The sequence below is a fragment of the Thioalkalivibrio sp. ALJ16 genome, assembly GCF_000377345.1.
GTDB lineage: Bacteria > Pseudomonadota > Gammaproteobacteria > Ectothiorhodospirales > Ectothiorhodospiraceae > Thioalkalivibrio.
In genome coordinates this window covers 1-57,671 of the sequence record NZ_KB898049.1, presented here as the reverse complement: position 1 = coordinate 57,671, position 57,671 = coordinate 1, and the positions used below count along the sequence as shown (strand labels likewise).

The 57,671-nt window shown below is 66.0% G+C and carries 43 protein-coding genes (1 of these 43 running past the window's edge); 22 read left to right on the top strand and 21 right to left on the bottom strand.

Features of this window, described 5'->3' with window-relative positions; translation table 11 throughout:
- The 13 genes from D000_RS0110725 to D000_RS0110665 form a co-directional block, all read left to right on the top strand.
- Positions 1 to 1,778: the 3' portion of a fused response regulator/phosphatase gene (locus D000_RS0110725; protein ID WP_018873521.1), read on the top strand. The gene continues 7 nt to the left of window position 1, outside the view; the window shows 1,778 of its 1,785 coding nt (coding positions 8-1,785); its start codon lies off the left edge, out of view; the stop codon is at positions 1,776 to 1,778.
- Complete coding sequence (locus tag D000_RS0110720; RefSeq protein ID WP_018873520.1) at positions 1,775 to 3,937, top strand: bifunctional diguanylate cyclase/phosphodiesterase; 2,163 nt, start codon at positions 1,775 to 1,777, stop codon at positions 3,935 to 3,937. The genes D000_RS0110725 and D000_RS0110720 overlap by 4 nt, the downstream gene beginning before the upstream one ends.
- A gap of 235 nt (positions 3,938 to 4,172) precedes the next feature.
- On the top strand, positions 4,173 to 4,892 hold the full coding sequence (locus D000_RS0110715; RefSeq protein ID WP_018873519.1) for an SDR family NAD(P)-dependent oxidoreductase: 720 nt from the start codon (positions 4,173 to 4,175) through the stop codon (positions 4,890 to 4,892).
- Between the two features lie 427 nt (positions 4,893 to 5,319).
- Positions 5,320 to 5,523, top strand: a complete 204-nt coding sequence (locus D000_RS0110710) for a cold-shock protein (protein ID WP_018873518.1) — start codon at positions 5,320 to 5,322, stop codon at positions 5,521 to 5,523.
- Positions 5,524 to 5,869: 346 nt separating this feature from the next.
- The gene (gene murJ / locus D000_RS0110705; RefSeq protein WP_018873517.1) at positions 5,870 to 7,438 is read left to right on the top strand and encodes a murein biosynthesis integral membrane protein MurJ; all 1,569 of its coding nucleotides are present in this window, start codon (positions 5,870 to 5,872) and stop codon (positions 7,436 to 7,438) included.
- 336 nt (positions 7,439 to 7,774) lie between these two features.
- A complete protein-coding gene (gene ribF / locus D000_RS0110700; RefSeq protein ID WP_018873516.1) occupies positions 7,775 to 8,737 on the top strand; it encodes a bifunctional riboflavin kinase/FAD synthetase in 963 nt (320 codons plus the stop codon).
- Between the two features lie 33 nt (positions 8,738 to 8,770).
- A complete protein-coding gene (gene ileS / locus D000_RS0110695) occupies positions 8,771 to 11,617 on the top strand; it encodes an isoleucine--tRNA ligase (protein WP_018873515.1) in 2,847 nt (948 codons plus the stop codon).
- Positions 11,617 to 12,123 (top strand): signal peptidase II, encoded by a 507-nt coding sequence (gene lspA, locus D000_RS0110690; RefSeq protein WP_018873514.1) that lies wholly within the window; start codon positions 11,617 to 11,619, stop codon positions 12,121 to 12,123. Before ileS ends, lspA begins: the two co-directional genes overlap by 1 nt.
- A 2-nt stretch (positions 12,124 to 12,125) precedes the next feature.
- The gene (locus D000_RS0110685) at positions 12,126 to 12,560 is read left to right on the top strand and encodes a peptidylprolyl isomerase (protein ID WP_018873513.1); all 435 of its coding nucleotides are present in this window, start codon (positions 12,126 to 12,128) and stop codon (positions 12,558 to 12,560) included.
- A gap of 19 nt (positions 12,561 to 12,579) precedes the next feature.
- On the top strand, positions 12,580 to 13,530 hold the full coding sequence (ispH, locus tag D000_RS0110680) for a 4-hydroxy-3-methylbut-2-enyl diphosphate reductase (protein ID WP_018873512.1): 951 nt from the start codon (positions 12,580 to 12,582) through the stop codon (positions 13,528 to 13,530).
- A 176-nt stretch (positions 13,531 to 13,706) separates the two neighbouring features.
- Positions 13,707 to 14,561, top strand: a complete 855-nt coding sequence (purU, locus tag D000_RS0110675; RefSeq protein WP_018873511.1) for a formyltetrahydrofolate deformylase — start codon at positions 13,707 to 13,709, stop codon at positions 14,559 to 14,561.
- A gap of 120 nt (positions 14,562 to 14,681) precedes the next feature.
- Positions 14,682 to 15,524 carry a serine protease gene (locus D000_RS0110670; protein WP_018873510.1) on the top strand — a complete coding sequence of 281 codons (843 nt, stop codon included), beginning with the start codon at positions 14,682 to 14,684 and terminating at the stop codon, positions 15,522 to 15,524.
- A 102-nt stretch (positions 15,525 to 15,626) separates the two neighbouring features.
- Positions 15,627 to 16,550, top strand: a complete 924-nt coding sequence (locus tag D000_RS0110665; protein WP_018873509.1) for a hypothetical protein — start codon at positions 15,627 to 15,629, stop codon at positions 16,548 to 16,550.
- A gap of 67 nt (positions 16,551 to 16,617) precedes the next feature.
- On the opposite strand, the gene D000_RS0110660 is transcribed toward D000_RS0110665, so the two are convergent.
- From D000_RS0110660 to D000_RS0110615, 10 genes are all read right to left on the bottom strand, one after another.
- Positions 16,618 to 17,700, bottom strand: coding sequence for a nucleotidyltransferase family protein (locus D000_RS0110660; protein ID WP_026279929.1), 1,083 nt, complete (start codon positions 17,698 to 17,700; stop codon positions 16,618 to 16,620).
- A 23-nt stretch (positions 17,701 to 17,723) separates the two neighbouring features.
- Positions 17,724 to 18,629: an HprK-related kinase A gene (locus D000_RS0110655; RefSeq protein WP_018873507.1), complete on the bottom strand. Its 906-nt coding sequence runs from the start codon at positions 18,627 to 18,629 to the stop codon at positions 17,724 to 17,726.
- Complete coding sequence (locus tag D000_RS0110650; RefSeq protein WP_026279928.1) at positions 18,626 to 18,928, bottom strand: HPr-rel-A system PqqD family peptide chaperone; 303 nt, start codon at positions 18,926 to 18,928, stop codon at positions 18,626 to 18,628. The genes D000_RS0110655 and D000_RS0110650 overlap by 4 nt, the downstream gene beginning before the upstream one ends.
- A gap of 57 nt (positions 18,929 to 18,985) precedes the next feature.
- Positions 18,986 to 19,759: a hypothetical protein gene (locus D000_RS0110645; RefSeq protein ID WP_018873505.1), complete on the bottom strand. Its 774-nt coding sequence runs from the start codon at positions 19,757 to 19,759 to the stop codon at positions 18,986 to 18,988.
- 246 nt (positions 19,760 to 20,005) lie between these two features.
- On the bottom strand, positions 20,006 to 20,740 hold the full coding sequence (locus D000_RS0110640; protein ID WP_026279927.1) for a class I SAM-dependent methyltransferase: 735 nt from the start codon (positions 20,738 to 20,740) through the stop codon (positions 20,006 to 20,008).
- A gap of 40 nt (positions 20,741 to 20,780) precedes the next feature.
- Complete coding sequence (locus D000_RS0110635; RefSeq protein ID WP_018873503.1) at positions 20,781 to 21,503, bottom strand: GAF domain-containing protein; 723 nt, start codon at positions 21,501 to 21,503, stop codon at positions 20,781 to 20,783.
- 166 nt (positions 21,504 to 21,669) lie between these two features.
- A complete protein-coding gene (locus D000_RS0110630) occupies positions 21,670 to 22,425 on the bottom strand; it encodes a hypothetical protein (RefSeq protein WP_018873502.1) in 756 nt (251 codons plus the stop codon).
- 252 nt (positions 22,426 to 22,677) lie between these two features.
- The gene (locus tag D000_RS0110625) at positions 22,678 to 25,983 is read right to left on the bottom strand and encodes a VanZ family protein (protein ID WP_018873501.1); all 3,306 of its coding nucleotides are present in this window, start codon (positions 25,981 to 25,983) and stop codon (positions 22,678 to 22,680) included.
- Between the two features lie 341 nt (positions 25,984 to 26,324).
- Positions 26,325 to 27,614 (bottom strand): Vi polysaccharide biosynthesis UDP-N-acetylglucosamine C-6 dehydrogenase TviB, encoded by a 1,290-nt coding sequence (gene tviB, locus D000_RS0110620; RefSeq protein ID WP_018873500.1) that lies wholly within the window; start codon positions 27,612 to 27,614, stop codon positions 26,325 to 26,327.
- Between the two features lie 101 nt (positions 27,615 to 27,715).
- Positions 27,716 to 28,846 (bottom strand): hypothetical protein, encoded by a 1,131-nt coding sequence (locus tag D000_RS0110615; RefSeq protein WP_026279926.1) that lies wholly within the window; start codon positions 28,844 to 28,846, stop codon positions 27,716 to 27,718.
- Between the two features lie 721 nt (positions 28,847 to 29,567).
- Between D000_RS0110615 and D000_RS0110610 the strand changes: the two genes are divergently transcribed.
- On the top strand, positions 29,568 to 30,530 hold the full coding sequence (locus D000_RS0110610; RefSeq protein ID WP_018873498.1) for a polysaccharide deacetylase family protein: 963 nt from the start codon (positions 29,568 to 29,570) through the stop codon (positions 30,528 to 30,530).
- 68 nt (positions 30,531 to 30,598) lie between these two features.
- Here the strand turns inward: D000_RS0110610 and D000_RS0110605 are convergent, their stop codons facing one another.
- The 3 genes from D000_RS0110605 to D000_RS0110595 form a co-directional block, all read right to left on the bottom strand.
- Positions 30,599 to 31,834 carry a pyridoxal-dependent decarboxylase, exosortase A system-associated gene (locus D000_RS0110605; RefSeq protein ID WP_018873497.1) on the bottom strand — a complete coding sequence of 412 codons (1,236 nt, stop codon included), beginning with the start codon at positions 31,832 to 31,834 and terminating at the stop codon, positions 30,599 to 30,601.
- On the bottom strand, positions 31,831 to 33,420 hold the full coding sequence (locus D000_RS0110600) for an acyl-CoA ligase (AMP-forming), exosortase A system-associated (protein ID WP_018873496.1): 1,590 nt from the start codon (positions 33,418 to 33,420) through the stop codon (positions 31,831 to 31,833). The genes D000_RS0110605 and D000_RS0110600 overlap by 4 nt, the downstream gene beginning before the upstream one ends.
- A 232-nt stretch (positions 33,421 to 33,652) precedes the next feature.
- Positions 33,653 to 35,002, bottom strand: coding sequence for a hypothetical protein (locus tag D000_RS0110595; protein WP_369772924.1), 1,350 nt, complete (start codon positions 35,000 to 35,002; stop codon positions 33,653 to 33,655).
- 2,086 nt (positions 35,003 to 37,088) lie between these two features.
- Here D000_RS0110595 and D000_RS0110590 point away from each other — a divergent pair.
- Together D000_RS0110590 and D000_RS0110585 are read left to right on the top strand one after the other, a co-directional pair.
- Complete coding sequence (locus tag D000_RS0110590) at positions 37,089 to 38,570, top strand: putative O-glycosylation ligase, exosortase A system-associated (RefSeq protein ID WP_018873494.1); 1,482 nt, start codon at positions 37,089 to 37,091, stop codon at positions 38,568 to 38,570.
- Between the two features lie 55 nt (positions 38,571 to 38,625).
- Positions 38,626 to 40,425: a hypothetical protein gene (locus D000_RS0110585; protein WP_018873493.1), complete on the top strand. Its 1,800-nt coding sequence runs from the start codon at positions 38,626 to 38,628 to the stop codon at positions 40,423 to 40,425.
- Between the two features lie 27 nt (positions 40,426 to 40,452).
- Here D000_RS0110585 and D000_RS0110580 read toward each other — a convergent pair whose 3' ends face one another.
- On the bottom strand, positions 40,453 to 41,454 hold the full coding sequence (locus tag D000_RS0110580) for a glycosyltransferase family 2 protein (protein ID WP_018873492.1): 1,002 nt from the start codon (positions 41,452 to 41,454) through the stop codon (positions 40,453 to 40,455).
- Between the two features lie 103 nt (positions 41,455 to 41,557).
- On the opposite strand from D000_RS0110580, the gene D000_RS0110575 reads away from it, so the two are divergent.
- From D000_RS0110575 to D000_RS0110560, 3 genes are all read left to right on the top strand, one after another.
- Positions 41,558 to 42,382, top strand: coding sequence for a polysaccharide pyruvyl transferase family protein (locus D000_RS0110575; RefSeq protein ID WP_018873491.1), 825 nt, complete (start codon positions 41,558 to 41,560; stop codon positions 42,380 to 42,382).
- Positions 42,383 to 42,444: 62 nt separating this feature from the next.
- Positions 42,445 to 43,275, top strand: a complete 831-nt coding sequence (locus D000_RS14210; RefSeq protein ID WP_155999281.1) for a galactosyl transferase — start codon at positions 42,445 to 42,447, stop codon at positions 43,273 to 43,275.
- A 59-nt stretch (positions 43,276 to 43,334) separates the two neighbouring features.
- On the top strand, positions 43,335 to 44,246 hold the full coding sequence (locus D000_RS0110560; RefSeq protein WP_155999278.1) for a hypothetical protein: 912 nt from the start codon (positions 43,335 to 43,337) through the stop codon (positions 44,244 to 44,246).
- Positions 44,247 to 44,956: 710 nt separating this feature from the next.
- On the opposite strand, the gene D000_RS13940 is transcribed toward D000_RS0110560, so the two are convergent.
- The 3 genes from D000_RS13940 to D000_RS0110550 all read right to left on the bottom strand — a co-directional run bounded on the left by D000_RS13940 (position 44,957) and on the right by D000_RS0110550 (position 49,629).
- A complete protein-coding gene (locus D000_RS13940; RefSeq protein ID WP_196800605.1) occupies positions 44,957 to 46,033 on the bottom strand; it encodes a phosphotransferase family protein in 1,077 nt (358 codons plus the stop codon).
- Between the two features lie 91 nt (positions 46,034 to 46,124).
- Entirely contained in the window at positions 46,125 to 47,741 is a 1,617-nt protein-coding gene (locus D000_RS0110555) for an asparagine synthase-related protein (protein ID WP_231371013.1), read from the bottom strand.
- Positions 47,742 to 47,826: 85 nt separating this feature from the next.
- Positions 47,827 to 49,629, bottom strand: a complete 1,803-nt coding sequence (locus D000_RS0110550; protein WP_026279920.1) for an ABC transporter ATP-binding protein — start codon at positions 49,627 to 49,629, stop codon at positions 47,827 to 47,829.
- A gap of 257 nt (positions 49,630 to 49,886) precedes the next feature.
- Between D000_RS0110550 and D000_RS0110545 the strand changes: the two genes are divergently transcribed.
- Positions 49,887 to 51,500: an amino acid adenylation domain-containing protein gene (locus tag D000_RS0110545; RefSeq protein WP_018873487.1), complete on the top strand. Its 1,614-nt coding sequence runs from the start codon at positions 49,887 to 49,889 to the stop codon at positions 51,498 to 51,500.
- A 42-nt stretch (positions 51,501 to 51,542) separates the two neighbouring features.
- Complete coding sequence (locus D000_RS0110540; RefSeq protein WP_018873486.1) at positions 51,543 to 52,238, top strand: class I SAM-dependent methyltransferase; 696 nt, start codon at positions 51,543 to 51,545, stop codon at positions 52,236 to 52,238.
- Positions 52,239 to 52,262: 24 nt separating this feature from the next.
- Here D000_RS0110540 and D000_RS0110535 read toward each other — a convergent pair whose 3' ends face one another.
- The 4 genes from D000_RS0110535 to D000_RS0110520 are packed head-to-tail and all read right to left on the bottom strand — an operon-like array spanning position 52,263 to position 55,216.
- Positions 52,263 to 53,276: a glycosyltransferase gene (locus tag D000_RS0110535; RefSeq protein ID WP_018873485.1), complete on the bottom strand. Its 1,014-nt coding sequence runs from the start codon at positions 53,274 to 53,276 to the stop codon at positions 52,263 to 52,265.
- Positions 53,273 to 54,160, bottom strand: a complete 888-nt coding sequence (locus D000_RS0110530; protein WP_018873484.1) for a hydrolase 1, exosortase A system-associated — start codon at positions 54,158 to 54,160, stop codon at positions 53,273 to 53,275. Before D000_RS0110530 ends, D000_RS0110535 begins: the two co-directional genes overlap by 4 nt.
- Positions 54,157 to 54,960, bottom strand: a complete 804-nt coding sequence (locus D000_RS0110525; RefSeq protein ID WP_018873483.1) for a hydrolase 2, exosortase A system-associated — start codon at positions 54,958 to 54,960, stop codon at positions 54,157 to 54,159. Before D000_RS0110525 ends, D000_RS0110530 begins: the two co-directional genes overlap by 4 nt.
- Positions 54,961 to 54,967: 7 nt before the next feature.
- Positions 54,968 to 55,216: an acyl carrier protein gene (locus D000_RS0110520; RefSeq protein ID WP_018873482.1), complete on the bottom strand. Its 249-nt coding sequence runs from the start codon at positions 55,214 to 55,216 to the stop codon at positions 54,968 to 54,970.
- 257 nt (positions 55,217 to 55,473) lie between these two features.
- On the opposite strand from D000_RS0110520, the gene D000_RS0110515 reads away from it, so the two are divergent.
- Positions 55,474 to 57,297, top strand: coding sequence for an asparagine synthetase B (locus tag D000_RS0110515; RefSeq protein ID WP_038047811.1), 1,824 nt, complete (start codon positions 55,474 to 55,476; stop codon positions 57,295 to 57,297).
- Positions 57,298 to 57,671: the final 374 nt, after the last annotated feature.

Here is a 57,671-nt window from a genome sequence, read left to right as displayed (position 1 = left end):
GCGCCCCGCCCTCACGACCGGACGAGCCCCCGGCACCCTCCGACCTGATCTCCGGCGAGGGCACCGTGCTGATCGTCGATGACGACCCGCACAACCGGCGTCTGCTGCGCATGATGCTCGCGGGTTCCGGCTATCGCACCCGCGAGGCGACCAATGGGCGCGAGGCGGTGGAGGCCTGCCGCGAGGCACGCCCCGACCTGGTGCTGATGGACGTGATGATGCCGGAGATGGACGGCTTCGAGGCGACCCGGCAGCTGAAGGCGGAGATGGACGGCTATTTCGTGCCGGTGATCTTCCTGACCGCGATGGACGACGAGGCATCGCTGCTGCGCGGGATCGAGTGCGGGGGCGACGACTTCCTCAGCAAGCCCCTGAACCTGGCCATCCTGAAGGCCAAGATCCACGCAATGGAGCGCCTGCGGGACCTGCACGAGGGCCTGCGCACCCGCAACGAGGCCCTGATGCGTGCCCAGGCCCGCCAGGCCTGGGAAGAGGAAACCGCCGAGGCCCTGTTCTCGCGCGCGATCACCCGCCGCAACCGCGGCCTCGACCGGCTGCACCTGTACCGCTGCGCGGCCGCCACCTTCAGTGGCGACGTGGTGCTGTCGGACTTCACCCCCGACGGCGGGCTGCGGGTCCTGATCGGAGACTTCACCGGGCACGGGCTCAGTGCCGCGATTGGCGCCTATCCCGTCAGCGAGACCTTCCATTCCCTGACGGCGGAAGGCGTGGGCGACCACGAGCTGCTGCACGAGCTGAATCACGTGCTGCATGACTTCCTGCCACCCACCATGTTCATGGGGGCCATTCTCGCCACCTTCGCCCCCGACGGCCGCAGCGTACAGCTGTGGAACGGGGGCATGCCGGACGCCTGGCTGTGTGACGCGCAGGCGGACCGGGCGCGGCGTATCGCCTCCCAGGCCATGCCGCTCGGCATCCTGGAACGCCTGGACCCGGACGCGCAGAGCCGGCAGTTCGACCTTGGCGACGGCGACTGGCTGACCCTGATCAGCGATGGCGTGATCGAGGCCAGCGACCGCAACGCCGTGGCATTCGGGGACGCGGCCATCCTGCAGCACTGCCAGGCCTGCGACTCCGCCGCGGCGGCCTACGACCGCATCCGGGACGCGCTCGATACCCATTGCGACGGCGAGACGCCCAGCGACGACATGACCCTGGTGACCATCAACTGTCACCCCGAGACGGTCACCCAGACCGCGCCACCACAGGCGGGCCGGATGCGCGGCACGCGGCGCTGGTCGCTGGAGGCCAGCGACCACCAGCTTGTGTCGGTCGACCTGGTGCAGGCCGCTCGCCGGCAGCTGCTGGAATGGTTCCCGAACCTCGAGGGCGGCCACGCCGAGGCCCTGCAGACGGTCATCGCGGAACTGTGCAACAACGCCTTCGAGCACGGCGTGCTGCGCCTGGACTCGGGCATGAAGGCCACGGTCGAGGGCTTCGAGCAGTACTACCGCCAGCGCAGCGAGGGCCTGAGCGATATTCACGGCCGCATCGGCATCTCCCTGCGCTACCGCCCGATGGGGGACCAGCACTGCATCCGCATCCGGGTGCGCGACAGCGGCCCGGGGTTCAACTATGCCCAGGTATGCCGCGCGATCGAGGGCGGCGGCGAGGAGCGCCTGTGGGGCCGGGGCCTGAAACTGGTCAACCAGCTTTGCCACAGCGTGAACCACCTCGACAGCGGCAACCTGGTCGAGGCCGACTACCGCTGGCAGGACCCGCCGCGCCCCGAGGCACCCTCCAGGGCGACGGCATGACCCAGGCGCCACACCCCGACCTTGCAGGCGCACCTACCGAACTGATCAACGCCCTGGGCGAGGCCATCCTCCTCCTGTCGCCCGAGGGTCGCATCCTGCACGCCAATCCGGCCGCCGGGAGACTGTTCGGCACCACCGCGCGCGGCCTCGGTGGACACGACCTGAATACCCTGCTGAGACCGGACAATCCCGCGCTTGAGCTGGATGCCCGGCTGCGGGAGGCCGCGCGCGAGGACGCCTGGATCCCGCGGCGTGACGCCATCACCATCGCGGGGGCGGATGGCAGAACCCGGACCGCCCTGCTCGACATCGGCCGCTGCCGGCAGTCGGCACGGGACCTGCGCTTTGCGGTGCTGCGCGAACAGCGCGAGGGGCGGCTGGAGGACGCCGCCCCGGAACCCGTGGAGCACCTGCGCGAGGTGATCGATCTGCTGACCCAGCAGGCGCAGGAACGCCTGCAGGCCGAACAGGCCCTGCGCGACAGCCATCAGCGCCTGCTGACAACCCAGCGCGTCGCGCGCATCGGCCACTGGGAGCTGGACACGCAGACCGATCGCATTCATCTGTCCGATCAGGCCAGCCGCCTGCTCGGACTGGGCGACCAGGCCCGCAGCATCCGCCGCGACGAACTGCTGGAGCGCGTACACCCGGATGACCGGGCCACGCTCGCCTTCGGCCTGCTGCGGGTAAGCCAGGGCCAGACCCGGCGCTTTTCCATCCGCCACCGTGTGCTGCGGCCCGATGGGCGCGAGGGCCACATGCTCGCGGAGGGCGAGCGCCTGGACGATGACCCCGGGCGCATCCTCGGCTTCCATCAGGATCAGACCGAGCGCCAGCGAACAGAACAGGCCCTGTTCAACCTGATCCACTATGACGCCCTGACCGGCCTGCCCAACCGCACCGGCCTGCGCATGCGCCTGCGCTCCGCGCTGGACGAGGCCGAGCGCGAGGGCGAGTGCCTGGCGGTGCTGCTGCTGGACATCGACCGCTTCACCTCCCTTAACAGCAGTCTGGGCCATGCGGCGGGCGACCAGCTGCTGCGCGCCCTGGCCGAGCGCCTGCAGCACCAGCTGCAGCCGCGCGACACACTGGCGCGTCTGGCGGCGGACGAATTCGCCATCGTCCTGGCCGACACCGGCGGACTCGCCCCCGCCCGCGAACGCGCCGCGAGCCTGCTGCGGCACTGCGCGGAACCCTTTGCCCTGGGCAGCGGACCGCATACCGCCACCATCAGCGCCGGGGTCAGCCTGTTCCCGCGCGATGCCCGCAGCAAGGATGACCTGCTGCGGCACGCGACCAGCGCCCTGCACGAAGCCAAGGGCGCCGGCGGCAACGGCTGTCGGTTCTTCAGCGAGGAACTGACCCATCAGATGCGGACACAGATGGAGCTGGAGCAGGGGCTGCGGGTCGCGCTGGGCGAGCACCAGTTCGAGCTCCACTACCAGCCTCAGATCGGGCTGCACGATGGCGGCCGCGTCGGCGTGGAGGCGCTGGTCCGCTGGCGCCATCCGCAGCGCGGCATGGTATCGCCCGCCGATTTCATTCCGCTGGCCGAGAGCACCGGGCTGATCGTACCGCTGGGCGACTGGATCCTGCGCACCGCGACCCGGCAACTGGCCGCATGGGACCGGCAGGGCCTGCCACCGCTGCGGCTGGCGGTGAACCTATCCGCACGCCAGTTCGCCGACCCGAGTCTGCCCGAGCGCATCCTCGAGACGCTGGAGACCGCTGGACTGCAGCCGTCACGACTGGAGGTGGAGGTAACCGAGAGCGTGCTGGTCGAGGACATCGACGCAGCCGCCGCCATGCTCCAGCGCCTGGTCCAGCTCGGGGTGTCCGTGGCCATCGACGATTTCGGGACCGGGCAGTCCTCGCTGCGCTACCTACGCCGCCTGCCGCTGACCACGCTCAAGATCGACCGCGAATTCACCTGGGGCATCGGCAAGGATCCGGATGACGAGGCCATCACCCGCGCGATCATCGGCCTGGCGCGCACGCTCAAGCTGCGGGTGCTGGCCGAGGGTGTGGAAACCGAAGAACAGCACGACTTCCTGCGCCAGATGGGCTGCGACGAGGTACAGGGCTTCCTGCTCGGCCGCCCGCTCCCCGCCGGCGAACTCGAACGCCAGTGGCGGGCCCGCGCCTGCACACCGGGTTAGCCCCTTCCAAGCCGCGGGAAAGGGCGTGTAACAGGAAGGTCAGAAGGCAGGAAGTTTTTTGCGGTGGGCGCGCCGGCATGACCGGGACCGTCGCCGCGGCGTGTGCATCTCGCCCCCAATGTCCCTTCCTCCCTTCTCCCCTTCCTGTTAAACGCCCTTGACCTGCCCCCTCTTCGTGCCTTCGGGCGCCTCGTGGTAGACAATCCCCACATTCAGAACCTCGAAGGAGAGCGATATGCAGGATGGCCGTTTGGGTTCGGCGCTCGTGACCGGTAACTCCAGCGGGCTGGGCCTGGGCATGACCCGGGTACTGCTGGAACAGGGCGCCCGCGTCTATGGCATGAGCCGTCGCGGCTGCCCCGAGGCCGCGGTCAGCGGCGACGAGCAGGTGGACCTCGGCGACTTCACCGCCACCGGGGCCGCGATGGACCGCCTGCTGCGGGGCGTGGAGTCGCTGGACCTGGTCGTACTCAACGCGGGCCTGCTGGGCCACATGCAGCGCATGCAGGATGCCTCCATGGACGAGCTGCGCCTGCTCATGGACGTGAACACCTTCGCCAACAAGGTCATCCTCGATGCGCTGCTGAGGCACCGCGTGCGGGTTGGTCAGATCATCGCCATCTCCTCCGGCGCCTCGGTCTCCGGGCATGCCGGCTGGAGCGGCTACTCGCTGTCCAAGGCGGCGCTGAACATGATGATGCAGCTCTACGCCCACGAATTCCCCGAGGAAACCGCGATCAACGCCTTCGCCCCGGGCCTGGTCGACACCGCCATGCAGGACTACCTGTGCGACGAGGCCGACCGCGACAGCTTCCCGGTCCTCCAGCGCCTGAAGGCCGCGCGCGGCACACAGGACATGCCCGGCCCCGAGGACGCCGCGCGCGCGATCCTCGACGCCCTGCCGCGCCTGCACCAGACCACCCGCGGCAGCTTCGTCGACATCCGCCAGCTCTGACGCCCGTCGGCTGTGTCCCCGCGCAGAAGGTCAAGGGCGGTTCACAGGAAGACGGGAAGACCGGAAGGGTTGTTGGGGGCGGGAGCTCGCCGGGACGCAGGGCCTGCGCAGGCCAGCCGCCTCGCCCCGCATTGTCACCCCATACATCTTCCCGCCTTCCCTTCTTCCTGTGAAACGCCCTTGACCGGCCGCGTGCCTTCGAGCGCGTCGCGGTGAACCCTGGAACGTGCGGAAACGGCGGTGCAGCGCCAAAAAAGTTCATGAAGGGGCGTTGGCTTTTGCCGGGAATGGGGCGTATAGTCAAAGACGTGATTCGCGGTTCAGCGACAACACTAGGAAGTTTCTAGTTGCTTAACCAGTGCTCCCGTTGATCTGTTGGCAGCATACCGCGATCACATTTGTTTGTTACATGAAGAGGTTACAAGTTGTGAATACTGGTGTTGTTAAGTGGTTCAACGAGAGCAAGGGTTTCGGTTTCATCACCCCGGATGATGGCGGCAAGGACGTGTTCGTCCACTTCTCCGCGATCAACGGTTCGGGTTTCAAGACCCTGGCCGAAGGCCAGAAGGTCTCCTTCGAAATCCAGGAAACCGCCAAGGGCCTGGCCGCCGGTGAAGTGACCGCCATCTAAGGCGCACTTCCCAAGGCTGACGATCCTCCGGGGTCGTCCGAGAAAGGTCGCCTCCGGGCGGCCTTTTTCGTGCCCGGCATTCTGTCTTCACCACAAAAAAGTCAAAAGCGATTTACAGGAAGGCGCGAAGACTGGAAGAGGGGCTGGGATGGCGCGTTCAGGGCAGGGCTAACGGTCCGGGCATGCCGCAGGCCCTGAGCCAGCCCCCACGCCCCATAACCCTTCCTGTCTTCCCATCTACCTGTGAAACGCTTTTTGAGCTGACCGCAGCCCGGAGCCGCTACCGGGGCCCGGAGCGGGTGATTCAAGTACACTGCGGGGCTTTGCCGTAGGCCGCCCGCACGCGATGAACCGCCTGTTCCGCTCCACCGCCGTTGTCAGTGGCATGACCATGATCTCCCGGGTCATGGGCTATCTGCGCGACATGGTGCTGGCGGTCACCTTTGGTGCCGGCCCGGCTACCGACGCCTTCTTCGTTGCCTTCCGCATCCCCAATTTCCTGCGGCGGCTGTTCGCCGAGGGCGCGTTCAACCAGGCCTTCGTGCCCGTGTTCGCCGAGTTCCGCGAAAAGCGCGGGCGCGAGGCCCTGCGCGACCTTCTGGACCACACCGCCGGCACCCTGATGGCCGTGGTCACGGTGGTCACGCTGATCGGCGTGCTCGCCGCGCCGCTGCTGATCTGGGTGTTCGCGCCAGGCCTGGGCACCCAGGAGGAGGGCCGCCAGGACCTGGCCGCGCAGATGCTGCGCATCACATTCCCCTACCTGCTGTTCATCTCGCTGACCGCGATGGCCGCGGGGATCCTGAACAGCATCGGGCGCTTCGCGGTCCCTGCCTTCACCCCGGTGTTCCTGAACCTGGCGCTGATCGTGGCCGCACTGTGGCTGGCGCCGCTGTTCGCGGAGCCCATCGTCGCGCTGGCCTGGGGCGTGTTCATCGCCGGCGCCCTGCAGCTGGCCTTCCAGATCCCGTTTCTGTGGCGCGCGGGGCTGCTGCCGCGGCCGCGCTTTCGCCGCGCCCACGAGGGGGTGCGGCGCATCGTGAAGCTGATGCTGCCGGCGATCCTCGGGACCTCGGTGGTGCAGATCAACCTGCTGGTGGATACCCTGATCGCGTCGTTCCTGGTGGCCGGATCGATCTCCTGGCTGTACTTCGGCGACCGCTTCGTGGAGCTGCCGCTGGCGCTGTTCGGGATCGCGATCGGCACCGTGATCCTTCCGCGCCTGGCGCGGCAGTACAACCTGAACGACCCGGCGGCCTTCAACCGAACCCTGGACTGGGCCCTGCGCCTGGCGATGCTGGTCGCGCTGCCCTCCATGCTCGGGCTGATCGTGCTGGCGGTCCCGATCCTCGCCACGCTGATCCAGTACCAGGCCTTTACCCAGTTCGACACGTACATGACGGCGATGGCGCTCGCGGCCTACGCCCTCGGGCTGCCCGGGTTCATCCTGATCAAGGTGCTGGCCCCCGGGTTCTTTGCCCGCCAGGACACGAAGACACCTGTGAAGATCGCGATCATCGCGATGCTCTGGAACATGGTCCTGAACGCGGCCTTCGTGCTGCCCTGGTACCTGTCCGGCACGCCCGGGGCCCACGCCGGGCTGGCGCTGGCCACCTCGGCCTCGGCCTACATCAACGCGGGGCTGCTCTATCGTGGCCTGGTCCGCGAGGGCATCTACCAGCCGGGGCCGGGGCTGCGCCGGCTGCGCCTCGGTCTGCCGGCCGCACTGGTCGCCATGGCGGCCGTGCTGGTCCTGCTGTCGCCCGGTTTCGGCCAGTGGACCGAATGGTCGGCCGACACCCGCCTGCTGACCCTGACCGGGCTGATCGCGGCCGGCGCCGCGACCCTCGTGCTGACCCTGCTGGCCGCCGGGCTGCGCCCGCGTCATCTGCTGCTGCGCGAGGCACAGGAGTGATGTCGGGGCGCTTAGGGAAACAATGGTTAAGGTACACGCTCGCGTTGGTACCCCAGGTTTTCCGAGACAAGGCGCGGTGCGCAGCCGGTAGTGGTTCTACCGGCAAGGGCCGCAACGCAGGATCGGGGAACCTGGGGTGCCAACCCCGAAGGGGCTCGGCCGCCAGTTGTTATCGAAAACGGGCGTGGGAACGGCGTTGCGGCCCCCTTGTGCAGAATGACTGCAGGGCAGTCACCGCGCCTTGTTCGCACGCAAAAGCGACTCGAGCGCGAGTGTGTACCTTAATCATTGTTTCCCTGACGGGTTATACTGGCGGTTTTGCGCGAGATCGGAGCGATGCGGCTGATTCGCGGCCTGGAGCCGTCCGACAGCAGGGCTTCCACGGCATCCGCCGTGCACGGCGCGGTGGTGACCATTGGCAACTTTGATGGTCTGCATCGTGGCCATCAGGCTGTTCTGGGGCGCCTGCTCGAGGCGGCGCAGGATCGCCAGGCGCCGTCGGTCCTGATTACCTTCGAGCCGCTGCCGCGCGAGTACTTCGGCAGCCGCCCGGGGGCGCCGGAGCTTCCCGGGCGGCTGCAGCGCCTGCGCGATCGCCTGGTCACCCTGGGCGACACCGCGCTCGCGGCGGTCTGGATCCTGCGCTTCGATGCGCAGCTGGCCGGACTTTCGGCGACCGCGTTCATCGACGAGGTGCTGCACCGCCGCCTGGGTGCGCAGCATGTGCTGGTCGGGGACGACTTCCGCTTTGGCCGCGGCCGTGCCGGCGACCAGGCGCTGATGCGCGAGCGCGGCGAGGCGCTGGGCTTTACGGTGGAATCCACCCCCACGATCGCGGATGCCGAGGGCCGGATCAGCAGCACCCGCGTGCGCGGCGCCGCGCTCAGCGGCGACTTCACGCGCATGGCCGAACTCCTCGGGCGGCGCTATCGCCTGCACGGGCGTGTCGCGCACGGAGAAAAGCGCGGGCGCAGCATCGGCTTCCCCACCGCGAACCTGCGCATGGGGCCCTGGCCGCTGGCGCTGCGCGGCGTCTACTCCGGGTGGCTGCAGCGCGCCTCGGGCGAGCGCCTGCCGGCGGTGGCCAACATCGGCTGGCGCCCGACCGTGGGCGGCACCGAGCAGCGCCTCGAGGCCCATGTACTGGAAGGCGCACCGGAACTGTACGGCGAGGCCGTGTGCTTCGAGCCAATCGCGCGGGTGCGCGGCGAACAGCGCTTCGACGGCCTGGACGCCCTGCGCGCCCAGATCGCGCGCGACGTCGAGACCGCACGCGAACACATCAAAACTTTCAGCTGAAACCCGGCCCCAAGGGCCGCCCCGGGATAGACCATGGCACGCAAACCGGCTCCGCCGAACCCCTACAAGGACACCCTGAACCTTCCGGAGACGGCCTTTCCGATGCGCGCGGGCCTCGCCCAGCGCGAGCCGGAATGGCTGGAGGCCTGGAAGGCAGAGGACCGCTATCAGCGCCTGCGCGAGTACTGCGCGGGGCGGCCGCGCTTTGTGCTGGCCGACGGCCCGCCCTACGCCAACGGCTCGATCCACGTCGGCCACGCGGTCAACAAAATCCTGAAGGACGTCATCGTCAAGAGCCGCACCCTGTCGGGTTTTGATGCCCCCTATGTGCCGGGCTGGGACTGCCACGGCCTGCCGATCGAGCTGAAGGTGGAACAGAACCTGGGCAAGGCCGGGCGTGACGTGGACGCCGCCACCTTCCGCAAGGCCTGCCGCGAGTACGCGCAGGAGCAGGTGGATGGCCAGAGCGCGGATTTCCAGCGCCTGGGGGTGCTGGGCGACTGGGACCACCCCTACCTGACCATGAACTATCAGGTGGAAGCGGACACGGTGCGCGCCCTGGCACGCATCTACAAGCGTGGCCATGTGCAGATGGGCGAGAAGCCCGTGCACTGGTGCGTGGACTGCGGCTCGGCCCTGGCCGAGGCCGAGGTCGAGTACGAGGACAAGATCTCGCAGGCGATTGACGTGCGCTTCCGCGTGGTCGACGACATCGACTTCCTGCGTCGCTTCGACGACATCGACGGCTCGCGCGGACCCATCAGCGTGGTGATCTGGACCACCACACCCTGGACCCTGCCGGCCAACCAGGCGGTCGCGCTGAACCCGGAGCTGGACTACGCCCTGGTGGAGCTGGAACACGAGCGCATCCTGCTGGCCGAGGCGCTGGTCGAGGACTGCCTGGCCCGCTACTCGCTGGGCGAGGGCCGCATCGTCGCCCGGGCCAGGGGCCAGGCACTGGAAGGCCTGATGCTGCAGCACCCGTTCCTGGAGCGCGAAGTGCCGCTGATCCTGGGGTCGCACGTGACCACCGAGAGCGGGACCGGCGCGGTCCATACCGCCCCCGGGCACGGCCAGGAGGACTACGCCGTCGGCCTGCAGTACAACCTGGCAGTGCACAACCCGGTCGGTCCGGACGGGCGCTTCCTGGCGGATACCCCCTTCTTCGCCGGCGAGAACGTGCATCAGGCCAACGGCCACGTGATCGACGTGCTGCGGGAACACGGCGCACTGGTGATCAACCGCAAGTTCGAGCACAGCTACCCGCACTGCTGGCGCCACAAGACGCCGATCATCTTCCGCGCCACCCCGCAGTGGTTCATCAGCATGGAGCGCGCCGAGCTGCGCGCGGACGCGCTGAAGGCCATCTCCGAGACCCGCTGGATGCCGAACTGGGGCGAGGCCCGCATCCACGGCATGGTGGTGAACCGCCCGGACTGGTGCATCTCGCGCCAGCGCAACTGGGGCGTGCCGATCCCGTTCTTCGTGCACAAGGAGACCAACCGCCTGCACCCGCACACCGCCGAGCTGGCCGAACAGGTCGCGCAGCGGATCGAGCAGGAAGGCATCGAGGCCTGGTTCCGCATGGACCCGAAGGAACTGCTGGGCGACAAGGCGGACGAGTACATCAAGCTGAACGACACCCTGGACGTGTGGTTCGACTCCGGCGTGCTGCACTCCACCGTCGTGGAGAAGCGCCCGGAGCTGGGCACACTCCCGGTCGACCTGTTCCTGGAGGGTTCGGACCAGCATCGCGGCTGGTTCCAGTCCAGCCTGCTCACCAGTGTCGCGATGCGCGGCGAGGCGCCATATCGGGCGGTGCTGACCCACGGCTTCACCGTGGACGAAAACGGCGAGAAGATGTCCAAGTCGCGCGGCAACGTGGTCGCGCCGCAGGAGGTCGTCTCCACCCTGGGCGCGGATATCCTGCGTCTGTGGGTCGCCGCCACTGACTTCTCCGGCGAGATGGCGATCTCGAAGGACATCCTCGACCGCACCGCCGATGCCTACCGCCGCATCCGCAATACCACGCGCTTCCTGCTCGGCAACCTCAATGGCTTCGAACCGCAGCAGCACGCCCTCGATCTGGATGAGCTGCTGCCGCTGGATCGCTGGATCGTGGCCCGCGCACTGCAGGTCCAGGAGCAGGTCACTCGCGCCTACGAGGACTACCAGTTCCACCAGATCTACCAGCGCGTGCACAACTTCTGCTCGGTGGAGCTCGGCAGCTTCTACCTGGACGTGATCAAGGATCGCCAGTACACCACCCAGGCCGATTCGCACGCCCGGCGCTCCGCGCAGACCGCGCTGTATCACGTGGCCGAGGCGCTGACCCGCTGGATCGCGCCGATCCTGACCTTCACCTCCGAGGAGATCTGGCAGCTGCTGCCCGGCGAACGCCCGGACAGCGTGCTGTTCGCCACCTGGTACGAGGGCCTGGCCCCGCTGCCGGCGGACGCCGCATTCTCCGATGCCGACTGGGACCGCATCCTCGAGGTGCGCACCCACGTCGCGCGCGCCCTGGAGCTGGCACGCAACGAACAGGGTATCGGCGCCTCGCTGAACGCCGAAATCGAACTGTTCCTGCCACCCGCGTCGGCGGCACGCGGCCTGCTCGAACGCCTCGGTGACGAGCTGCGCTTCGTGCTGATCACCTCCGGGGCGCGGCTGGCCGACGCCCCCGTCCCGGAGGCCGCGCACACCGCCGAACTGGAAGACGGGACCGCCCTCTGCGTGGTGGTGCACAAGAGCGAACAGCCGAAGTGCGTTCGCTGCTGGCATCGCCGGCCGGATGTCGGCGAGCATGCCGAGCATCCCGAACTGTGCGGGCGCTGTGTCAGCAACGTGATCGGCCCGGGCGAGACCCGGCGCTTCGCCTGATGCGGCTGCGCGGGTCCGGCCTGATTCCGGGGCTGGTGATCGCGGCCGTGATCGTGCTGGCCGACCAGTTCACCAAGCGCTGGGCGGAGCATGCCCTGACGCAGTTCGCCCCGGTCGAGGTCACGCGCTTCTTCAACCTGTCGCTGGTGTACAACCCCGGTGCGGCGTTCAGCTTCCTGGCCGACGCCGGCGACTGGGGGCGCTGGCTACTGACCGCCATCGCCGTGGTCATCGGCCTGCTGATCGTGGGCTGGCTGGCGCGCCTGCCGCGCAATGCATGGTGGTCGGTGGTCGCGCTGGGGCTGGTCCTCGGCGGGGCCATCGGCAACCTGATCGACCGCCTGCGCCTGGGCGCGGTGGTGGATTTCCTCGACTTTCACTGGGCCGGCTATCACTGGCCGGCCTTCAACGTGGCGGACATGGCCATCGTGGTGGGGGCGGTCACGCTGATCGTGGCCACCTTCATCGAGGGTGACCGCAGCCACCCGGCAACGCATCGGGAGTAAGCATGACCACGGCGACCAAGGGCGCGCATATCGAAATGCACTACCGCCTGATCCTGGACAGCGGCTTTGTCGTGGACGGGACCGGCGACGAACCCATCACCCTGGAGATCGGCTCCGGCGAGATCCTGCCCGGACTGGAAGATCTCCTGGTGGGCCTGGAGGCCGGGGACCACCGGGAATTTGCGATCGAGGCCGGTGTCATGTTCCCGTTCCGGGACCAGGCTGCGGTACAGCAGATGCCGCGTTCGCAGTTTCCGGAAGATCTACCGCTGCAGGTGGACTACATCTACGAATTCACCAGTCCGGGCGGCGACGCCGTGCCCGGCCGCATCACCGCGGTCGAGGACGATACCGTGACCGTGGACTTCAACCATCCGCTGGCCGGGCAGAACTTCACTTTCGAGGTGGATGTGCTATCGGTACGGGAACCGCAGTAACCGGCCCCAGGAGAACAGCATGAGCATGCAGGCCCAGCTCGCCAATCCGCGCGGCTTTTGCGCCGGGGTGGAACGCGCCATCGAGATCGTGGAACGCGCCCTCGAGATCTACGGCTCGCCGCTGTATGTGCGGCATGAGGTGGTGCACAACCGCCACGTGGTCGGCCGGCTGACGGACGCCGGGGTCGTCTTCGTCGAGGAACTGGACGAGGTCCCCGACGGACAGGTGGTGATCTTCTCCGCCCACGGCGTACCCAAGCGCGTGCAGCGCGAAGCCGAGCGCCGGGGCCTGACGGTCTTCGATGCCACCTGCCCGCTGGTCACCAAGGTGCACCTGGAGGTGGCCCGCTACGCCCGCGAGGGTCGCGAAGTGGTACTGATCGGCCATGCCGGGCATCCGGAGGTCGAGGGTACCCTGGGCCAGTTCGACGACTCGCAGGGTGGCCGCATGATGCTGGTGGAGACGGTGGACGATGTCGCCCGGCTCGAGGTCGCCAACCCGGATCGCCTCGCCTTCGTCAGCCAGACCACGCTGTCGATGGACGACACCGCCGAGATCATCGACGCCCTGACCGCGCGCTTCCCGAAGATCGAGGGCCCGCGCAAGATGGACATCTGCTACGCGACCCAGAACCGTCAGGATGCCGTGAAGGACCTGGCGAAGCAGTGCGACCTGCTGCTGGTGGTCGGCTCCAGGAACAGCTCCAACTCCAACCGCCTTGCCGAGATCGGCGCGCGCATGGGGATCGAGTCCTATCTGGTGGACGGCGCCAGCGACATCGACACGGACTGGCTGCAGGGCAAGCAGCACATTGGCGTGACCGCGGGGGCCTCGGCGCCCGAGGTACTGGTCAACGAGGTGCTCGACTTCCTGCGCGCGCATGGCGTCGAGACCGTCTCCGAACTCTCCGGGCGCGAGGAGACCGTGACCTTCTCCATCCCCGTCGCGCTGCGCCGCGAATCCGCCTGAAAGGACTGCTTACAGGAAGGCGGGAAGACTTGAAGAAAAAATTGGATTGAGGCGTACCGTACACAGCCACCGCTGCTGGCCTGTACCCGAACGTCAGGGGCCCCACACCCCAAACCCTTCCTGTCTTCCCGACTTCCTGTTAACCGCCCTTGACCTGATTCAGGACTCCAAACCCCATGGATGACCGACCGCGTTTTCGGCTGAGTATTCGCTGCCCCGACCAGCACGGCATTGTGTCCCGCATTGCCACGGCCATTGCCGACAGCGAAGGCTGGATCACCGAGGCCGCCCAGCACACCGACGAAGAGGCCGGCTGGTTCTTCATGCGCTGGGTATTCTCCCTGCCCGTCGCGGCCGAGCCCGCCCTGCGCCAGCGCCTGGAGACGCTCGCCGGCGAACTCGGGATGGACTGGTGGCTGGCCGCCGCCGACACCCGGGCGCGCGTCGTCCTGATGGCCTCGCGCGAGCCGCACTGTCTCAGCGACCTGCTGGCCCGCTGGAGTGCGGGCGAACTGGCCATGGACATCCCCGCGATCCTCTCCAACCACCGCGATCTGGAGCCGCTGGCCGCCTGCCACGGCATCCCGTTCGAGCACATCCCGGTCCCGAAGACGGGGCGCGAGGCGGCCTTCCAGCAGCTGCAGACACGGTTGCGCCAGCTCGCGCCCGACACCATCGTGCTGGCTCGCTACATGCAGATCCTGCCCCCGGGGCTGTGCGCCGAATACCCCGAGCGCATCCTCAACATCCACCACAGCTTCCTGCCATCGTTCGTCGGCGCCCGCCCCTACCACCAGGCCTTCGCCCGCGGGGTAAAGCTGATCGGCGCCACCTGTCACTACGTGACCGACGAACTGGACGCGGGCCCGATCATCGAACAGGACGTCACCCGCATCCGCCACGATGAAGGCGTGCAGGACCTGATCCGCAAGGGCCGCGACGTCGAACGCTGGGTGCTCGCCCGCGGCCTGCGCTACCACCTCGAAGGGCGCGTGCTCACCCACGGCAACAAGACCATCGTATTCAACTGACCCCGCCCGACGAAGGCGTTAGCAGGTCCACGGCCGGCCATCCGGCCGGCTAACGCAGTGGCGCGACGCCGGAAAACACCTGGCCTAGACTCGAAGTCTTTCAGGCGCGGGGGTAGCCAGATGAACACGACGACAGGCACAGACCGTGGCGCCTTCGGGCGCACTACCCGCGGCCGGGCGGGCACCACCAGACGTTGGCTGGTACTGGCCGGGATATGCCTGCTGGCCGGATTCCCGGGGCTCGCCCCCGTCGCCGCCGACACGCTCCCGGACACCATCGAGCGCATCAAGCCCGCGGTGGTCAGCGTCGCGACCTTCCAGCCCTCGCGCAGCCCGCGGGCCAACTACCTGGCCACCGGGTTCGCCGTGGGCGACGGCCGTCTGGTGGTGACCAATCACCATGTGATCCCGTCATCCCTCGATCACGAGAACCGCGAACAGCTGGTGGTGGTCAGCGGCGAGGGCCGCGACACCACCATCCACAGCGCGGAACTGGTTGCGCACTCGGAGAGTGACGACCTTGCCCTGTTGCGGATCGGCGAACCGGCCCTGACCCCGCTGCGCCTGGGGTCGTCGGATGGGGTGCGGGACGGCGAGCAGCTGGCCTTTACCGGGTACCCGATCGGGATGATCCTGGGGGTGTATCCGGCCACCCACCGCGCCAGCGTGGCGGCCCGCACGCCCATGGCGATCCCGGCCCGGCACTCGGGCGAACTGAGCGAGGCACGCATCCGCCAGCTGCGCAGTGGCGCACCGATGGTGTTCCAGCTGGACGCCACCGCCTATCCCGGCAACAGCGGCAGCCCGGTCTATCGCATCGACAGCGGCGAGGTGGTCGCCGTCATCAACCAGGTCTTCGTCCAGGCCGGGCGCGAAGCGGCGATCCAGCAGCCCAGCGGTATCAGTTACGCGATACCGGCCGACCGTATACGACCCCTGCTGGCCCGCTACCAGGACCGGTAACACGCCGCCCCGGGCTCGCCATCGCGCCTGATGCATCGATACGTATGAACCAGGCTCGGCGCTGACCTCGCCCGCCAACCGGATTCGGAAACGGACACCCCCATGGCTGACAGCCCGACCGACACTGCCCGCGTCTTCCAGCAGATCCACATCGATGTCGCCCGCAACTCCACGGACGACTTCAATCCCTTTCATGATGGAGACAAGTGGGCCCGCATACGCGGCAACCCCTTTGGCGGTCCGATCGTGCTCGGCTTTCAGCTCGAGTCGCTGGTCGAGGACCTGGTGAACGCAGTCCGCCGCGCCGAGGACGAACCGGAAGACGCCGCACTGCCGTTTCGCAATTACCAGTTCACCTTCGCCGGCGCCCTGCGCGCGGACGAGGCCTTCACCACCGTGGTCAAGCCCTCCGTACGACGGGCGGCCACGACGGGATCGCCCCAGGTGTCCAATCGTGTGGCAATGCGCAAGGGCGACGGGCTGGTGCTGCTGGGTCATGTACGCGACACCCCGACGCCACTGGCCCTGGCGGACACGCCGCTACCCCTGCCGTCGCAGCGGCCGATCGAACGGCTGGCGGATCGCTGCGTGATCGCCGAATCGGGTTGGTTCCACAAGCGCAAGTTCATGTCCAACAGCAATGCCAAGAACCTGCTGTCCGGTTCACTCGTGCGTCAGGCCGGCTACTTCGACGAACTGGAGGACTGCATCAACTTCCCGGACATGTTTCCGGTCTCGCTGATCTCCTGTGCGCTGCTGGAGCGGGCCCACGCCACCGGGCACGACTTCTACGCCCAGCCACTGGTCTACACCACCCACCACATCAGCGTGGACCAGCGCCTGGCGCGCGGCCTGCGCAGCGCCGATGCCCTGCACATCCTGGTCAGTCCGCCCGAATCCGTGACGCCCGCCGATCGCGGCCTGGCGAGCCCCGGCACGGGCCAGCAGCGCTACCGTTGCCTGGGTCTGCTGGCCGACTCGAGCGTGCTGTTCCGCGCCGATCTGACGCTCGCGCCGATAGGCTGAACCTCCAAACGGCTCGGCGGGGATCGGGGCGAACGGGGTGGGGCCCTGTGGCGCAGAGAGGAGTGCCTCAGGGTTCCGGCTGCTCCCTCTTGCCGGCGCGGCGCTCCTTGATCGCCTTGCGCACCAGATGCGGCAGCAGCAGGCGCAGAGGCATGCGCAGATAATGCGAGCGCACGTACAACCACCAGCGCGCGGTGCCGGATAACGGCCCGTCGCAGCTCCAGTGGTGGGGCCGGAGACCGCGGCGGAAAAGGGCATCCATCACCGCACGCAACGGGGCGGCGGGCCGCGCCGGGGCGAGGCGCACATAGACCGAATCGGGGACCGGAGTCGCCAGGAACTCGCGACCGTAGCGCAGCGCGTAGTACAGCGGACGCGCCAGATCCATCTCGAAGGCGCGCGCGGTCAGCTGTTCCCAGAACCCCGGGTCGCGTTCGGCGAAGTGCCGCAGCAGCGCATCCAGGTCGACCAGATCGCGCAGGCCGTTCTCCAGCTCGCCGTCATGAAACAGGTGGGTCGCACTGTGCAGGACCATATCCGTCGGCGCCAGCACATGCAGACCGGGGAAGCCGTCCAGGGGAACCGCCGCCGACCACAGTTTCTGCGGGTCCGGCCGCAGGCGCGCGGTGGGCGGCAGGATGGTGTGATGTACGTCCAGAACGCTCTTGCGCCGCATATGGGTCAGCGGCGGCAACTCGTGCATCCAGCGGCGGTAGTAGGTCTGGTCGTAGGCATCGTAGCCCTCGCACACCCAGCCGTGCACGAACAGATGCTGCTCCGCCGTCTGCAGCTGTGGCTGCGGGACCATCACATCCAGGTCGGAAAACTGCCGCCCCGGAGCGCAGGGCAACCCGGCCATCACGTAGGCGCCCCCCTTCAGCAGCAGCACCGGGATGCCCGCGCCGGCCAGCGCCTCGTGAATCCGCGCCACCTCCCACCGCAGCATGGTGTGCTGGCGATCGGCCAGGGTGCACGCCGCATCCAGATGGCGCCGCGGCGCCGGGGGAACCTCCGACAGCACGCCGGCCGCCTTGATCACGGCCTGCAGCCGCCCTTCCAGCGAGGCCACGCGCGCGAGCCGTACCAGCAGATCCCAGTCCGCGAGCGACAGATCACGGACCGCCCCCGGGTCGCGCAGTATCGTGACCAGCCGGGTCAGTGTGAGCTGCGCGTTCACGGGCCGCCCTCGCGCAGGCCGTTCAGAAGCCCGAGGGTGACATCCAGATCTGCATATTCCAGCTGCATGCACGCGCTCTGTTCGATCAGGTCCGCCGCCGCCTCGAAACCCGCGCCGCCCACCACGCTGTAATTGAAGGAGGCGCCGATCAGCCGTTGCAGGGCCTCGGCCGGCGCCAGGGGTTGCAGCTGGTCCCGCCCGCCCGGAGTGAACCGCGGGAACACCAGCCAGGCCGGTCGCGCCGGGGCCTGCATCCGCTCGATGCTGGTATCCGTAGGTCTGAGATGCGCGACCGTGCCCTTGCTGGTGTCATGCGAGGCGGGGCCGATCACCGCCTGCGGATACCGCTCCCGGATCAGATCGATGGCGGCATTTTTCAGGCTGACCGGGCGCGGCAGTGCGACCAGCTTTCCACTCTTGAGTGCGAGCAGGGCAAATTCGTCCGACAACAATCGCCAGCCCGACAGGGTCAGCGCCGCGGTCAGGGTGCTCTTGCCCGCACCTGGCTCACCCGGCATCACCAGCGCCTGCCCGTCGCGTTCCAGCACCGCCGCGTGGATCATCAGAAAGTCGTGGGCATGCTGGGCGATGCACCAGTTCAACCCCCACTCGAACAACGGGTAGGCGTGGGCCAGCGGGAGCGGGCGAAACGGCGAACGCCCGTCGAGAAAGAATCGTGCCTGCGGGCGCCAGAGCCAGTGCAGGCCGGAGGCCCGTGCGAGCGTGATGTGAAAATCGGCAAACGCCGTCTGTTCCGGCGGCAGCAACTGCCGGTCGTAGAACAGGGCCAGCGCGCGTTCGACCCGGTCCAGCCGCGAACGCAGCCGGACCACGAACGGACCCACCTGAAGGGCCACCCCGGCGCCGCGCAGTCCCGCGCGCAGGTCTTCCGGGGCTGTCACGCGTCCCGCGAGTCCGCCGGATCACAGATCAGGTAATGCTCCCGCAACTGACTCAGGCCGGCCTGCATCGCGTTCTCCAGCTCTTCTTCCGTGGCGTCATAGCGCTGTTCAAGGTACTCGAACACGGCGGCTGGCGTCATAGGGCCCTGGCGCAGGGCACAAAAGATATCGGTCAGGGGGGGCTGCAGCACGTGCGTCTCGCCACAGCGCGAGTCATACAAAGCGACGGAGTCGCCCCACACCCGCACATGGCCGGGGGGCAGGGAGATCAGTTCAAGGGGAGCTTCAGAAGCGGTCAACGAGACCCCGCTTCGCAAAGGCCGGGGAAGCGCCATAGCGACACGGCGACGGGACCATCAACGATCCTGCTGGCCGTGGTTGCGCGAAGTAGACGTCCGAACCTCTACGCACTGGCCCATCTCGTTGCGCGAGTACCCATCTTCGCAGTCGCCCTGGCTATTGATCGGACAGTAACGCTCGTTCATGTAGACGAAGACGTTCTTCACCGCCGCGTACTTGTCCGCGTCATCCCGGGCCATCGAATAGGCCTTGACGACCTCGTCGACCGAGGCGCCAAAGTCGATCGAGGTGCAGGCCGCGTTCAGTACGGCACCCACCGCGTGCCAATCCAGCGAGCCGCTGCATGTGCCACTGGCCTGGAGCACCTCCATCAGCGAGGGCGTCCCCCCCAGACACTCCGGCTTGTACCCGAATACCGACTCGAACGAGGTCGCGCCGCCGCGGTGCACCGTGGCATCAAAGCGCCGGCAGTTATTGCCAGGCGGGTTGGTCTGGTGACAGGTCCCCGGGGAGTAGCCCGTGCAGTCCCAGGCAAACCAGTTGTTCTTCCAGAACCCCGGGGTGCAGCCATCGCCCTCGGTGCATTCGTGATCGATGTTGGAGACGTTGGCGGAGAAGATGTTGCCCGACAGCGAGCACTGCCCCTGGGCACCCCAGACCGACTTGGCCGGAAGCGATACCAGCATCGCCCCGCCCAGACCGGCCGTGGCCAGGCGCCGCCGGGTCCGGCTGCGGGGGGCGGCAGAGGCCTCGTCCCGATCCGCAGACGCGGCAGGCCGCTCGTCACCCTCATGGCCGTGGCGTGGGTCTTGGTCGTGTTCGTCGCTCATGTCTTCTGCTCCAGGTCCGTCCCCGGCATTGCGCCCTTCCGTACCGAGGCCCCGGACACGCCGACAATAGCCGCGATTCCGGGGATACACGGTAATCAGACGCTTCTCACTAAACTTTAGCAAGCCCGATGCCATCTCCCCGGATAACGGATAAGTAACTGATATCGAGGGCCACCCTCCGCTCGGATGGAGAAATTCGCCGCAGGCGGGACCACAACTGGAAAGTTTTCCGACAGTCGGCCCGACCTACCCCCGCCGCAGCCGCAGGATGAACGAGTGACTAAGCCACGCCCCGAGCGCCGGCGCCGCCTGCAGCAGCCCCAGCGTGCCACGATGCTCGAGGAGTGGCTGCAGACCGGCCAGGCGCCCGGGCGCGAGCGGGAGCCAGTGCAGCGCCTCGACTCGAAGCCCCGCGTCGTTCGCCACCACCTGCAGGTCCCCGGCCACGTCATAGCGCAGATGCGGCGGCTGCCCGCGTCGACTGCGCCGCCACTCGCGCACGGCGGTCGGCAAGCAGCGCCGATTGAGCGCATCGACCCAGGCCTCCGCCCCAGGCCGCAGTATCCGCCGGATCTCGGCAAGCGCGGGGGCGGGATCGGCCAGCGCCTGCATCACGCCAAAGCAGAGCACCCCGTCGAAGGCGGCATCCGCAAGGGGAAGGTGGTTGCTGTCCGCCGCCAGCCAGGGGATCGTCGGATCGCTGCGCGCCCGTGCCTTCTGCAGCGAAGGCGTGGAATAGTCGAGGCCGACCACCTGGTGCCCCTGGGCCTGCAGCATCCGGGTGTAGGTCCCGGCACCGCAGCCCACGTCCAGCCAGCGGCCGGGCCGTGGATCGGCGCGCTGCCACAGGCGCTCGAACTGGCGCACCCGGCTGGCCAGCCCGGTGTGCGTCCAGCCCGCGATGCCGGCGTCATCCTCCAGTTGCGCGCCGCGCTCGAGGAAGCGCTGGCGCCAGCGGCGCTCGAAGCCCGGGTCGTTCATCGACATGCCCCCGGCGCCATCACCGCATCCCTGCATCGGTTCATTCCCGCACCTCGCCAACCTTTCCGATCAGTTCCGTGGCGGCGATCAGTACGTGGTCGCGGGAAAACCCGGCCCGCTCCATCTCGTCGTACAGCGTGCGCGCCAGCAGCCGCGCCACGCGCTCCGGTGCGTGGGTAATGGGCCCCGTCGCCGCCCCCGGCTGGCGGGCCAGCGCCATCTGCGTGAAGCTGGTGCGCAACAGCCCCTTCAGCCGATGCACCAGCACGGACTTGGCCACCACCAGCGCCAGGATCGACGCCATGCGCAGATCTTCCTCGGCCAGGCGCCGTCGCCCCCTGGGCGAATCGATGTTGATGACCCCGATCACTTCGCCCTCCAGCAGGATCGGCACCGCAATGATATCCACCGGACCGGGGCCGTTCTTCCGCCGCGCCAGGGGCGCGAACTCGGAATGGTGCAGGTCGCGGATCAGCAGGCCCTTCCCAGCGCTCGCAACCCGCCCCGCAATCCCGCTCCCCAGCGGCTGCTGCTCGCCGTAGGCGTGATCCGGGAGCTGACCATGGTGCGCCTGGACGCGCAGCCGCGGGGCCCCCGTCTCGGGGTCTTTCTTCACCAGCATGATCGAACAGTGCTCACAGTCCATCGCGTGCCCTACCAGCACCGAAAGCTGGAGCAGGCCCTTCTCCATGGACTCGGCCTCCTCGACAAACCGGGCCAGCTCGAGCAGGTGCTCATCAAACGCCTCGAAGGCCTCGCTCATTGCCCGGGATCCAAGGGAGGTTCATCAGACGAGAGTAGCAGGTGAAATTTCCGCACATATACTCGTCGCCGCCGATACCGTCTGCGCCACCGTGAGCCCGACACGAAAAACCCCCGGCCTGGCGAAATCCAGTACCGGGGGTTGCCAGGGGCAGGAGCGACTGGTTTCAGGCGCCGGAGCGGCGGCGGCCGGCGCCCCAGGCCACCAATGCGAGCACGCCCAGGCCGGTACCCAGCATCCAGGCGCTGCCCGGCTCGGATACCTCAGTCGGATCCCCCACCTGCACATTGATCCAGGTCTCGGCGACCAGCGGTGAGTCGACCTGCTGGGTGGTCGCAAACGGTTCCACCTCCTCCGAGCGATCGGCGTACGCCGCAAGCCCGAAGCTGTAGACGCCCTCCGCGAAGGGGTCGAACGGATCATTGCCCTCGGCGCTTGCCAGATCGTTCAGCCAGTTGAAACCCAGGTTCTGGGAGGTCTCCGTGACCCCTTCCAGCGGTCCCAGCTGCAACGTGCTGATCTGGCCGGGCACGGTCTCGAAGTACAGCTCGAAGGTCAGCGGCGCGCCCGCCAGGAAACCAGCGCCAGGGTCTATGTAGAAATTGAAGTTCCAGAAAGACAGTCCGGACCCAAAGTCCGAATCGTAATCCGGGTCACCGACCCCTGGCTGGACGAAGTAGGTCCCCGCGCCGTCGTTGGTCACCTCCGGCGCATCGAAACGCTGGGTCGCGGACAGACCGAGCACGCCGGGCGCCTCCGCGGTCTCGAAGAAACTTTGTGCGACCGCATCATTGGGGATGCCGCTGCCGCCAAAGGTAGCGTCAGGCAGTTCGCCGAATTCGTCAAAGGAAGGGTCCACCGTGGCGGCGTGCACGGACAGGGACAGCAATGCCAGCGGCACCATCGCAAATGCATGTTTCATATAGGTTTCACCTTGGGTCGTTGGGCCTTGGGGTGTGCAGACGGTGGCAAGCAACCCCAATGCCAGGCGCCATAGGCTGCTGTTTTTCCCGGCGTGGATGCGGCCCTGTCAGGCACAAGCACGGAACGCCGGCCAGGCCGTAAAAAATCCGGACAGTCACCCGTCCACGGGCCGGACGCACCGGGATGCGCTACAAGTCACTGAAAAAACTGGAAACCAAAACGATTCCGGGCGCTACCGGCATCGGCAACGCTAACCAATGCGGTCCCGGTCGACCGCCACGGAAGGGGATACGGCACGCAGCGGCGCCGACGCCACACCCAGCAACAGCGTCAGATAAAACAACAGCGCGATGCGCGGCGAGAAGAACAACGTACTGAACAGGCCAATCGACAATGCCCCCGCCAGCGCGGCCGCCATGGCCAGCGCCACTGCATCGCCCCTCAGCCCGCGCCGTATCAGCAGGGCCAGGGCGGCCAGTGTCAGCCAAACGAAGGCCAGCAGGCCGAGCCCGCCTTGGTCGAAGTAGATCTCCAGCCACTGGTTCTCGACCCGCCACGGGCGAAGGTGATCCGTCGTGAAATACCAGTGCCGCCCCAACTGTCGGAAATCGGCATTGGCCACATATTCACGGCCCTCCGAATCGCGGATCTGCACACTGTAAAATTCGACGACAGACGGCTGCCGCGCATCGACCGCCAGGGATAGCACCAGCCCGCGCTGGAACGGCCACCGGCGCGGCTCCATCGGCTCCAGATCGAAACGCCACTGGAAGGACTCGCGCCCATCCTCTTCCAGACGCATCCCTTCACTGCGACAGGCGAACGAATGCCGGATCGGCTTCTCGCAGACAAACACCCGAAAGCCAGCGGCCTCGGCACCGGCTATCCGCACGGTCGCGGTGTACTGACCGTCGCGCGGCAGACGCACGCGCTGGTTCACGAACAGCGAATCCCCTCCCCCGATCTGCAGGCGCGGCTCACCTTCTTCGCGGGTGAAGGCGAAATTCGCGGGCACAAGTCCATCGCGGTTGCCCGTGCGGTAGTGCTCGGGGAAACTGCCCACGCCCCGTCCCAGAAATACGGCCAGAGGACCACCACCCGGCAACTCCAGGGCCTCGCGCCAGTGGTCTGCCCGGGTGCCGAAGTCGCGCTCGATCTGGCCCAGACGCTGTTCGGCGAAACCGCCCAGCGTGGTGCCCGCCACCACGGCTATCGCCACCAGCGGCAGCAGCACGCCCACTACCGCGCCGCGGCCCGGGCGCGCGCGCCCGGCCACTGTGGCCAGTACCACTCCGAACAACAGGATGGCCACGGCCACCGCCAGACCGAGGTAACCGCCGCGGGAATAGGTCATTGCGACCGCGTAGGCCGTCCCCAGCGCCAGTACGGCGGTGCCCGCGAGCATCAGGCCGGGACGCTGCCGCCAGCACCAGACCAGGGCCAGCGGAAAGGCCAGCACCAGAAAGCTCTCGATACTGGGGCCACCGGCCTGCATCTCCGAGAACAGGCCGGAGAGCCGGTAGCCGCTGTCGAAATCCAGCAGCCCGGGGTAGGTGATCCGTTCGCGCACCACGAAGGCCAGCTGTGCCAGCAGGGCCAGGGCCACGCCCGGGAGGAACCAGCGGGTGACCTGCTCGCGCACCGACAGGGGGGCCACGCGCAGCATGGCCAGCAGGACCACCGCCCACAGCAGCCCCTTGGCGACCCGCAGGGCGTTCCATTCGTGCGCAAAGTGCACCGCCGCGCCGGGGTTCCAGCCCCCGGGTGGAACCAGCGCGATCACCAGGCTGATCAGGGTGGATACCAACAGCAGAGCCAGCGGCCAGACGATCGCGCGCGGCAGCAGGGCGCCGGCATGCCGGGCATGAGGCCCAAGCCAGAGACCCACGGCCACGGTCATCACCAGGAACAGATCCAGCTCGGAGACGAACAGGCGCCCGTGGTAAAGCGTGAGATCCAGCGTGCCCAGCAGCACCGGGATCACCAGCAACCAGGCCTGCGGGCGCCAGGCCAGTAGCGCGGCGTAGGCCAGCAGACCGGCACTCAACAGCACGGGCACCACCGGCCAGGTTACCGCCAGCAGTAAGGCCCCCAGCGCCAGCAAGCCGCCCAGGCCCTGGCGCAGCCGCTGCAGCGCACTTGGCGGGTGGCCCGGCCCGGACGACATCGGACCATTCGGGCGCGTCACGGGCACCGCGTTCGATTCGACACCGGCCGTGCCAGGAGTGCTCGCCCGACTCAGCCACTGCAGGAGCGCGGCCATGGCCCAGGCCGCCAGCCCGGCCAGGACCAGGCTCGCCGGGTCCGGGCGGGCACCCTCCACGAACAGTTTGGCCGACTCTACGCTCAGAGCCAGCACGGCCCCCGCGACCACCGCCAGCAGGTTCAGGGCGGCCGGCTGCAGCGGCTGACGCAGCTGCCACCACCAGACCAGCGCCCCGAGCGGCGCGTACATGGCCAGATGCAGCGCGGTACTGCGCAGGGCGTGGATCTCGTCCACGTGGTAGTGGTAATAGAACGGCCACAGGTTCAGCTCGGCCCACTGCGCGCGGGCCGCCTCCACATCGGCATGAAACGCGCCGAAGCCATGGTTCAGCGCCACCAGCAGCAGCGCATACCCGGCCCCCGCAATCACAAGCCCGGGCGTCGCATAGCGCTGCAGCGCCCGGATGACCACATGCGGATGCGTCGGCAGATGGCGGTACAGGACCAGGCCGGCCCCCATCCCCAGGGCCCGCAGCAGCACCGAGCGGCCCTCGGCGATACCCGACAGGGTCAGCAGGTTCAGCAGTTCCAGCAGCGCCGCCAGCGCCAGGGCCAGCGGGATGCCCGCCGCCAGCACCGAGGCCCCGCGCCGATGCAGCCACAGGGCCAGCAGGAGCCCGACCGGGATGCTGACCATCCCCTCCAGCGCCAGCCAGCTGATGCAGCGGAGCCCGCCGGTGCAGGCACCCGGCGCGACCCACCAGCCCCAGGCGTCGGACGCCAGTCGGGCCTGCAGCTCGTCGGCCGCCAGCACCAGATCGAAGGGGACCAGCCCCACCAGCACGTAGGCCACCGCATAGGCCACCAGCCCGCCGGCCAGCGCCCGCGCGCCCGCGTCCTCCAGCACCCGGCGCCAGCGCAGCAGCGGGTTGCGCAACGCCAGCCAGGCCAGCGCGCCCGCCACGGCTCCGGAGAAGTTGCCGGCAATATCGGCCGCCGCCGGGTGCCGGTACGGCAGCCACACCTGCAGAAACTCCACGCTGGCCGTAACCAGCAGCCCGAGCATCGACACCAGCACCACAACGCCCACCGCCCGGGGCCCGCTGCGATGGCCATGGGTCAGCCAGGCCACCCAGAAGAACCCCAGCGGCATGAACATCAGCGCGTTGGCCATGAACTGCTGGCGACCGCTCGTACCGGGGCCAGACAGGCTCATGTTGCGGTAGGTGTCCCAGGCCTGTTCGAGCGTGACACTGCCAAACTCGAACGGAAGCAGGGTCAGGTAGATCGCCGCCCCCAGCGACAACCAGGCCCACAGCGCACAGGTGCGCAGCGACAGCGGTTCCGGCATGGGGTCGCGGGCACTCAACGGGTCACCCGCCCGCCGGGCCGCCGCGCGTGCAGCCAGACCCCGGCGAGTGTTCGGTCGGGGCGGCCGGGTGTGCGCAAAGTCGGGCGCCAGCGCGCGAGTCGCGCACCATCACGCGCCCCAGCAGCCCGTTCGCGCCACAGCGCGGCACCATCGCGGACGTACCCATGGCTCAGCCTCCGTGGCCGAAATGCGTCCCGTCACTGTATACGCCGCCACGCAGCGGAAAAGGGTGAGCGTTATCCGGGCGTGGCACCCGCTGCGCGACCCTGCGGACATCCAGTTGAGGGGGCAGACGCCCGGAAACGCTAATACGTGTTTCCTTAGAGCCGCAGGTCGGTTGCCGCGCGCGGGAAGACTGATTTCACGTCGAAGATCACCGACTGCGGACGTGCCAGCGCGCGGATCGCATCGATACCCATTTGCAGGAACTCGCGGTGCGGCACGGCGACGATGATCGCATCGAACTGCCCCGGGCCCGGGGTCTCGGTCACCGGGGTAATGCCGTACTCGTGCTCGGCCTCGGCCGGGTCCACCCAGGGGTCGAACACGGTCACCTCGGCGTTGTAGCCGGCCAGGGTGGCGTGGATATCGATCACGCGGGTGTTGCGCAGGTCGGGGCAGTTTTCCTTGAAGGTCAGCCCCATCACCAGGATGCGCGCGCCCACCGGGTTGATACCCTTGCGCACCAGCGCCCGCACCGTGTTGTCCGCGATGTGGGCGCCCATCGAGTCGTTCACACGCCGCCCGGCGAGGATCATCTCCGGGTGGTGCCCCACCGCCTGCGCCTTGTGGGTCAGGTAGTACGGGTCCACGCCGATGCAGTGGCCACCCACCAGCCCGGGGCGGAACGGCAGGAAGTTCCACTTGGTCCCGGCCGCCTTCAGCACCGCCTCCGTATCCAGGCCCAGGCGCTCGAACAGCAGCGCCAGCTCGTTGATCAGCGCGATGTTCACGTCGCGCTGGGTGTTCTCGATCACCTTGGCGGCCTCGGCCACGCGGATGCTCTCGGCCTTGTGCGTACCGGCGGTGATCACCCGTGCGTACAGCGCGTCGACGAAATCGGCCACCTCCGGCGTGGAGCCGGACGTGACCTTCATGATGGAGGTCACCCCATGCTCCTTGTCCCCCGGGTTGATGCGCTCGGGGCTGTAGCCGGTAAAGAAATCCTGGTTGTGCACCAGACCGGACTCCGCCTCGAGGATTGGCACGCAATCCTCCTCCGTGGCGCCCGGATACACGGTGGACTCGTAGATCACCGTGTCCCCCGGCTTGAGCACCCGCCCCACGCTGCGGCTGGCCCCGAGCAGCGGCCCGAGGTCCGGGCGCTTGTGCCGGTCGATGGGGGTCGGCACCGTCACCACAAACACGTTGCAGGCCCGCATCGCCTCCAGGTCCGAGGTGTACGTCAGCTTCGGCGTAGCCGCCAGCTTGTCCGACTCCACCTCGCGCGTGCGATCCACCCCGGCCCGCAGCTGTTGCACCCGTTCCGGGTCGATATCGAATCCGATGGTGGGCCAGTGGTGTCCGAATTCGACGGCCAGCGGCAGGCCGACGTACCCAAGACCGATGACCCCAATGGTGACTTCATCCAGCGCGGGAAGCGTATGCATAAGATGTCCGTTCTCGTTGCTCTTCGTCATGCGGCACCCCGGCGGGGGCCATTCTGTCCCTGGACCGCGTCCGGCTCAGGGAAACACGGATCCATGTTTCCCTATTGGCAGGGCGCACAACCCGGCACGCGCGGCCCGATCCCCTCCACACGCCCCGGATTGGGGCCCGGCGGACCGGCATAGGCGCCCCAGACCGGTCGTTCGCGCAGGCGGCCATTGTAATCGTGATCCGCGCCCGCGATTGCGGGCGAACTCACGCTGCCTCCACGCTCCCGCAAACCACCCGCGCGCGGGTAGAGATCCAGCGCATCGAGGCCCGCATCCGGTGCCTCCAGATACTGGGCCGCGTCTTCCCGCGGCGCGGTGTAGTTGTGGTCACCGGCGATACCGCCTGAGAGCTGCAACGGGTTCCCGGCGAACACGGCGTTGCCCTCCACCACTTGCTCGTAGGCCGGGTCCGGCGCATCCACACGGATGCCGAATCCAGTCGCCAGGACCGTATTGTTCGCGATGCGAATATCCCGCGGCACATGGTTGTGCGGGCGCACCAGTAGCGCATCGCCGACAGGGTTTACGAACAGGTTGTCATGCAGGGCGATATTGCCCTCGCCCTGAAACAGTCGCTCGTGCGGGTTCCTGTAGAACAGGTTCCCTTCGATGCGATAGCGGTCTTCGGACCCCGTTCCGGTGGGCGGGAAATGCCCCACTAGCAGGTTGGGGCGGGCCCGGGCCCCGTCGCTCCCGCGTTCTGCCTTGTTCAGAAAATTGAAGCGAATCCGCGTCTCGCGTGGGCCCGGATCCTGCCCCGGAATCATCTCCCTTTCCGTCTGATGCTTGATCTGGATGTTGTACCCCAGAGTGCGGTGCACATGATTGTGCTCGATCACGCCACCGACAAACGGGCTGGTGCCATCCGGCTGTCCGAGATACATCCCGGTACCCACATCATGGATCTCGTTGTGCCGGATCACCCACCCCCAGGCCGGCACGCGCGTCGTAATCCCGGTATTGCCCTGCGAACGGTCGTAATGGCGGATGGTCAGGTGCTCCAGCGTCACGTGATGCACCCCGTCACCGCGCGCCTCGGCCACCACCCCCGCAACCGGTTCCCCGCCGCCATCCAGCGTCAGGTGCCGGATCACCAGATGTTCCGCATCCACCAGGCTGATCGTGTTCTCCCCGCGGCGCCCGCGCAGCACGGCCGGCTCACCCTCCGCCGGCCCGCTGATCACGATGGGCCGATCCGTTGTCCCGCGCACCCGGTGCAACCGCAGCGAACGCGGATAGTCCCCCGGCTCCAGCTGCAACCAGTCACCGGGCTCAAGCGCAGCCACCGCCGCGCGATAGTCCTCCGGCGTCGCCTGAATCCGGTTCCATCCCCCGTCCGGTGCCTCCATGGACCCCGAACCATCCGCCGCAGCCACGGGCCCAGTAGCCGGCAGCAGCAGAAGGACCAAAGCGATCAGGGCCGCGCGCCCGGCATAACTGGCGGCTGCCCCCCATCCCGCGCGTTTTACTGCGAATCCAGCCCACATATGCGACCTCCCTACCAAACGGTCTCCGAGCAGCATGACCTCGCTACAGGCCGCCTGTCATTCGGGCCCGCGGCATACGGCGGCAAGCTTCCGGCCAGGTCCGTCAACGAAACACTGGACCCGGCCACGCCGCATTTATCGGCGCAGGCGATGATCGATTGCAGCAGGACACCCGTGTGCCGCCTACGAAAAAACGCTCAATCAACGGCGCCCTCACTGTGCAGCGTTTCCCTTCGCTATGATCGGCAACAAGCCCAAGGGAAACACTGTTGCAGGACACCGAATTGCAGATGCCGGAGTCATACCCAAGCATGCGTGCAGCCCTTGCACCTGCGCGCATCACAAAGCCCGAACCGGGGCAAAGCCTTGATCGGGCCCGGCGGTGCCACGTCGCGCGCATTCGGACGGTCTAGCCCTCATGCTGCTGCGCTCGCTGCTATCCCTGATGTCGCCTGGTGGTTCCAGGGGGCGCCTGTCTATCCTGATTTACCACCGCGTACTGCCGGAGCCCGACCCGCTGCTGGATGGCGATCCGCATGCCGATGACTTCCGCTGGCAGATGCGCCTGCTCGCCCACCACATGAACCCATTACCGCTGGCCGAGGCCGTCGAACGCCTGCGCAACCACACCCTGCCGCCACGGGCCGTATGCGTGACCTTCGACGACGGCTACGCGGACAACGCCGAGGTCGCGCTGCCGATACTGCAAGAAGAAGGCGTGCCGGCCACGTTCTTCATTGCCACCAGCTATCTCGATGGCGGCCGGATGTTCAACGACACCCTGATCGAGACGGTGCGCCGCCTCCCGAAAAATGCCGACCTGGGCCCGGAAGGCCTCGGCGAATGGACGCTGGAGACCGACCACAACCGGCTAAAGCTGATCCACGCCCTGATCGGCCGCTTCAAGTACCAGCCTGCCGAAAAGCGCCGAGCCGGAACCGCGGCCCTGGCCACGCGCTTCGGCCTGCAGCTGCCGGACGACCTGATGATGAGCGGCCAGCAGGTACGCGAACTCGCGAACGCAGGCATGGAAATCGGTGGCCACACCGCCACCCACCCCATCCTGACCGAGGTGGACGCGGCCACTGCCCGAGCCGAGATCCGGAAGGGCCGGGAAGACCTCGAGGCACTGCTAGGGCGAGCGCCACGCCTGTTCGCCTATCCCAACGGACGCCCGGACAAGGACTACGCGGCCGAACACGTTCAGATTGCGCGCGACTGCGGTTTCGAAGCCGCCGTCTCTACCGCGCCGGGTGCCGCACGCGCGGACTCCGACCCCTTCCAGCTCCCGCGCTTCACCCCCTGGGATCGCACCCCCCTGCGCTTCGGTCTGCGCCTGGCCCGCAACCTCACCGAGCCGCAGGAAAGGCGCGCGGGCTGACACAAAGCCAAGGCCCGCGCGCCGGCTACGCCCGTACGGCATACCGCGACGCTACACCCCCGCCCGCATCAGACCAGGATTTCGACCGGCTCCGGGTGGCTCAGAAAACGCGTGGGGCTGGCGGTGTAGCCATAGGCACCGGACTGGAACACCACGATCAGATCGCCGATGTCGGCGCGCGCCAGCTCCATCTGCTGGGCCAGTACGTCCAGCGGGGTACACAGCGGGCCGACCACGTTCACAACCTCGCGCTCGTGGCCACGCACGCGGTTGCCCACCACCACCGGATAGTTCTTGCGGATCACCTGGCCGAAGTTACCGGAGGCGGCCAGATGGTGGTGCAGCCCACCGTTCGTGACCAGGAACACCTGACCACGGGACTCCTTGCGGTCCAGCACCTCGGCCACGTAAATACCCGCCTCGCCGACGAGATAGCGACCCAGCTCCAGCATGATCTCCGCATCCGGCAGCGCCTCGCGCACCGCAGGCAGGCGGTTTTCCAGATGATCGGCGATGGGGCCCAGGTCCAGAGGCTGGTCGCCGGGAAAATACGGGATGCCGAAACCGCCGCCGATATTCAGCATCTCGACCGGCCCCGGTGCCGACTCGGCCAGGCGCAGCGCCAGCTCGAAGGTCTGGGTCTGTGCCTCGATCAGCGTCTCGGGGCGCAGGTTCTGCGAGCCGGAAAAGATGTGAAACCCGCGGAAGTGAAGCCCCAGCTCGCCGATACGACCCAGCAGTTCAGGCACGCGCTCGGCATCCACGCCGAAGGCCTTGGGGCCGCCGCTCATGCGCATGCCGGAGCTCTTCAGCTCGAAGTCCGGATTGACGCGCACGGCGACCTGCGGCATCCGGCCCGTGCGTTCGGCAATAGTCCCGAGCCGTTCCAGTTCGGTGGGCGACTCCAGGTTGATGGTAATCCCGGCCGCCACCGCCGCCTCCAGTTCGGCCACCGCCTTGCCCGGCCCGGCAAAGCTGATATCGCCCGGAGCCGTACCGGTATCCAGCGCCACCTGCATCTCGCGGCTGGAGGCCACGTCGAGTCCGTCCACCAGCCCGGCCATGTGCTGCACAACGGCCGGCATCGGGTTGGCCTTGATCGCGTAGTGCAGCGCAATGTCTGCCGGCAGGTTCGCGCGCAGATGCTCGACGCGGCGGGTCATCAGCGCGCGATCGTAGGCATAGAACGGGGTCTGCCCCACGCGCGCCGCCAGATCCGTCAGCGACCGGCCACCGACCTGCAGGCAATCGCCCACGACGGAAAAATGATCAATCGGGCTATGTTCGGGCCGCGAGTCCGTCACGCTGTTTCCCCCTGCTGGAAGATGTCCCTGAATTCGCCGGCCAGGGCCTTGCGGTCAATCTTGCCGTTCGCATTGCGCGGCAATGGCTGGGCGCGCAGGTGAATATGGGCTGGCAGCATAAAGCCAGGCAAGTGCGGACGCAGCGACTCGATCAGGCGCTCGTCCGTCACACCCTCGCCCTGAGGCTGCCCTACCAGCACGATACCCTGGCCCAGCGTCGGGTGGGCCACGCCGAATGCCGCAACCTCCGCCACCAGTCCGGTGGCGTACACCGCTTCCTCCACCTCGTTGGGGCTGACCCGATAGCCGGAGGTCTTGATCATCTCGTCGCGGCGCCCGACAAAGTAGAGATAGCCATCCTCGTCCATGCGGACCGTATCCCCGGACCACACAGCAAGCTCCGGGACCGGGATACCGGACGGCTGCCCCGGCGCCGGGCGAAAGCGTTCCGCCGTGCGTTTCGGGTCGTTCCAGTAGCCCTGCGCCACCAGAGCCCCGCGATGCACCAGTTCCCCCGGCTCGCCCGGGGCGCAGGGGCTGCCGTCCTCGCGCACCACTTCGATCCGGGCATTGGGGATCGCCTTGCCCATGGAACCCGGCCGCTGGTCCAGTTCGCCCGGCGGCAGATAGGTGGAGCGGAACGCCTCGGTCAGCCCATACATCAGCACGCACTCGGTCCGCGGCAGCTGGCTGCGCAGGGCCATCAGGGTCTCCTGCGGCATCGCCCCGCCCGAGTTGGTGATGTAACGCAGCGACTGCTGCGCCTCCTCCGGCCAGTCGAGCTGGGCGAGCTGAATCCACAGGGGCGGCACCGCCGCCAGGCCGGTGATGCCGTAGCGCGCGACCGCCCGGATCACATCGCGCGGCAGCAGGTAGTTGAGCAGTACCGCCTCAGCACCCACCCGAAAGGCGGTGGTCAGCTGGCTCAGGCCGTAATCAAAGCTGAACGGGAGCACCGCCAGCAGGCGGTCTTCCGGCTGGTTGTCCAGGTAGGTCGCCACACTCTCGGCGCCGGCCACCATATTGCGGTGCGAAAGCACCACGCCCTTGGGCCGCCCGGTGCTGCCCGAGGTATAGAGGATCGCCGCCATGTCCGTGTCGATCACCCCATAGGGGCGCACACCGCTTGCGGATACGTCGCACTCCCACGGTTCGATCCGCACATGGCCGGCCTCGGCCCCCTCCGGTACCTCGCCCACGACCAGCACGGTGTGCAGATCCGGACAGGCCGGGAGCGCATCGAACAGACCCTGCAGCCGATCCGGGGAGGTCACCAGAATGCGCACATTGCAGTCACGCAGGATATGCGTCACCTGCTCCGCCTTCAGCAACGGATTGACCGGCACAAAAGCGGCCCCGGCGTACGCAGCGCCGAACAGCGCGTGCACCGTCTCCGGGCGCTTGTCCAGGTACACGGCCACACGCTCCTGGCGCTCGACCCCTGCACTCAGCAACCGCGCCCCCGCTGCTTCGACGCTGGCGGCCAGCGACGCGTAATCCTCTACCGCGTCGCGGAAACGCAGGGCCGGGGCCTGCGGCCTGGACGCGGCGTGTGCAAACAGAGAGTCGTGCAGCAGAAAGGCCATCGCGCCAGCCCGAGGTAGTCAAGTCGCGCCCATACTAAGGAAACGCGGATCAATGTACACACGGGCTCCCCGGCTGCTCGCGCGCGAACCCGGCGCGGTGACCGGCACGCAGCCATTCTGCTATCGCGTGGATAAAACGCCGCACTCACGCCGCGTCTGATCAACGACGTTTCTGATTAGCAACCAGCGTCAGCCAGGCTCAAGGCCGTGTGGACTCGTGTCTCCTGGGTATTCACTGGCAGGGCGCACAGTTCGCGGCAGCAGGGCCAATGCCGGGTTCGCGGCCGACGTTGATGGCGTGCGGGCTGGCGTAGGCACCCCAGAAGGAACCCTCCCGTTCGCGGCCGCTGTAGTCGCGGTCGAAATGCCAAAGCCCCTCGATCTCGGGCAGGGTCCGTTCACGCCGGAGCTCCTGCCCGCGCGGGAACAGGTCCAACTCGGCCAGCGCTGCGTCGGGGCTCATCAGCTTCGCCCCGGCCTCCGCGCGCGAGCCGGTCAGGTTCGCGGCTGCGTCGATGCGCCGCGGCACCTGCAACGGCTCGCCGGCAAACACCGCATTCCCCGCAACCACCTGCCGGGAGTCGCGGTCCGGGTGCACGATCGCGATACCGAAGCCCTCGGCCACGACCGTGTTGTTGAGGATCTTTACTTCCTTGGGCACGTCGTTGTGGCGGCGCACGATCAGCCCGTCACCATGGTGATTGACGAACAGGTTGTTGTAGAGCGCCAGATTGCCCTCCCCCTGGAACAGGCGCTCATGCGGGTTCTGGTAGAAGAGATTGCCGTAGATCAGGTAACGATCGTGCTGGCCCGGACCCTGTGTGGGCAGGTGGCCAACCAGCAGATTGGGGCGGGCGCGATCCCCGTCGGCTCCGCCCTCGGCCTTGCTGAACACGTTGTAGCGCAGGATCGTCTGACGCGGCTCGGTCGGCATGTGCGGCAGCCGATCCCGAACATTCTGGTGCTTGATCTGCACGTTGTAGCCAAGGGTGCCGGCGATGAAATTGTTCTCGACGAGCCCCCCGATGAACGGGCCATACCCATCGGGGCGGCCCAGGTACATGCCCGTGCCTACGTTGCGAATATCGTTGTTGCGGATCACCCAGTTCCAGGCGGGCGTGCGCGTCGTGATCCCGCTGTTGCCCTGCGAGCCGTCGTAATTCCGGATCGTCAGGTACTCCAGCGTGATGTCGTGTGCGTATCGGCCCTCGGGCTCCGCCACCACGCCTGCGATGTTGTGCCCTCCGCCATCCAGCTCGAGGTGCCGAATCACGATATGCGCGGCATTGCGCAGCCGTATCGTATTGGCGCCGCGCCGCCCCAGAAACACCGCGGGATCGCCACTGGAAGGCCCACTGATCACGATCGGACGTTCCGCCGTGCCCCGGATGCCACGCAGGCTCAGGGAATGCGTGTATTCCCCCGGTTCCAGCCGCAGCCAGTCACCCGGCTCCAGGTCCGCCACGACCTGCCGAAAACTGTCGGGGTCCGCGTGGAGTACGCGCACGGGCACAGGGAGATCGACAGCCGCGGCGGGGAGCGAGCGGTCTTCACTCCAGTCCGGGGGCGGGCTGTCCTCCAGCCCCTCGAACGCACTCAGTAGCGGCCCGTAACGCCGCTCGAGCTCGGGCCCCAGCCGACATTCCCCGGCCTTGTATTCAATCGCGCCGCGATCGGCCGGCGCGGACCGCGCCTGCCCGCAGAAGTCCGCAGACACGACGGGCGGCGACACCCCTTGGGCAACGATCCGCTCCCCATCCTGCAACCGGAAGTCCACCGCCCGCGGGAACACGAACCAGTCGTCAAAGTCCCGCAGGCCCTTGCCCAGCGATGACCCCGCCAGGCTGTCCACCCAGGCATGTGCCCGTTCCACACTGCCTCGCACCAGACGGTCCAGCCACTCCGCATAGAGGATGCGATGGTCCGGCACCGGCAGCTCGAGCCGCCGCTTGAGGCCAGGCAGGCGGGCCAGCGTATCCCACCGCCCCGTCTCCACGTTGTTGACGGCCTCCACCCGGGCGTCTTCCTGTTCGCGGATGGTACCGGAGAGCAGGTTGTCCACGGCCTCCGCCGAGGTCTCGGCAAACCGCGCCTGGATCCCGAAGGCATCAAAAATGGTGTTGTTCGCAATGCGCGACTGCTGCGCCCGGTTCAGGTAGATCCCGGGGCCGTCCGGGCAATTCAGGATCAGATTGTTGTAGAGCCGGCCGGACCGGGTTTCCGGGCACGCCCCGTTACAGTCCGCCGTGGTGCGTGGATCCATGGAGGCGCGGCGCGTTCCCTCGCCACCCAGGGACAACCCCAGGCGCTGGCCACCCGCGTGGCGCCACTCGCAGATCACCAGATTGCGATCCAGCACGGCATCGCTTGCGCCCCCGCGAACCGCCGCGGCCATCCCGGGCCGGCCACTGCCACGCGGGGCGAGCGCAATATCGGCAAAGAAATTCTCCGTAATGCGCCACCCGCTGCCACCCACCGCATCCACTGCCGCGACCGGCTGCCGTGTATCCCGCGGCGTGTCATTTACAAACACATTCCGCGCCACGAGCACATCATCCGGGAAGGAAGGAGATGACCCACGGCCAGCCGAGCGAATCGCGGCGTGAAAGTTCTGAAAACGATTACCCTCGATCCGGGATCGACTCCCGCCACCATTCAGGTAAATCGCATGGCCGGCCGAATGGCTCCCCTGAAAGTCGAGCCCGCTAAAGTGCCACTGGCCGGCACGGATATCGAAAAGCGTGCCGGACTGCGTCCACAACCGGGCCGTCCCGGGGACGGACGCCCGGACTTCGACCGCTCCCGAAGTGCCCTCCGACAGCGCCAGGCGCATCCCGGACAGCAGGTAATCGCCCGGCAGCACCTCGATAACATCGCCCGCTTCTGCACCGGTCAGGGCATCACGCAGCGTCGCCGCATCCCCGACCACCACCGGGCTTGCAGCCACACCGGAGGCGAAAAACCAGAGGGCCAGGCCGACGACCGTCGGCCCGCACTGCGTCACCGGATCCAGACGAGTGACTCGCACGCGCCAAAGCCTGACCACGCCGCGCGCGCGGTCTACAGCGGCTGAAGCCTTAAGGAGACGCTGATTTAATCGCACGTCCGCGTTGGTGTCCCCTGTTTTCCGAGACAAGGCGCGTCGTGCAGCGGGTAGTGGTTCTACCCGCAAGCGGCGCAACGCAGGATCGGGGAACAGGGGGCACCAACCCCACAAGCCATTGAAAGCAGGGGCTCGGCCGCTTTTGCGCGGGAACGGCGTTGCGGTTCCCTTGTGCAGAATGACTGCACGGCGGTCACCGCGCCTTGTTCGCACGCAAAAGCGACTCGAGCGCGGACGCGCGATCAAATCAGCATCTCCTTAACGGCGATTCCCGAATGCACGCTGCGCCTCCGCATGCCGTGCCGATCACGGCCACCTGCGATCACCCGACTACAGCATTGGCCTTTCTGGGAGGCTTCGCAAGCATGCACGCCGTACCGGAGCCCCCGGCTGTCGGGCGTCCGCCAAGGACCGAGCGCACCGGGGATGCGCGGCGAGCACCGTTAGTAGTCCGTTCGTCGGGCGGGGGTACACGCACGCAGCCGCGTGTACCATGCAACGAGACAGGCCGCGAGCCTGCCCCTTTCGTCAGATGCCCGCGACAGCGGTGCAAGATGCAAACTGCATGCGTGACTATCTCCTCGCCCTGATCATCGCCGTGCTGCTGCCTCTGATCGTGCGCTATGCATGGATCGGGGTGCTGGCCTGGTTCTGGATCGGGCTGTTTGCCCCGCAGTGGCACACTTGGACCTTCATGCGCGGCGCGCCCCTGGCTACTTACGTCGGCGGCGTCACTCTGATCGCTTTGTTCCTGGCCAAGGACCGCAAGCCGTTCCCGTTTACGCGGGAGACGATCATGCTGTTCGTGCTGGCCGGCTACTTCGCGATGACCAGCTTCTTCGCGGTCAACTCCAGCGGGGCGTGGGACTTCTGGATCCACTTCATGAAGATCCTGCTGATCACCTTCGTCACGCCGATGCTGATCTACGGCGAGCGTCGCATCGTCTGGCTGCTGCTGGTGATTACCGCATCGCTTGCCTTTTACGGGTTCAAGGGCGGGCTGTTCGCGATCCAGACAGGTGGAGCCCATCACGTACTCGGACCCACAGGGTCATATCTCTCCGGCAATACCTACATCGGGCTGGCCATGCTCATGGTGCTGCCGCTGATCCTGGCCACCGCCCGAATGTTCGACCGTCGCTGGGCGGCAGACCTAGGCATCGAACTGCTCAACCGCTTTTCGCGGCCCATTGGCTGGTTCTCCTATGCCGTCTTCTGGCTCACGACCATCGCGATCCTTGCAACCTACTCGCGCGGGGCCTTCGTGGGCCTGCTGGCAATTGCCCCGTTCCTGTTCTGGCACATGCAGAAGAAATGGCTAATGGTGCTTGCGGGATTCGTCCTGGTCGCTGTAGTCGGTGTCACCGCGCCGGACCGCCTGGTGGAACGCTGGCAGACCATCGAGACCTACGAGGAAGACACCTCCGCGATGCAGCGCATTCAGTCCTGGGGGGTGGCCTGGAACATGGCCATGGAGCGCCCCCTGACCGGGATGGGCTTCCGCAACACCGCGCTGGGCTATGACTGGTGGATCTCCTACGCCAATTTTGAAGGCACCTGGCGCCACGTACTGTCACCACACAGCGTCTATTTCGGCATTTTGGGGCAACACGGCTTCGGGGGGTTGGCCGTGTTCCTCCTGCTCGTTGGCTTCACCTTTTTCACGCTCAACAGGGTGCGCAAAACGGCTCGGGGCCGAACCGGGCAAATCTGGCTGTCCGAATATGCCTGGGCCCTGCAGATCGGGCTGGTGGGGTATCTGGTCGCGGGGGCCTTCCTCGACGTGGCCTATTTTAATCTGCTGTATGCCTTCATTGCCCTCGCCGTCATCATGCGGCGGGAACTGGAATCGGTACCGCTGCCGGAGGCACGGCCGAGTATTGCGCCCGCCGCCTTGGGGCCTGCCCAGCCCCGGACGGGGCCCGAGCCCGCTGCATCTCCGGCGCCAACCGCATCGGCCCCGGGACCGGCGGCCACATCGCAGGACAACCTTATGTCCGGTTCCCTGATGGACGAACCCGACCGCAATGCCCCCCCAACCCGCTGAGCGCGAACCGATGCCCGCCCCCCCAGCGCGGGGTACTTCGCCCACAGCGATCGATATGCCAGCGCTGGATGCCACACTGCAAACGCTGGCCAGCGCCCTGCGCAATCACACCCGCCCCGGGGCCGGGCTATGGGATCCCCAGGATCACACGGCCACCCCGCCGGACCACTACGGCCAGACCTCCACCGCCCTGGCCCTAACCCTTTTGCACGGGGACGACTCGGCGGCCGCCCGCCGCGCCCTGGACGCCTGGCAGGCGCTTTCCCCGCAGGCGCGGGGGCACGCACCGTTCAATCGCTTTCTGCTCAACCTTCTGGCCGAGCATTCGGCACGAAACCCCAACGGCGGGCAGGAAACAAAGGCCCTACGGGCACTCGCCCGCCAATGCCCCCTCGCCCGTCGGTATCCCTCCAATAACTGGGTGCTGCTGGCGCGGCTGTGCGAACTTCAGGAAGCCTCGGCAAGCCATTGTGAACGCGCAACGAAGCGGCTGCAGCGGCTGTTCACGGCCTGGTGCGGCACCGATGGCGGCTTCATCGACTACCCCGCGCGTCCCAACCCAGCCCGCATGGGAGCCACCCCGGCCGCCTACCACCACAAGGCGCTGTATGTGGCCGTTATGGCTGCGGAATACGGCAATCCCGGTGACTGGCAGCCGGTCGTGACAAGACTGCTGCAATGGAGCCTGAACACCTGGGACGGGCGCGGCCATGTCGGTGGCCTGGGCCGCAGCAGTCACGCCCTGTTCGGGGATGCCTGCCTGGTGGCCAGCCTGATCCTGCTCGGTGCCGGGCAAGAGCCGGGGCGCAGCACACCCGCTGGCCGAATGCTGCAGGGCATTCTGGATCGCTGGCATGAGCAGAGCCGGCCAGATGGTTTGATCGCGCTGAATCCTGCGGATCGGACGACACCCGGCTGCGGGTACGACAGCTACATGCACCTGTCGGTCTACAACGCCTGGGCCGCCGCCATCGTCGCCTGGGCGCAGGACCGCATCGCCCACGACGGGCGTACCTCCATCCCGATCAACCTTGCCGCTTTCGAACCTCAAGCCTCAAACGGGCCGGACGCCGCGCAGTTTCGCGTGGGCGATCCCGACGCGGTCTTTGCCCTGGTCTCCAACCGCGGGCAGCCACCACAGGCATTCAGCCGCAGCGAGGTGGAGCTGCGCTACGCCGGCGGCATCCCGCTGCATCTGACCTGGCAGGGGCTCCCGCTGTGCCCGGCACCGGTGCGCGAGTCACGTCAGGCGCTGGAGGAGAACCCGGCTCTGGCCGGCTGGACGCCGATCTTCGAGTGCGAAGGGATGCTGTACGGGCTGACGGATTTCGAGAGAAGCGAAATCAAACACGAAGGGCGAAGCATAAGAATCATACTGACCGGCCAGCCCCGAGCATTGATCCGCCCACCGGCCAGGGGGCTCGGCCCGCGCGCGCTGGCCGCGCTGGACTGGCGACTGCTGGGCGGCACACTGGGCCGCAAGGCCGCCCTGCGCCGCCCGAAGCTTGGGCAAGTCACCGGGCACCTGGAATGGACCATCCACCAGGATCGGCCGCGAGTCGAACAAATACTGACCCTGGAGCATCGCGGCGGCCAAGTCGTACGCTACCTGAACCCCGGCGGCCACGCGGTCACCAGCCCTGCAGCCTTCGACTCCTCTTTGGTGCCGGAGTCCAGCCATGCCGCACAAGGCCAAACACCCGTCATCGATGGCTGGCTTGAGCCAGCGCTGCCATCCGCAACGGCAAACGCTATCGGCCGTAGCCTGCCCCCGATTGAACTTCCCTATGGCCGTTACCACGCGGTGCTCATCGTTACATGGAAGAGTCTTCAAGCCGCTCGCGAATCGCGCTAGCCCGAACCGCAGCGCCCCTTGCCCGCCCTACAGGCGATCCCCCCGATTATTCAGGCGCTCCGCCATCAGCCGAAGTAGATTCGGGCCCACCAGAAGCGCACCAACAGGATCACTACGAAACGTCTTTGCCACCACCGACCAGTCCAGTGGTTTGCGATGCCGTACTTGATGCAACACCCCGGCCAGAAAGCCGCGCCGCGATTTGCCAAGCTGGCGGCGAACAAACGCTTTTTGCCGAACATTCAGAGGGATCTCGGCAAGGATCATATGCGCGAGCGCAACATAATTGGCGGTCAGCCCGAGGTAGCCCTCGGTATCCCAGCCCGACTTGTCGAAGATATTCACGCCTTCGCCCTCATCCGCGTACACCCGCGGCGAAAAGGCAACGCGCTGGAGCCGGGCGCCCAGCCGTAGCTTGAACAGGCGATCCTCCCCCTGGATCAGGTTCGCCGGAAAACGTACATCCGGGAACCGGTCCACCCGGTAGGCCAGGGTGTTAGGGCCAATAACATTACTGCGACGAACCACCAGGTCGAAGAAATCACCTACAAATTCATATAGCTCGTGGTCCGCGTCCACCTGGCGGTGCTCGTCGCACCGGATATTGTCGGCGGGCACATGCCCCCAGTGGAACCGGGTGCCCGGAACGGGGCCCCGCTGACTATCGCCGACAAACAGGTCGTACCCCTGTTCCAGAGCGCGTACCGCATCCTGGAGAAAAGGGCCCGTCCACTGATCATCCGAGTCCAGAAAAGTGACATAGGGCGTATCCCCCACATGGTCCAAGCCCGTATTGCGCGCCGCAGCGGGCCCGGCATTTTCCTGGTGGATGATGGTGACAGTCTCACCATCCTGCAGATCGCCGATCTCCTCCTCTGCGCGATGCGGCGAGCCATCGTCCACAACGAGAACCCGCACCGACAGCCCATCCCGAGTATCCAGCACGGACTGGACACATTGCCGCAACAGCCCGGCTTCGCGCTGGAAATACGGTACGATGACGGCAATTTTCGGATCAGTGTTCGACATCTGTTTTGTCCTGAGCGCGGGCGGCTCTCATGATGGCAGCGGGCATCGCTTCGCACCGCGCCCCGGATGGCGCGATACCACGTGGATTCTGCTGGAGACCCGGATGTATCTCTACCGCTACCGCAAACGGCCCAATTTCGGCGACGAGCTGAATGACTATCTCTGGCCCCGTTTCATACGCGCTCCGCTCGAGCCGCAGCCGGGCTCCGAAGACGTACTGGTCGGCATCGGCACGCTGCTGAACGAGCGCCTTCCGGACCGCGGCACCTTGCACATCCTGGGCACCGGCTACGGCTATGGCGCTCCACCCACCGCAGACGCGATGCGCCGCGCAAAGGTACATTTCGTCCGCGGCCCGCTGACCGCCAAGACCCTCGGCCTGGACCCGTCACTCGCCATCTCGGACCCGGGCATCCTGCTGAACCGAACGGAAGACCTCAACCGGACAAAAGACATTGACTGCGCGTTCATGCCGCATCACGGACTATGCCACGATCGCATGAAAGCGCTGTGCGAAAACGCCGGCGTACATTTCATCCACCCGGAGGCGCCGTGCGAAAGCGTCATCGATCAGATCGGCCGCAGCCATAAGCTCATCTGTTCCGCCATGCACGGCGCCATTGCGGCCGAGGCGCTCCGCGTCCCCTGGTTGCCCGTCATCACCAGTCCCGAGATCGTCCCAGAAAAGTGGCAGGATTGGGCAGCCACCCTGGAAATCGAGCTGCGATTCAGAAAGCTTCCAACGATCTGGGAACAGCCGCGTCCCTCCTTGCACGGGCGCCTGGTGGCGAAAATCAAAGAAACCACCTTCACGCGAAAGCTCGCCCAAATGTCCCAACTCAAACGCTTCCAGTTGGTTCCTGATGGCACCATCGAGGATCGAGTTTCCAGAATTGAGGCGAGAGTTCGAGAGTTTGATCAATCCTGAGCTAAAACCCACGGGACAAAGCATCCGTGGAATAGATGATCGCGACCGAGAATGGAGTCTACATGGCGAAGTTGAACTTTATCGTTCCAATCCGTCATCCGGACAATGTGAGAGACAAGACCGCCCAGTGGCGCATGCTCTCTGAAACCATTGCTTCCATAGCTGCGCAAGACGGTCAAGGGTGGCAGGCGATCATCGTCGCTAACAATGGCGTGGTCTTACCACCTTTGCCTGATGGAGTAGTAGCAAAAAGGGTGGACTTCCCAAAGAACGATCACCACGAGCGCGGGGCTCGGGATAATGAGGCTTTTTGGGACGCCGTGCGCCTGGACAAGGGACGCAGAGTCGCGGCCGCGCTGGAAAGTATTAATAATGATGATTTCGTCATGGTGGTAGATGACGATGATTTTATAAGCCGACGGCTCGCAGCCTTTGTGGCGGAACGCACCCCTGATTCTGGCTGGTATATCAACCAGGGGTACAAATGGCGCACCGGCGCTCGAATGCTTTTCAAGACAAACCGGTTCCATGTTGTTTGTGGCACGTCACTCATCGTCCGCGCTGGTTGTTTTAATTATAAAGCGAGAAATGAGTCGGTAGATGCAATCCGCGAGCTTGGAAGCCACCACCTGATCCGCGAAAGGCTGCGCGATGAAGGGCGCCCCCTCTCCCCGATCCCCTTCGCAGGCGCCGTCTATCGTATCGGACACAGGAACGCACACAGTAGTACGCGAGACCCTCTAGCTCCAAAACGGAAGCTACGCGCTCGTATGCGTAGCTACTGGAGGAAGTTGACGATACCCCGTCCGTTGACGACGCGAATGCGGCGGGAGTTCTTCGGCGGAAATCACCCGTTAGCGGGAACCGGGATAAGCAATGGACCACGAAGCTAAGATGCTTACCCGGACATACCCAGTCCCGCTCATTTAAAACTGCAACGAGGTACGCACGCATGACCGTCAACCTCAAGCGATGGGCTCGACTTGTCCTGGCGCATTCAGCCGAGCGCTTCGGATATCGCCTTGTTTCAGAAAAACCTCTCGACCTTACCGGTGGCCCGACAGATCCGCTAGCCGCCGCCTACATAGCACGCGGTCGTCAATTCGTGTGTCAGGTGCCCACAACGCAGTGCCGGGCCCTCGGAATGATGGGCTTGCCGCTCGGCCCAGACAGTTGCCATCCGTTCAGCGTCACCGCCAGGGAGATTTTGCAGTATACGGTCACAAACTATGTAGACAGTGCACTCGCGGCCTACTACACGCGCGTACGGCCGCATTCCGCTGCTGAGGTCTTGGGGGTCTCTAGCCCCGAACCCGCCAAACTCCAGGGGTTAACAGCCGCCCAGACAATCCTGCCCTGGCAGTCGATCCACCCAGAGGCAATGGCTGAGGTTCGTTTGGGTACAGAGATTGCCGAGAACAAGGATTCAGATGTTCGGGACCCTGCCGAATACGGCTGGCGCGAATGGGGGCCGGTCCCTGAATTCCAGGGCCGGTCGGAGTGGCAGCGAATCTCACGCCTCTGCGACTCCATAGGGCGATCTGGATACAAGCGGTCTGACAGGCCGGACGGGGATATCGGTGGCATCGTGCTGACACATGGGGAAAAAAGAACGATCCTGATCACCATGGGGCAACACCGCGCTGCGGTCCTGGCCGCGCTCGACTGGCCGACCCTCCCGATACGCGTACAACCGTCGAGTACCATGGCACAATTCATTCGCCGAGAAGATGCGCCCCAATGGCCTGCAGTTCTCGCCGGCTATTTTTCCGAAAATGATGCGCTAAAAGTGTTCGACAGGTTGCTGGAGGGAAGCATACCCGATGTGGCCAAAGACTGGGCCGCCTCGAGCGAAACTGTATAACTGTTATGTTCTGAAGGTCCTAATCCCCGCAGGACCCCAGTGCCTTGTTCATCGTGGTGCATGACTACTGCCCGGGGTAAGCGATCGCAGCTTAGTTCGTTCGCGGACCGTAATGAGCGGTTCATGATGGTCTGAAAACCGAACCCGTGCCCCTCACACGGAAGAAATCATGATTTACACCCCCTCTTCGCTTTGTCCGAACGTTGACCTTGAGCGCCTCCCTCACTGCGCTGCGCCTGGTTGGGCGTCGAGTGATGTCTGCTACCTCGCCTCATAGGATCCGCGATATTTATGCGCTACGGAAACACCGACGCGGGATCTGTGCCTTGTGTGGTTGGCTACTTTACCCACAATATATATCCTCGAGATTGGGGTACCTATCTCATGCCATTCGAGCGGGACTATAGAAATGCGCGGATGACGGACCTTCTTAAGAACCGGCAAAATCATACGAAAAGCAATCGGCTCCTCAAGGCAATAGAAGCGCTCGAGCGAGGTGAGCCGACGTCAAAGGGGTTGGAGCATGCCATAACTGGCGCAACAGGCAACGCGGTCGCGTTCAAGTGAAACCATTCAGGCGCGCTTTAGTTGTTGTAGTCCGATGCGCCCTTGCGTGATGAGAGCACGGATTGTGTAGCGGCGGAGTAGTCGCTCGGTGAATTAGGGCAGGCTTGTTTTCGGAATGCTGTCTCCCGCTCGCACTTATGCTTTCACAACTTTTTCACATGCGTCAGTAGCTCTTTCTTGGTTTTATAAAGTGCATACCGCTTAGCCAGTTCTCTTGGACTTGCTGCAAGCCATTTGGACTCGGAAAGCGAAAGGAGACGGGAGATGCAATGGGAGACGTAGTTGAGTTGCATCTCCGGGCTGGACTGCCAGAAGTCGGTTCCGGTGGACTCGTAACCGTAACCTTCTAAAAATGCCTTCCTCGCTTCTCGGGCCAGCTGCGTCGTGGCGATATACTTATTCAGAGCGGTCTCCAGATGAAAACAAAAATAGCTGACATTGAACCAAGGTGAACCCCATGTAGAGCCGGTAAAGTCTATGCCGGTTACTGATGGCCCATGAAAAATAAGATTGCCTGCGAAAAAATCGCCGTGGGTACTGCAGATAGCGTAGCGAGTTTGGTGCTTTGATCCGTGAATTTGGTGCATTGAATGATCAATGGATCTCTCAACTGACGAAGCAAACACCTCGTCAAATACGGTGGGCCTTAAGCGAACAAGTTGCTCGAGCCGGCTCAGTGTTTGATTCGCAGTCCTGTCTTCATTTTTGATCGGCAACGGGTCTAGGCCGGAACTCTTCCCAGGGTAATAATCCTCCGTTGCAGATTGAAACGCGTGGAGCCACTGTCCGGCCCGATGCATGTGTTCCCGTATGTCCTGTGAAGCTGGTCTGAGGGGCAATCGCCGGGCTTCGCGAGTAATCTCCCCCTGCAGGCATTTTCCGGGCACATGTTCGGTGACTATAAACCGATGCTCGGGCGAGAACGCGAGTGGCCTGGGAACGCGGAACGGCCCTGATGGGTCGAAGGTTTCGTAAAGCCATTTGTTTAGGTCGTAATCGCGCGTGGTTCGGTCCTCGCTTATACCTGCGTTGGAGTTGTCGTTTAGCCTCTTTACCCAGACCCATCTTTCTTGGTTGTTGCTCAGGCGCACGCGGTACAAAGTGGTAGATTCGGAATGCTTTCGGCGTGACGTTTGGGTGCGTTGAATCTCTTGCACACTATGCCGCAGTTCATCGCCAAGACTTTCGCGCAGAATTGAAGTGACGTCAGTTTCTGTCATTGGGTAGTTCCCCATGATGGGGTGTGGGGTGGGTTAGGGTGAAAGAGTTACGCTTATCAGGAGGTCTTACGGTGTGTTCCTGCGGTTTGCGTTAGTCGGGGTTTGCCGGGTGGTTCACATTTTGGGGTTCGCTGAGACGTCCGAGCTCTACCGCCCGCAAACCTGGTTGCAAATACCACGGCTTATCTGGGCTGCGCGTCAGGCTTGTTCGCAGGACCATGGCAGTAAAGCGTCCTGGTCGCACGAGTGGCGAGCTTAGAAACTGCTGGGGCCGGCGCAATATATCGCGCATGGTGCCCTGCGCACAGGCACGGTAGTGGCGTCTGATCTCTTCGTATGTCGGAGGCGTCGCGTCGGCGGCCTCAAATGGGATATCCGACAGCTTTGGGAAAGCGCGATTGATCGTTTCGTCATGAAACGCTTTTTTCATGCTGTAATCCGGATTCACGTTCATCAGAAAGTCGAAAAGATCGTGATCCAGGTAGGGGCAGTAGACGGTCTTTACGTGGGCGAGAAGACCGAAGGGCAGCAAGCCAATGCCGCGACGGGTGCGGTTCCAGAATACGAAAGACTGAAGTGGCGAGGAGGCATCCCGATGCTGTTCCATCTCGGTGATGATTCGTTCGACGGCGAGGGACTCGGGGATCCGCTCGACGAGTGCTGAACGGTGGCACGCTTTGATCGCGGCTTCCTGATTTGCCTCGCGCAGGAGGAGATTTGCGAGTTCTCGTGTGCGGCCAGCGCGCATGAGCGCCAGCTTTTCGGGGGATACCTGGTGGGCACCGGAGAGGACGTCCCCGGCCAGGCCGTCGTAAATGCACTTCGTATCTGCCTTGCCGAAGGAGGCCGCCAGAGCAATGAGCCAGGTGTGCGGTGCAGAGCAGTGGCTGGTCAACTCGGCATCCTTGAGGACCGATGCGACGTAAGAACCCTCGTACCGGACAACGCGGTGATCGACGTCCGTGGCTTGCGCAAGCTGGCTCGCCAGCAGGACATCCTCGTTGTCGATAGGCGGAGGTCCCTGAACCGTAACGACGCTGCGGGGCTTATGCCCCTGATAAAGCAATTCCAAAAAGATGTGCCTTGAATCCCGGCCACCACTCAGGGCGAGATGGTAGCCAGTTTCCGATGGAGGGCGGCGCTCGATGGCCTGACGAAAGAGTTCCTGGTACGCCTCGACCGTCTCGTCGAAGGTCTGCGGCATGGCTGATGGACGGGGAGCCTCCAGAGAACCCCGGTTTAATTCGAGTTTGCCCTGCTGCCATATAAGTCGTGAACCGGGCGGCAGGAAATGCACGTGCTCGAACGGGGTGTCATCTGCAAGGAAGAATCCCAGACGGAGAAAGACGGCAAGCCCTGGGTAGTTCAGGCCCTTGGGAAAATCACCGTCCAGCACATGTTGAATGGCCGGCGAAATGCGGATCTCGCCGCCGAAATGGCTGTAGAACAGCGGGTAAATACCGTACCGATCATTTTGCACGGTCAGCCGCTGACCATCCCAATCCCAACGAACGAAGATACCGTCATGGCCATGACCGGCATGATCGGGCAGCACGTGCCCAAGCTGACAATGCGGGGTGCCCTGCGTCTGAACACCAGAGGCAACAGCGCGCGCCGAAAAGAAGGGGCGGTCTCGTGCCGAGGCTATGCCATCGAGGCCCAGGCTTTCCATGGCTCCCCCACGTGGTTCATTAAATTCGATGTGCATCGACGGCATCGCGCCACTACAACCCCCCGCTCCTTTGGCAACAGGGACCGACGGTCGCCCATCGCGAACCTTTGGGTGGCTGAGGTCATGAAGCTCCAGCTGCAAGTCTCTGGAAGGTGGCGCTCTGGCCCGAGAGGTCATCCCAGGTTCCGCTATCCACCACGCTCCCCTGCTCCAGCACGAAGATGCGAGAACAGGGACGAACGGTACTCAGGCGGTGCGCGATCAGAATGATCGTTTTTTCGCCTGAAAGGTTGTGTAAGGCATCCATCACCGCTTTTTCCGTTGCGTTATCCAGTGCACTGGTGGCCTCGTCGAAAAAGAGCACGGCAGGGTCTCGATACAGCGCACGGGCGATGCCAATCCGCTGTCGCTGGCCACCCGAGAGACGCGTACCGCGTTCGCCAATGATGGTGTTGTAACCGTCTGGCAGGTCCCGCATCACAAAATCATGGAGGTTGGCCAAACGGGCGGCCTTTTCCACTGCCGCACGGTCGATCTTTTCCTCCCGAACGCCCAGCGCAATATTGGCTGCCACCGTCTGGTCCGCAAGGAAGATGTGCTGGGGCACATAGCCGATGCTTGCCTGCCAGTTGCGCACGTTTTCCCGGGTTAACGGCTCGCCATCGATCAGGATGGTGCCGGCCTGAGGCTCCAGAAGGCCCAGCAGAATGTCGACCAGGGTGCTTTTGCCAGCCCCGGAGGACCCTACGAAACCGACCGTGGTGTGGGCCGGGATCTCCAGCGAAACGTCTTTGAGAGCGGGCCTTTCGTGCCCCGGATAGTGGTAACTGGCTTCGATGACCTCGATGGAGCGTTCGGGCGCAAGGGGTTCGGGATGTTCATGGCGCGCGAGCAGAGGTGTGCTCTCCGCCCGCGGACCCAGATCCTTCAGGATGTTGTCGACGGCTGCCGTGTTGAAACGCAACGACGCCACCTGCTGGAACACCTTCTGGAAGGCCGGGATCAGCTGACGGCCCGCTAGCGCATACAGGCCAATGAGCGGGAGAGCCTGTGCCATGCCCCCATCTCCGGACATAAGGAACAGCACCAGCAGGAGCACCCCGCCAAAGGCAATCGCCTCGATGGCATATTGCGGTAGATCCTTTAGCAGGACCGAGTTCGCCTGGTGGCTGGCAAAGCGTTTGGATGGCTGGCGGTAACGCTCCAGATAGTCGCGCTCCCGCCCCAGCAAGCGGATTTCCTTGGCTCCTGCAAAGGCCTCGGCGGCGGCGGTGAAGCGCTCCCGGTTGGCCTCTACCCGATCTTCCCCAATACGGTTAAGCCAGGTGCGCGCAACGATATAGATGACTGCATAGACACCCCCAAGGCTGGCAGCGACGATCAAGGCCAGCCAAGGTTGCGCGGCAATCAGCAGAGCAACGATTGCGAGAGCCAGTAACCCATGACTGGCCAGCTTGAGCGCTGGCATCAGTGCGCCATTAATGGCTTGCGTGGTCTCCTGAAGGATCGTCTTGGCCAGATCGCCTGAGTTGCGGTTGAGGAAGAACGTATAGGGCCGCGCCAAGTAGTCACCCATCAGCCGCCGCGACAGCTCGTACTGCTGCATATGGGAAAAACGAGTGATCGCCCACTGGCTGAGCGCCTGCAGGGCCGTGCCCGTCATGAACAGCACAAAGGCCGCCAGCCCCAGGAAGTACAGAAAGCTGCTGGTGGACTCGAAGCCCAGCCACTCGTACGCCATGCGCAGCATGTCGTTGTCTTGGATCATGGCTGGGTCGGATAGCACGGCGAGGAACGGCATTACCGAGGCGATGCCCACCGTCTGCATGAAGGCGGTCACAATCATCAGAATCGCCAGCAGCCCGACCTTCCCGCGGTCGCGGGGGTCCAGCAGGGCGTTCAGCTTGCGCAGGGTTTCCAGCATGTCGCGCCGACCCGGATCCTTCATACGAGGGGCCTTGGCGGCCCAAGGGGGAACCGCCATCAGGCAGCCGTTAGCCAGGCCACGCGGCCTGTAGATGCTCTCGATTGTACGAGATGCGCCGATCGCGGAAGCTTGTCGGAAAGCGCCCTGGGCGTTTCCGGGCGCGGCAAGCTGCAAGGGCTTCGGGCCACAACCGGCCGGAAGGGCCGGCAAGCCGCGCGGATAAAGGATTTTCGAGCAAAGCGGGGGCCGCAACAGTGCCAAACGCCAGGCTAACGAACGAATTACTGAGTGGCTTCCTGCGCTCGGCGGAAAAGTTCCCGGAACGCCCGGCGCTGGATGTGGAGGGCCGGGTGCTCAGCTACGGCGAGCTGTTCGAGGCCGCTGCCGCAACCGCCCACGCGCTGCAGCAATCCGTCGATTGCGATGGCACGCCCTGCCGTATTGGCGTGCTGGCTCAGCGCTCGCTGGCAATGTATCAGGGGCTTCTGGGTACGCTGCTGGCCGGACACACCCTGGTTCCGCTGAATCCGGGCTTCCCGACGGAGCGCACACTGGCGATGGCCGAGCAGGCGGACCTGTCGGCGCTGCTGGTGGATCATCAAGGGTTGGAGCGGCTCGATGACCTGTTGGGGGCGTTCTCGCGACCGCTCGTGATCCTGTTGCCTGATCCCGAGCGGCTGGACGAGCTCCAGGCGCGCTGGTCCGGGCACGACTTCCGGGTGGCCGGAAACACCCCCCGACCCGCGGACTGGGTGCCGGCGACCGTATCGCCCGATGACCTGGCCTGCCTCTTCTTCACCTCGGGCAGCACGGGCATACCCAAGGGGGTAGGCGTGCTGCACCTCAACGCGGCCCGGTTTGTGGAGATGTCGCTGGAGCGTTACCGGGACTTCGGCATCAACGAGACGGACCGCTTCTCGCAGTTCTACGACATCACCTTCGACTCGTCGATGTTCGATCTGTACGTGTCATGGGCCTTTGGCGCCTGCCTGTGCTGCCCGTCCGCGAAGGAATGGTTCAACCCCAACCGCTATATCGCGGACAAGGCGCTTACGGTGATCGACATCACCCCCTCGGCCGGGCACGGCATGAACCGCCGCAACGGCTGGGCGCCGGGGCGCTTTCCGGAGCTGCGCCTGTGCCGCTTCGGCGGCGAGGCACTATCGGCCGAGCTGGCCGAGGCGATGGCGAGCGCCGCACCCAACGCGATTGTGGACAATGCCTATGGGCCTACCGAATGCACGGTGGATGCCTGCTTCTATCGCTGGGATGCGGAGCAGTCGCCGGCCGAGTGCGAGCACGGCATGGTGCCGATCGGCTATCCGGGCAACCAAGTGGAGCTGCGGGTGGCGGACGAGGCCCTGCAGGAGGTGCCGGTCGGCGCCGAGGGCGAACTGCTGATCAGCGGCCCCCAGGTCACTCCTGGCTACTGGAAAGACCCCGAGCGCACGGCGCAGGCGTTCGTCCGGCTCGATGACGGCCAGGTGCACTACCGCACCGGAGATCTGGTGCGCCGCCCCGCCTCCGGCGCGCCAATCATCTTCCTCGGTCGACTGGACCATCAGATCAAGATCGGCGGGGTGCGCATTGAACTCGGCGAGGTGGAAGCCGCCCTGCGCGAGGCCGCCGGCACGGATCAGGCCGTGGCCGTGGGCTGGCCCCGCACGGAAAGCGGCGCCTCCGGCATCGTCGCCTTCGTGGTCGGCGAGAGCATCGACGAACCGGCACTGCGCGACCGACTGCGCCAGCGCCTGCCCGCCGTGATGGTGCCCCGCGCGATCCACGCAACCCACGAGCTGCCGCTGAACGCGAACGGCAAAGTCGACCGCAAAGCGCTCGTCGCGCGCCTGGACGCCGATGCCGGCTGACGCCCCTGGCGATTCCAGAGCCGGGCAAAGGAGAACAGCGACATGACAGGAGTGCTGGGTCGGCTGCGCGATTCACTGCGCAAGCGCGGGTTCTGGCGCACTCTGACGCTCATCCCCCGGAACATCCTGTTCTTTCTGACGGACTTCGACCGCAAGTACGGCACCAACACCGGCATGCAGGCCGAGGACGATACAGGCCTGCCGCAGGAACACGAGGGCTACGAAGGCGCGCCTCCGAGGCTGTTTCACAGGATCATGCACTCCCTCGACATTGCCTACGGGCGCTACACCTTCATTGATCTGGGCTCGGGCAAGGGCAGGGTGCTGCTGCTCGCCGCTCACTACCCATTCCGCCGCATTATCGGGGTGGAGTACAACGCGCGCCTGAACGACATTGCCACCGAGAACGCGCGTCTCTACCAACACCCGGAACGCAAGGTAGCGAAGATCGAAACCGTGTGCGGCGATGCCGGCGCGTACGAGCCGCCCGCGGGCGATTTGCTGATCTACCTGTTCAACCCGTTCAGGGCCGCCATCATGGAGCGGGTGCTCTCAAATCTCGAAAACGCCATGCGGACCGAGCCACGGGAAGTGCTGGTCGTGTATCAGAATCCAACCCAGCGAAAACTGCTGGACGCGGCTCCGTTTCTGGAGCCGGTCACCTACCACGAATACCGCACCAAACGCTTTCGCAAAATGCCGATCGGCCGGGTTGCGGTATACCGCAGCCGAACTTGATCGCCCGAGTGCGGCCCGGAACTGCTACCGACTCGGAGCACGCACGGACTTGAGCGCGCTGAGCCCGAGATAGGCCCAGGACTTCGGGCGCAACGGGCGCTGCCGGATGGACTGCAGGAACGCGTGCCGGGCGATACGCGGGCTGGCGGTCCAGTAGTGATGGTAGCCAAACGTAAACCAGGCATCGCCAAGCCGCCTGCGCACGGCGGCGGCCGGGGTTTCCTCGCCGTTCGGCCCGACCCGCCCCCAGCGCGCCAGCGCGCGCTGGACTACCTCGACTTCGTAGTTCACATCCGGATATTTGGTGATGCAGCCAGCGCCATGTAAGCGGTAGAGCGCCGTGACGCGGTCCAGCTGCCGGTACTCGGACAGCCGCGATGCGCGAATCCAGTAGTCGTAGTCCTGGCCGCGCTTGAGCTGCGGATCGAACTCGCCCACCTCGTCCACCAGCTGCCGCCGCATCATGACCGTGATGGTGTGCGGCAGGGACTCCATCAGGAGCTGGTTGTAGACCCAGCCGGAGCCCTCTGCGACCACGCCCGGGGCCTCGCGCACCGGCACCTCGGGGGCCGCCATCTGCGAGGGCGGCGGGAATGCGCCGTCGGCATCCGGCTTCCAGGAGAGGAAGTGGGTGTGAGTGAACCCGATCTCGGGATGCTGTTCCATGTACATCACCTGCGCGGTGATCTTGCCCGGAAGCCAGATATCGTCGGAGTCGATGAAGGCGATGTACTCCCCGGTGGCGGCCGCGATACCCGCATTGCGGGCCACGGCCGCGCCCTGGTTTTGTTGCGTCAGCAGCGTCAGCTGATCGCCATAGCCCCGGATGATCTCCACGGTGCCGTCGGTGGAGCCGTCGTCCACCACGATCAGTTCCAGGTTCGGGTAATCCTGCTTCAGCACGCTGTCGATGGACTCGGCGATGTAGGCGGCGGTATTGAAGGCCGGCATCACCACCGATACCCGCGGCACACTGCGGCCCGCCTTCGGTGCCTCGGCGGCGTTTGTCTTGGTGCTGGGCGGCGTGCTCGCGGTCATGTAGCTCCCCGATTGGGGGCCGTCTGCATCCAGTCCTGTGTCCAGGCGGCCACCTGATCGCGCCATTCACGACGCGAGAACGTGTGGTTGGCCTGCGGCAGTTCGCGCAGGGTCACGCGCGGCTCTGCCAGCAGGCCCTTCCAGGCCGGGGCGGCGGTGGCCACGTCGCGAAACTCGGCCGCGGTCAGGTCATCGCCGCTGAGAATGACGAGGATCGGCCCGTCGAAGCGCCGCCAGCCCTCCGCCATCCGATCCGGCAGCGGCCCATTGCCCAGATCGGCGCGAGCGGCATCTGGATTACTCCCATCGCCCTGCGTGCCTCGCGGGCGCAGGGCAGCGCCGGCCATGCGCGCGAGTGACTGGACCGAGGTCCAGGGGTTGAAGCGGCCCCGCAGGGCCCCGGCCCAGAAATCCCGGCTGAACAGGCGTTTGAGGTAGTAGGTCTTCAGGTACGCGCGGGCCAGGCCTTCGTCGGTCCGCACCCAGGGGTTGGCCAGCACCAGCCCCGCCACGCGGGCATCTCGCCAGGCATAGAACAGGCCGGCCGAGGCGGCACCGCACAAGCCCCAGATCACGACCTCGCGCAGGTCCGGCACCTGCTGCGTAAAGGTATCCATGGCCGCGCTCATGTCCTCATGCACTTCTTCGTAATCGCGCTGGCGGCCGGAGGCATCCCCCATCCCCCGAAAATCGAAGCGGAATACGGGGATGCCCTGCGCCGCCAGGTGGCGCGCGAGCAGCAGGAACTGGCGGTGACTGCCCACACGGTACTGCGGCCCGCCCACGGCGATCAGCACGCCACGCCGGGCGCCCTCCGCCCCTGGGTGCAGGATGCCCAGCAGTTCCTCGTCCTGCACGCGAAAGATGACCGCGCGCTCGCTCATGCCCGGGCCTCGACCGCTGCCAGCGTGGCGTCGAGCAGGCCCGGCACCTCGGTGATGTCCTGGGTAGACCAGAAGGTATCGCCCCCGATCACCCGGGTGTCGACAGCGGCACCAGCCTCGCGCCAGCGTTCGACCATGCGCTCGCTCGCCGGCGGCAACGGGGCATCGTCCTGTGCCGCGATGTCGAACCAGGCGACGGATGCCGCCCGGGGCTGCTCCAGGCGGGCGGTGGAAAGGCGCTCGGCCAGGGCAGGCGCCAGTGTGTAGCCCGCCACCTCCAGCGGTTCGCCATCCCGCAGCCGCGAACGCAGATCAGCGGTGGATTCCTTCTGCCCGCCCATCATGCCGGCGGCCATGCGCAGGCGGAGAAACTGGGTCAGGTGCTGTTCGCCATTGGTGACGGGCGCCCAGTAGATCGCGGCGGCGGCCTGTTCGGCACGCGCGGCCAGGAAATCGCCCGCCAGCAGACAGCCGGCGCGCAAACCCCAGACCAGAAGGGGGGCCGGGCAGCAGGCCTGGAGGTAGTCGCCGCAGCGGGCGAGGTCGTCCAGCCACAGATCCCAGTCGGCATCGCCGAAGTCACCACCACTGTCGCCGCATCCGTAGAGATCCGGGATTAGCACGGCGTACCCGACCTGCGCCAGACGGCGGGCCTGCAGGTTCACCATGCGGCGGGACTTGTTGAGTTCTTCGGCAAACGGCGGAAAAAACAGCACACGACCACGGACGGAAGGGCCTTCCGGTCGATGCAGCACATGGAACACCGGACCGGCCTTGCCCTCCAGGAACCCGGCTTCCATGACCGACCTAGTCGAGCTTGGCGTCGATGAAATCGGCGAGGGTGCCAACCGTTTCGAAGGTCTCGGCGCTGACTTCGTCGTCATCGATCACGATGTCGAAGTGGCTCTCGATCGCGGTGATCAGCGACACCACCGCCATGGAGTCCAGCTCGGGGACTCCGCCCAGCAGCGTGGTGTTGCGGTCGAACTGCTGCGCGCGGCCATTCAGGCTGAGGGCGCTGTCCAGCAGATTGCGGGTGTGATCGAGCGTCGACATATGAAGGTTCCTGATGGCGGGTATCCGTGCCCGGCCTGGGCGGCGAGTAAACGGCAGGTTACCGGATCTGCGCGGACTGTCCAGATCGCGGCTGGCGGGCCGCGCCTGCCGCGTGATCGGCTCGTTAAGCTCCTGCCATCTGCATCCCCGCCAAGCCGTGAACGCGTTCGTAGAATGGTCGCGGCGAGGCATGGATCGCCGCCCCCACACTCCGGTGCGTATCACCACGGGGCTGCCCTCAGGCAACAGGTGGAAGGATGACGGGACTTTGTGGATGGTTCGCGGTGAATGCCGCATCACCGGCCGGCGCGCTCGAGGCCCAGGCAACCGCGCTGCCGAGCCTGGCCGGGGCAACCTCGGCCCGGTGCACGAACCGCCTGGGCGGGTGTCATGTGCAGGGTGGCTGGATCGCACAGGAGACCGAGGTGATCGCGGCCATCACCGGGCACCCGCAATGGCGGGCGTCCGTGCTGGCGGAACGTGCGCGCGAACTCGACCCGGCACAGGCCCTGCTACAGGCCTGGCGACAATACGGGGACGGCCTGTTTGAACAGCTGGGCGGCGACTACGCGCTGGCCATCGTGGATGCGGGCCACGGACAGCTGCTGGCCGGGATCGACCGCATGGGCCAGGTACCGCTGCATTTCGCCCGCCTGGATGACGGCATTGCCTTTGGAACCGGCGCCGGCTGCGTGGCGGCCCACCCGGCGGTTGCCACCGAGATTACCCGCGAGGGGCTCTACCACTACTGCTTCTTCCACATGCTGCCGGCCCCGGTCAGCCTGTTCGCCGGGCTGGAAAAGCTGCCCGCGGCGCATCGCCTGATCCACAACGGCGACCGCGCCGACGTGAACGCCTACTGGCGCCCCGAATTTGCGGAAGACCGCAGCGCGGCGCCGGCGGCACTCGAACAGGAGCTGCGCGACCGGATCCAGGCGGCGGTGGACCGCCGCGCGGATGCCCCGCGAACCGGCGCATTCCTGAGTGGCGGCCTGGACAGCTCCACGGTCGCCGGCATGCTCGCCGGCATCCAGCCCGGGGCGGACAGCTTCAGCATCGGCTTCAACGCCCCCGGCTACGACGAGATGGAGTACGCGCGCATGGCCGCGCAGCACTTCGGCACCCAGGCACACGAGTACTACGTGACACCGGAGGACGTCGTCGAGGCCGTGCCCCGGATCGCCAGCAGCTACGACGAACCATTCGGTAACTCCTCTGCGCTGCCGGCCTACTTCTGCGCTCGCATGGCCAGGGATGCCGGCATGACCAGGCTGCTCGCCGGCGACGGGGGCGACGAGCTGTTCGCGGGGAATGCCCGTTACGCCAAGCAGGGCGTGTTCGAGCACTGGGGGCGCATCCCCGCGCCTTTGCGGCGAAACCTGCTGGACCCGCTGTTTACCCGCCTTCCGCGCGCGCTCCCCGTGGTCGGCAAGGCGCGCAGCTATGTGGAGCAGGCGCGCATCCCGCTGCCGGACCGGCTGGAGACCTACAACTACCTGTACCGGCTGTCGCAGGAGTCGATGTTTACGCCGGATTTCCTTGCGGGGCTGGATCGTGAGGCGCCATGGGAGCTCATGCGCCGGATCTATGCGCAGCCGGAGGATGCCTCCACGCTGAATCGCATGATGTATCTGGACTGGCAGCAGACCCTGGCCGACAACGACCTGCGCAAGGTGACCGGCATGTGCCAGCTCGCCGGGGTGGATGTGACCTTCCCGATGCTGGACGACGACCTGGTCGAGTTCTCCTGTCGCGTGCCGTCCGCGTTGAAGCTGAAGAAAGGACGCCTGCGCCACTTCTACAAAGAGGCGTTCACCGGCTTTCTGCCGGAGGCGATCATCGACAAGAAGAAGCACGGGTTCGGCCTGCCGTTCGGGGTGTGGATGCAGGAACACGCGCCGCTACAGGAACTGGCCTACGACAGCCTGCTGCGGCTGAAGGGCCGCGACTTCCTGCGCGACGACTTCATCGACGAACTGATCCGCCTGCATCGCGAGGAACATGCCGCGTACTACGGCGAACTGGTGTGGATCCTGATGATGCTGGACCTCTGGCTGGAGTCGCACCCCACCGCCCGCTAGCTGAATTTATTCACCACGAAGTGCGCGAAGAGACGAAGGAAGGTCGAGGGCAAGGGCGGTTTCACCACGGAGGGCACAGAGGTCACGGACAAGGGCAGGTCAAGGGCGGGTCACAGGAAGACGGGAAGTGCGGGAAGGCTCTGGATGAAAAGACACTGTCATCCCGGCCGCAGCGAAGCGGAGAGCCGGGATCTCCAGGCCCTGACACCCACGCCGTCCTTCGCCCCCTTTTTCTGGTTTTAAAATAGCATGGAGTCCGTGATACCGTGCTTTCATGATTGTATGCTTCAAGGATCGAGGCACGGAAGATATCTTCAACGGCCTTTCGTCGAAGGCTGCTCGCAAGATCTGCCCACAATCCCTGTGGCGGATTG

Coding starts and splice junctions, on each gene's coding strand:
- D000_RS0110720 (WP_018873520.1), top strand. CDS start 1,775: ATGACCCAGGCGCCACACCCCGACCTTGCAGGCGCACCTACCGAACTG.
- D000_RS0110715 (WP_018873519.1), top strand. CDS start 4,173: ATGCAGGATGGCCGTTTGGGTTCGGCGCTCGTGACCGGTAACTCCAGC.
- murJ (WP_018873517.1), top strand. CDS start 5,870: ATGAACCGCCTGTTCCGCTCCACCGCCGTTGTCAGTGGCATGACCATG.
- ribF (WP_018873516.1), top strand. CDS start 7,775: ATGCGGCTGATTCGCGGCCTGGAGCCGTCCGACAGCAGGGCTTCCACG.
- ileS (WP_018873515.1), top strand. CDS start 8,771: ATGGCACGCAAACCGGCTCCGCCGAACCCCTACAAGGACACCCTGAAC.
- lspA (WP_018873514.1), top strand. CDS start 11,617: ATGCGGCTGCGCGGGTCCGGCCTGATTCCGGGGCTGGTGATCGCGGCC.
- D000_RS0110685 (WP_018873513.1), top strand. CDS start 12,126: ATGACCACGGCGACCAAGGGCGCGCATATCGAAATGCACTACCGCCTG.
- ispH (WP_018873512.1), top strand. CDS start 12,580: ATGAGCATGCAGGCCCAGCTCGCCAATCCGCGCGGCTTTTGCGCCGGG.
- purU (WP_018873511.1), top strand. CDS start 13,707: ATGGATGACCGACCGCGTTTTCGGCTGAGTATTCGCTGCCCCGACCAG.
- D000_RS0110670 (WP_018873510.1), top strand. CDS start 14,682: ATGAACACGACGACAGGCACAGACCGTGGCGCCTTCGGGCGCACTACC.
- D000_RS0110665 (WP_018873509.1), top strand. CDS start 15,627: ATGGCTGACAGCCCGACCGACACTGCCCGCGTCTTCCAGCAGATCCAC.
- D000_RS0110645 (WP_018873505.1), bottom strand. CDS start 19,759: ATGAGCGACGAACACGACCAAGACCCACGCCACGGCCATGAGGGTGAC.
- D000_RS0110640 (WP_026279927.1), bottom strand. CDS start 20,740: ATGAACGACCCGGGCTTCGAGCGCCGCTGGCGCCAGCGCTTCCTCGAG.
- D000_RS0110635 (WP_018873503.1), bottom strand. CDS start 21,503: ATGAGCGAGGCCTTCGAGGCGTTTGATGAGCACCTGCTCGAGCTGGCC.
- D000_RS0110630 (WP_018873502.1), bottom strand. CDS start 22,425: ATGAAACATGCATTTGCGATGGTGCCGCTGGCATTGCTGTCCCTGTCC.
- D000_RS0110625 (WP_018873501.1), bottom strand. CDS start 25,983: ATGCCGGAACCGCTGTCGCTGCGCACCTGTGCGCTGTGGGCCTGGTTG.
- tviB (WP_018873500.1), bottom strand. CDS start 27,614: ATGCATACGCTTCCCGCGCTGGATGAAGTCACCATTGGGGTCATCGGT.
- D000_RS0110610 (WP_018873498.1), top strand. CDS start 29,568: ATGCTGCTGCGCTCGCTGCTATCCCTGATGTCGCCTGGTGGTTCCAGG.
- D000_RS0110600 (WP_018873496.1), bottom strand. CDS start 33,420: ATGGCCTTTCTGCTGCACGACTCTCTGTTTGCACACGCCGCGTCCAGG.
- D000_RS0110590 (WP_018873494.1), top strand. CDS start 37,089: ATGCGTGACTATCTCCTCGCCCTGATCATCGCCGTGCTGCTGCCTCTG.
- D000_RS0110585 (WP_018873493.1), top strand. CDS start 38,626: ATGCCAGCGCTGGATGCCACACTGCAAACGCTGGCCAGCGCCCTGCGC.
- D000_RS0110580 (WP_018873492.1), bottom strand. CDS start 41,454: ATGTCGAACACTGATCCGAAAATTGCCGTCATCGTACCGTATTTCCAG.
- D000_RS0110575 (WP_018873491.1), top strand. CDS start 41,558: ATGTATCTCTACCGCTACCGCAAACGGCCCAATTTCGGCGACGAGCTG.
- D000_RS14210 (WP_155999281.1), top strand. CDS start 42,445: ATGGCGAAGTTGAACTTTATCGTTCCAATCCGTCATCCGGACAATGTG.
- D000_RS0110560 (WP_155999278.1), top strand. CDS start 43,335: ATGACCGTCAACCTCAAGCGATGGGCTCGACTTGTCCTGGCGCATTCA.
- D000_RS13940 (WP_196800605.1), bottom strand. CDS start 46,033: ATGACAGAAACTGACGTCACTTCAATTCTGCGCGAAAGTCTTGGCGAT.
- D000_RS0110555 (WP_231371013.1), bottom strand. CDS start 47,741: ATGCACATCGAATTTAATGAACCACGTGGGGGAGCCATGGAAAGCCTG.
- D000_RS0110550 (WP_026279920.1), bottom strand. CDS start 49,629: ATGCTGGAAACCCTGCGCAAGCTGAACGCCCTGCTGGACCCCCGCGAC.
- D000_RS0110540 (WP_018873486.1), top strand. CDS start 51,543: ATGACAGGAGTGCTGGGTCGGCTGCGCGATTCACTGCGCAAGCGCGGG.
- D000_RS0110535 (WP_018873485.1), bottom strand. CDS start 53,276: ATGACCGCGAGCACGCCGCCCAGCACCAAGACAAACGCCGCCGAGGCA.
- D000_RS0110530 (WP_018873484.1), bottom strand. CDS start 54,160: ATGAGCGAGCGCGCGGTCATCTTTCGCGTGCAGGACGAGGAACTGCTG.
- D000_RS0110525 (WP_018873483.1), bottom strand. CDS start 54,960: ATGGAAGCCGGGTTCCTGGAGGGCAAGGCCGGTCCGGTGTTCCATGTG.
- D000_RS0110520 (WP_018873482.1), bottom strand. CDS start 55,216: ATGTCGACGCTCGATCACACCCGCAATCTGCTGGACAGCGCCCTCAGC.
- D000_RS0110515 (WP_038047811.1), top strand. CDS start 55,474: ATGACGGGACTTTGTGGATGGTTCGCGGTGAATGCCGCATCACCGGCC.